Annotated in this window: 37 protein-coding genes (1 of these 37 running past the window's edge); 22 read left to right on the top strand and 15 right to left on the bottom strand. The window is 69.6% G+C overall.

All coding sequences use genetic code 11. The features are described from left to right. Window positions 1–82: 82 nt before the first annotated feature. A complete protein-coding gene (locus V6M45_RS00535) occupies window positions 83–1,396 on the top strand; it encodes a dicarboxylate/amino acid:cation symporter (RefSeq protein ID WP_332653251.1) in 1,314 nt (437 codons plus the stop codon). A gap of 18 nt (window positions 1,397–1,414) precedes the next feature. Here V6M45_RS00535 and sseA read toward each other — a convergent pair whose 3' ends face one another. From sseA to V6M45_RS00520, 3 genes are read right to left on the bottom strand one after another with little or no spacing between them, the layout of a single operon-like run. After that, a complete protein-coding gene (gene sseA, locus V6M45_RS00530) occupies window positions 1,415–2,257 on the bottom strand; it encodes a 3-mercaptopyruvate sulfurtransferase (RefSeq protein ID WP_332653250.1) in 843 nt (280 codons plus the stop codon). 23 nt (window positions 2,258–2,280) lie between these two features. Beyond that, window positions 2,281–3,501: a class I SAM-dependent methyltransferase gene (locus V6M45_RS00525; RefSeq protein WP_442880506.1), complete on the bottom strand. Its 1,221-nt coding sequence runs from the start codon at window positions 3,499–3,501 to the stop codon at window positions 2,281–2,283. A gap of 32 nt (window positions 3,502–3,533) precedes the next feature. Continuing rightward, complete coding sequence (locus V6M45_RS00520) at window positions 3,534–4,982, bottom strand: cryptochrome/photolyase family protein (RefSeq protein WP_332653248.1); 1,449 nt, start codon at window positions 4,980–4,982, stop codon at window positions 3,534–3,536. 111 nt (window positions 4,983–5,093) lie between these two features. Here V6M45_RS00520 and kdsA point away from each other — a divergent pair, with 111 nt between their 5' ends. Genes kdsA through V6M45_RS00500 form a run of 4 tightly spaced genes read left to right on the top strand, consistent with a single transcriptional unit; the run spans window position 5,094 to window position 9,531 of the window. Then, window positions 5,094–5,957, top strand: coding sequence for a 3-deoxy-8-phosphooctulonate synthase (gene kdsA, locus V6M45_RS00515; RefSeq protein WP_332653247.1), 864 nt, complete (start codon window positions 5,094–5,096; stop codon window positions 5,955–5,957). A gap of 18 nt (window positions 5,958–5,975) precedes the next feature. Next, window positions 5,976–7,430: a D-glycero-beta-D-manno-heptose 1-phosphate adenylyltransferase gene (rfaE2, locus tag V6M45_RS00510; RefSeq protein ID WP_332653245.1), complete on the top strand. Its 1,455-nt coding sequence runs from the start codon at window positions 5,976–5,978 to the stop codon at window positions 7,428–7,430. Further along, window positions 7,427–8,428, top strand: a complete 1,002-nt coding sequence (gene rfaD / locus V6M45_RS00505; RefSeq protein WP_332653244.1) for an ADP-glyceromanno-heptose 6-epimerase — start codon at window positions 7,427–7,429, stop codon at window positions 8,426–8,428. Before rfaE2 ends, rfaD begins: the two co-directional genes overlap by 4 nt. Continuing rightward, on the top strand, window positions 8,425–9,531 hold the full coding sequence (locus tag V6M45_RS00500) for a DUF3089 domain-containing protein (RefSeq protein ID WP_332653243.1): 1,107 nt from the start codon (window positions 8,425–8,427) through the stop codon (window positions 9,529–9,531). Before rfaD ends, V6M45_RS00500 begins: the two co-directional genes overlap by 4 nt. Here the strand turns inward: V6M45_RS00500 and recG are convergent. After that, window positions 9,528–11,615 (bottom strand): ATP-dependent DNA helicase RecG, encoded by a 2,088-nt coding sequence (recG, locus tag V6M45_RS00495; protein WP_332653242.1) that lies wholly within the window; start codon window positions 11,613–11,615, stop codon window positions 9,528–9,530. The genes V6M45_RS00500 and recG overlap by 4 nt on opposite strands. A 151-nt stretch (window positions 11,616–11,766) precedes the next feature. On the opposite strand from recG, the gene V6M45_RS00490 reads away from it, so the two are divergent. Together V6M45_RS00490 and mfd are read left to right on the top strand one after the other, a co-directional pair. Continuing rightward, entirely contained in the window at window positions 11,767–12,039 is a 273-nt protein-coding gene (locus V6M45_RS00490; protein WP_332653241.1) for an FAD assembly factor SdhE, read from the top strand. Next, complete coding sequence (mfd, locus tag V6M45_RS00485; protein ID WP_332653240.1) at window positions 12,039–15,494, top strand: transcription-repair coupling factor; 3,456 nt, start codon at window positions 12,039–12,041, stop codon at window positions 15,492–15,494. Before V6M45_RS00490 ends, mfd begins: the two co-directional genes overlap by 1 nt. Here the strand turns inward: mfd and V6M45_RS00480 are convergent. Genes V6M45_RS00480 through V6M45_RS00470 form a run of 3 tightly spaced genes read right to left on the bottom strand, consistent with a single transcriptional unit; the run spans window position 15,491 to window position 18,187 of the window. After that, window positions 15,491–16,231, bottom strand: a complete 741-nt coding sequence (locus V6M45_RS00480) for an SRPBCC family protein (RefSeq protein ID WP_332653238.1) — start codon at window positions 16,229–16,231, stop codon at window positions 15,491–15,493. The genes mfd and V6M45_RS00480 overlap by 4 nt on opposite strands. Window positions 16,232–16,234: 3 nt before the next feature. Then, a complete protein-coding gene (locus V6M45_RS00475) occupies window positions 16,235–16,831 on the bottom strand; it encodes an ArsR/SmtB family transcription factor (protein WP_332653237.1) in 597 nt (198 codons plus the stop codon). A 36-nt stretch (window positions 16,832–16,867) separates the two neighbouring features. Further along, complete coding sequence (locus tag V6M45_RS00470; protein WP_332653236.1) at window positions 16,868–18,187, bottom strand: diguanylate cyclase domain-containing protein; 1,320 nt, start codon at window positions 18,185–18,187, stop codon at window positions 16,868–16,870. A gap of 171 nt (window positions 18,188–18,358) precedes the next feature. Here V6M45_RS00470 and V6M45_RS00465 point away from each other — a divergent pair, with 171 nt between their 5' ends. Next, on the top strand, window positions 18,359–19,300 hold the full coding sequence (locus V6M45_RS00465) for a YihY/virulence factor BrkB family protein (protein ID WP_332653235.1): 942 nt from the start codon (window positions 18,359–18,361) through the stop codon (window positions 19,298–19,300). Here V6M45_RS00465 and V6M45_RS00460 read toward each other — a convergent pair. Further along, on the bottom strand, window positions 19,263–19,493 hold the full coding sequence (locus V6M45_RS00460) for a sulfurtransferase TusA family protein (protein ID WP_332653233.1): 231 nt from the start codon (window positions 19,491–19,493) through the stop codon (window positions 19,263–19,265). The two genes, V6M45_RS00465 and V6M45_RS00460, sit on opposite strands and share 38 nt — an antisense overlap. Further along, complete coding sequence (locus tag V6M45_RS00455) at window positions 19,490–19,981, bottom strand: CinA family protein (RefSeq protein ID WP_332653232.1); 492 nt, start codon at window positions 19,979–19,981, stop codon at window positions 19,490–19,492. The genes V6M45_RS00460 and V6M45_RS00455 overlap by 4 nt, the downstream gene beginning before the upstream one ends. 84 nt (window positions 19,982–20,065) lie before the next feature. On the opposite strand from V6M45_RS00455, the gene V6M45_RS00450 reads away from it, so the two are divergent. Next, window positions 20,066–22,366, top strand: a complete 2,301-nt coding sequence (locus V6M45_RS00450; protein WP_332653230.1) for a fused MFS/spermidine synthase — start codon at window positions 20,066–20,068, stop codon at window positions 22,364–22,366. Here the strand turns inward: V6M45_RS00450 and V6M45_RS00445 are convergent. Next, window positions 22,363–23,514, bottom strand: coding sequence for a bifunctional 2-C-methyl-D-erythritol 4-phosphate cytidylyltransferase/2-C-methyl-D-erythritol 2,4-cyclodiphosphate synthase (locus V6M45_RS00445; protein ID WP_332653229.1), 1,152 nt, complete (start codon window positions 23,512–23,514; stop codon window positions 22,363–22,365). The two genes, V6M45_RS00450 and V6M45_RS00445, sit on opposite strands and share 4 nt — an antisense overlap. Window positions 23,515–23,577: 63 nt before the next feature. On the opposite strand from V6M45_RS00445, the gene dusB reads away from it, so the two are divergent. The 6 genes from dusB (at window position 23,578) to hflX (ending at window position 30,939) form a co-directional block, all read left to right on the top strand. After that, a complete protein-coding gene (dusB, locus tag V6M45_RS00440; protein WP_332653227.1) occupies window positions 23,578–24,630 on the top strand; it encodes a tRNA dihydrouridine synthase DusB in 1,053 nt (350 codons plus the stop codon). Continuing rightward, a complete protein-coding gene (locus V6M45_RS00435; RefSeq protein ID WP_332653226.1) occupies window positions 24,627–26,918 on the top strand; it encodes a sensor histidine kinase NtrY-like in 2,292 nt (763 codons plus the stop codon). The genes dusB and V6M45_RS00435 overlap by 4 nt, the downstream gene beginning before the upstream one ends. A 9-nt stretch (window positions 26,919–26,927) precedes the next feature. Next, entirely contained in the window at window positions 26,928–28,346 is a 1,419-nt protein-coding gene (gene ntrX, locus V6M45_RS00430) for a nitrogen assimilation response regulator NtrX (RefSeq protein ID WP_332653224.1), read from the top strand. Next, window positions 28,343–29,206, top strand: a complete 864-nt coding sequence (locus V6M45_RS00425) for a D-amino-acid transaminase (protein ID WP_332653223.1) — start codon at window positions 28,343–28,345, stop codon at window positions 29,204–29,206. The genes ntrX and V6M45_RS00425 overlap by 4 nt, the downstream gene beginning before the upstream one ends. Window positions 29,207–29,309: 103 nt before the next feature. Continuing rightward, on the top strand, window positions 29,310–29,555 hold the full coding sequence (hfq, locus tag V6M45_RS00420) for an RNA chaperone Hfq (protein ID WP_055830158.1): 246 nt from the start codon (window positions 29,310–29,312) through the stop codon (window positions 29,553–29,555). A 76-nt stretch (window positions 29,556–29,631) separates the two neighbouring features. Beyond that, window positions 29,632–30,939, top strand: coding sequence for a GTPase HflX (gene hflX, locus V6M45_RS00415; protein ID WP_332653221.1), 1,308 nt, complete (start codon window positions 29,632–29,634; stop codon window positions 30,937–30,939). 31 nt (window positions 30,940–30,970) lie between these two features. Here hflX and V6M45_RS00410 read toward each other — a convergent pair whose 3' ends face one another. The 3 genes from V6M45_RS00410 to V6M45_RS00400 are packed head-to-tail and all read right to left on the bottom strand — an operon-like array spanning window position 30,971 to window position 33,473. Then, window positions 30,971–31,270, bottom strand: coding sequence for a DUF3303 domain-containing protein (locus V6M45_RS00410; protein ID WP_332653220.1), 300 nt, complete (start codon window positions 31,268–31,270; stop codon window positions 30,971–30,973). 32 nt (window positions 31,271–31,302) lie between these two features. Next, window positions 31,303–32,100: a nucleoside triphosphate pyrophosphohydrolase gene (gene mazG, locus V6M45_RS00405; protein WP_332653219.1), complete on the bottom strand. Its 798-nt coding sequence runs from the start codon at window positions 32,098–32,100 to the stop codon at window positions 31,303–31,305. Then, window positions 32,097–33,473: an MFS transporter gene (locus V6M45_RS00400; RefSeq protein WP_332653218.1), complete on the bottom strand. Its 1,377-nt coding sequence runs from the start codon at window positions 33,471–33,473 to the stop codon at window positions 32,097–32,099. Before V6M45_RS00400 ends, mazG begins: the two co-directional genes overlap by 4 nt. 108 nt (window positions 33,474–33,581) lie before the next feature. Between V6M45_RS00400 and V6M45_RS00395 the strand changes: the two genes are divergently transcribed. From V6M45_RS00395 to ygiD, 4 genes are all read left to right on the top strand, one after another. Further along, a complete protein-coding gene (locus tag V6M45_RS00395; protein ID WP_332653217.1) occupies window positions 33,582–34,511 on the top strand; it encodes a M15 family metallopeptidase in 930 nt (309 codons plus the stop codon). Continuing rightward, on the top strand, window positions 34,508–34,975 hold the full coding sequence (locus V6M45_RS00390) for a hypothetical protein (protein ID WP_332653216.1): 468 nt from the start codon (window positions 34,508–34,510) through the stop codon (window positions 34,973–34,975). Before V6M45_RS00395 ends, V6M45_RS00390 begins: the two co-directional genes overlap by 4 nt. Window positions 34,976–35,058: 83 nt before the next feature. Beyond that, window positions 35,059–35,661 carry an NAD(P)H:quinone oxidoreductase gene (wrbA, locus tag V6M45_RS00385; RefSeq protein ID WP_332653215.1) on the top strand — a complete coding sequence of 201 codons (603 nt, stop codon included), beginning with the start codon at window positions 35,059–35,061 and terminating at the stop codon, window positions 35,659–35,661. Then, a complete protein-coding gene (ygiD, locus tag V6M45_RS00380; protein WP_332653214.1) occupies window positions 35,661–36,416 on the top strand; it encodes a 4,5-DOPA dioxygenase extradiol in 756 nt (251 codons plus the stop codon). The genes wrbA and ygiD overlap by 1 nt, the downstream gene beginning before the upstream one ends. A gap of 32 nt (window positions 36,417–36,448) precedes the next feature. Here ygiD and V6M45_RS00375 read toward each other — a convergent pair whose 3' ends face one another. Continuing rightward, window positions 36,449–36,841, bottom strand: a complete 393-nt coding sequence (locus V6M45_RS00375) for a DoxX family protein (protein ID WP_332653213.1) — start codon at window positions 36,839–36,841, stop codon at window positions 36,449–36,451. Window positions 36,842–36,915: 74 nt separating this feature from the next. Continuing rightward, window positions 36,916–38,475 (bottom strand): AMP-binding protein, encoded by a 1,560-nt coding sequence (locus V6M45_RS00370; RefSeq protein WP_332653212.1) that lies wholly within the window; start codon window positions 38,473–38,475, stop codon window positions 36,916–36,918. A gap of 159 nt (window positions 38,476–38,634) precedes the next feature. Between V6M45_RS00370 and lipA the strand changes: the two genes are divergently transcribed. The 3 genes in view from lipA to V6M45_RS00355 are tightly spaced (at most 7 nt apart) and all read left to right on the top strand, a layout consistent with a single transcriptional unit that may run on beyond the window. Then, complete coding sequence (gene lipA / locus V6M45_RS00365) at window positions 38,635–39,597, top strand: lipoyl synthase (RefSeq protein WP_332653210.1); 963 nt, start codon at window positions 38,635–38,637, stop codon at window positions 39,595–39,597. A gap of 7 nt (window positions 39,598–39,604) precedes the next feature. Next, window positions 39,605–40,060: a type II toxin-antitoxin system RatA family toxin gene (locus V6M45_RS00360; protein ID WP_332653209.1), complete on the top strand. Its 456-nt coding sequence runs from the start codon at window positions 39,605–39,607 to the stop codon at window positions 40,058–40,060. Continuing rightward, window positions 40,057–40,502, top strand: partial view of an NAD(P)/FAD-dependent oxidoreductase gene (locus V6M45_RS00355; RefSeq protein ID WP_332653207.1) — the start only. 667 nt of this gene lie beyond the right edge of the window; the window shows 446 of its 1,113 coding nt (coding positions 1–446); its start codon is at window positions 40,057–40,059; the stop codon falls past the right edge of the window. The genes V6M45_RS00360 and V6M45_RS00355 overlap by 4 nt, the downstream gene beginning before the upstream one ends.

Raw genomic sequence — 40,502 nt, 5'->3', positions numbered from 1 at the left:
CGCACAATGGCGCGCTCGGCCGGGCGGCCTGATCTACGCCCTGCCGCTCCGATAACGACATCGGCCGAGGCCGGGGGGATTTATGGACACGACCAAACGCGGCGGGATCCCGCTCTATCTGTGGATGTTGCTGGGCTTCGCGGTCGGCCTCGGCGGGGGGCTGTACGTCAACCTGACGGGGCAGGTGGTGATCCCCGAGGTGATGAGCCTGATCCAGGCGGTGGGGCAGATCTTCCTGCGCCTGCTGTTCATGCTGGTGTTGCCGCTGCTGTTCTCGGCGCTGGCGGTCGGCGTGGCCGAGATGGGCGATCTGAAGTCGCTGGGCCGGGTCGGCTACAAGACGCTGCTGTTCACCATTCTGGTCTCGGCCATCGCGGTCGGCATCGGCCTGGGCATGGTCAACTGGTTCCGGCCGGGCGACGGGGTCGATCCGCTCCTCGCCCAGCAACTGCTGGCCCAGGGCGCCGAGGGCGCCTCGGCCATCGTCGGCAATGCGCCCAAGACCATCGAGGCGGGTCAGTTCTTCCTCGACATGATCCCGTCCAACGTCTTCACCGCCGCGGCCGAGAACCAGATTCTGCCGGTCATGGTGTTCGCCCTGATCTTCGGCATCGGCATGGTGATGGCGAAGAGCCGCGCCACCGATCAGCTGCAGGAGACGCTGCAGGGCGTGTTCGAGGTGATGATGAAGCTCATCAACCTCGTCATCAAACTGGCCCCGATCGCCATCGCGGCCCTGATGTTCAACCTCGCCGCCGTGTTCGGCTGGGACCTGCTGGTGCGCCTCGGCGCCTATGCGGCCGTGGCCGTGGGGGCGATGGCGATCCACATGTTCGTCGTCTATCCGCTGCTGGTGTGGATCTTCGGCGGGATGAACCCGCTGAAGTTCGCCAACGGCATCCGCGAGCCGTTCGTGGTGGCCTTCTCGACCGCCTCGTCCAACGCCACCCTGCCGATCGCGATCAAGGCGGCCGAAGAGAAGCTGAAGCTGCCGAAACGCATCTCGCGCTTCGTCCTGACCGTCGGCGCCACCGCCAACCAGAACGGCACCGCCCTGTTCGAGGGGGTGACCGTGCTGTTCCTGGCCCAGTTCTTCGGCGTCGATCTGAACCTGCAGCAACAGCTGGTGGTGATGCTGGTGTGCATCCTCGGCGGCATCGGCACGGCGGGGGTTCCGGCCGGATCGCTGCCGGTCATCGCCCTGATTCTGACCATGGTCGGGGTGCCGGCCGAGGGCATCGGCCTGATCCTCGGCGTCGACCGCTTCCTCGACATGTGCCGCACCACGCTCAACGTCACCGGCGACCTCGTCGCCGCCACCGTGGTGTCGCGCGGCGAGAGCGACGAGGTGGTGCCGGCCGAGCTGCCCCTGCCGGCGGTCGCGCCGCCGAACTAGGCGGGTCAGGGCGCGCGTTCAGCCGGTCGCGACCTCGGTATCCTCGCGTCCGCCCCATTCGGCCCAGCTGCCGTCGTAGAGACGCGAACGTCGGCCGAGGACGGCGAGGCCGAGGCTGAGGATGGCGGCGGTGACGCCGGAGCCGCAGGTCGTCACGACCGGCCGGTCGAGGTCCACGCCGGCGTTCCGAAAGGCGGTCGCGAGCTCCGCCGCCGGCTTCATCGCACCCGTGTCGTCGAGGAGGGTCGGGAAGGGAAGGTTCAGGGCGCCGGGCATGTGACCGGACCGCAGCCCCGGACGAGGCTCGGGCGCGCGGCCCTCGAAGCGGTCCGCGGCGCGGGCGTCGAGGACCTGGGCCTCCCCCGCCAGCGCGGCGCGAACGGCGGCCAGATCGGCCACGGCCGCCCGGTCGAGACGGGCGTTGAACACCGCCGGGGCGACCGGAGCCGTCGGGCCAGACCCGGTCTCGCGCCCTTCGGCGCGCCATTTCGGCAGGCCGCCGTCGAGCACCTGCACCCGCGGCGCGCCCATGACGCGGAACATCCACCAGGCGCGGGCCGAGGAGCGGATGCCGACGGTGTCGTAGACGACAATGTGGTCGGTCTCGCTGAGACCAAGGCGACCCATCCGGGCGCTGAAGACCTCGGGCGACGGCAGCATATGCGGCAGGTCGCTGTCGGGATCGGAACTGGCGTCCAGATCGAAGAACACCGCGCCCGGCAGGCGGGCAGCTTCGAAATCCGGGCGCCCGTCGCGCCCGTCCAGATGCCAACTGGCGTCGACGAGGCGAAGCCCCGGCTCGTGCGCATCGAGGCGCACGGCGAGGTCGGCGGTCGAAATCAGCGGCGGAAGAGGGATCATGCGCCCAACCTAGCAGAGGCGGCTCAGCTCCGCGAAAGGCCCAGCTGGATCACGTCGGTGCGGGCGGAGCGGAAGCCGGCCTCGCAATAGGCGAGGTAGAAGCGCCACAGGCGGCGGAAGCGCTCGTCGAAACCTCCGATGCGGCGGATGTCCTCCCAGGCGGCCTGGAAGCGCTCGTCCCAGAGCCTCAGCGTCTCGGCATAGTCCTGACCGAACCGCTCCACGCCGCGCCAGTCCAGGCCGGCGGCGGCCACCACGGGCTGCAGTGCGGCCTCCGAGGGAAGCATGCCGCCGGGGAAGATGTATTTCTGGATGAAATCCGTGCGCTTGCGGTAGCCGGCGAAAACGGCGTCGTCGATGGTGATGATCTGCAGACCGGCCCGTCCGCCGGGCTTCAGGACTTCGTGGATCTTGCCGAAATAGGCGGGCCAGTATTCCTGACCGACCGCCTCGAACATTTCGATGGAGGCGACGCGATCGAAGCGGCCGGGCACGTCGCGGTAGTCGATCAGCTGGATGTCGGCCCTGTCTGACAGGCCCGCGGCGAACATCCGCCGGCGGGCGAAATCGAACTGTTCGCGCGAGATGGTGATGCCGGTGACGCGGGCGCCGACCTCCCGGGCCGCGAATTCGGCGAAGCCGCCCCAGCCGCAGCCGATCTCGAGCACCGAATGGCCGGCCTGAAGGTTCATCGAGCGGGCGAGAGCGGCGTATTTCTCTCGCTGGGCCGCCTCCAGCGTCATGCCGGCGCGGGTGAAGCGCGCCGAGGAATAGGTCATCGAGGGGTCGAGCCAGGCGGCGTAGAAGGCGTTGCCGATGTCATAGTGGGCGTGAATGTTCTTGCGCGACCCGGAACGGCTGTTGCGGTTCATCCGGTGTGACAGCCAGTGGAAGGCCTTCATTACCGGGTTGCCGCCCACCAGGCGTCGGATGTGCTCGCTGTTGTGAGCGAGGGCTTCGAGCAGGGCGGCCAGATGCGGCGTCTCCCACTCGCCGGCCATATAGCCCTCGGCGAAGCCGATATCCCCGGACGCGAGGACCCGGCCGGCGAAACGGTAGTCGCGAATGTCGAGAGTGGCGGAGGGACCGGGGCGGACGCCTTCCAGCAGATGGCTGGCGCCATTGGGCAGAAGCACGGTCAGGCGGCCGACGGTCCAGTTCGAGGCCAGCAGGCGCAACAGAAGGCCGAACCCGCGCGGCGTGCGGGCGACGGCCTCGGAGCGTTCGGCGGTGACCGACGTCATGCGGTCGAGGTTGGGTCCGACGGGGCGCCCCGTCAATCCCCGGTCGCCGGGAGGGCGCGGAGGGCCTGCAGGGCCCGGTCGCGGGCGGCGGCGTGATCGACGATCGGGGCGGGATAGCCGCCTCGGTCCAGACGCACCCCTGCGGCGCGAAGGACCTCGGCCGGGGCTGTCCACGGCGCGTGCAGCCAGCGGTCGGGCAGCCGGGCCAGCTCGGGGACCCAGCGGCGGACGTAACGGCCGTCGGCGTCGAATTTCTGACCCTGGGTGACCGGATTGAAGATACGGAACCAGGGCGAGGCGTCGGCCCCGGAGCCGGCCACCCACTGCCAGTTCTGCACATTGCTGGCGAGGTCGGCGTCGACCAGGGTGTCCCAGAACCACGCCTCGCCGGCGCGCCAGTCGATCAGCAGATCCTTCACGAGGAAGGACGCGACGATCATGCGCACGCGGTTGTGCATCCAGCCCGTGGTCCACAGCTGGCGCATGCCGGCGTCGATGATCGGATAGCCGGTGCGGCCGCGCTTCCAGGCCTCGAGGCCGTCGGGATCGTCGCGCCACGGCATGAGGTCGTACCCGGGCCGGAAGGCCGTATCGGTCATCTGCGGGAAATGGTGCAGCAGCTGGGCCGAGAAGTCCCGCCAGCCCAGTTCGGCGACGAACTTTTCCGCTTCGGCCGGCGCGACATGGCCGTTGGACGCGGCGCGGCGGGCCGTTTCGACCGCTCGCCATGGATGGATCTCGCCCCAGTGCAGATGGGGTGACAGGCGGCTGACCGACGGCTCGGCCGGGTGGTCGCGCCCCTTCGAGTAGGTCTTCAGCCCGCGCCCGACGAAGGCCGCGAGGGCTGTAGCGGCGCCGGCCTCGCCGGGGGTCCAGTCGAAGCCGCCCGCCCAGTCGGGCGTCGTGGGGCGAAGGGCCCAGTCGTCGAGGGAGCCGCTCGCCAGTCTGGAAACGGCCTCGACAGCGGCGGGCGCAGGCATGGGGGCCGGCGGGGCCGCGGCTTCCAGCAGGGCCTTGAGGAAGGGGGTGAAGACCCGATACGGCCCGCCCGAGCCTGTCCGAACCGCCCCCGGACGGGCCAGCAGCGCGCCGTTGTAGCCGTGGCATTCGACGCCGTCGGCCGTCAGGGCGTGGGCGATGTCTGCGTCGTGGAGGAAGGCGTCCGGTTCGAAGCGACGGTTCATGAACACGGTGTCGGCGCCGGTTTCCGCGATCAGCCGGCGCAGCTCCGCCTCCGAATCACCACGGCGGAGGACCAGTTGGGCGCCGCGCCGGCGCAGGTCGGCGTCGAGGGCGCGGAGCGAGCCGTCCAGCCACCAGCGCGAGGCGGCGCCGATGCGGCGGACGGCGGGGCCGTCGTCGAGGATGTAGACCGGAATCAGCGGGCGACCGGTCCGGACGGCGTGGTCGAGGGCCGGATTGTCCGCCAGCCGGAGGTCCTGACGGAACCAGACAATGACGGGGGCCGGTCTGGTGGTCATGCGGTCGGGCTCCGTGATAGCTTGCGGACCACGCTGTCCCACGCCACCTGATCTCCGCATAGGTGCGGCAAGGGCCGCGCGTCGCCAAGCCGCAATTCCGGGAACCCCGCCGTGTCCAAGCCGAACGCCGTCATCGACATCAAGGAGGGGCTGAAGCGCCCCGTCAGCATCGGCGGAGGCCAGCGTATCGTCTTCATCGCCGGCCCGTGCCAGCTGGAGAGCCGACAGCACGCGCTGGAAATGGCCCATGCGCTGAAGGAGATCGGCGAGCGGCTGAACGTCGGCGTCATCTACAAGACCAGCTTCGACAAGGCGAACCGGACCAGCGCCAACGCCGCGCGCGGCCTGGGCCTGGCCGGCTCGCTGCCGATCTTCGCCGAGATTCGCGAGAGCGTGGGCCTGCCGGTGCTGACGGACGTCCACACCGAGGCGCACTGCGCCGAGGCGGCCCAGGCCGTGGACGTTCTGCAGATCCCCGCCTTCTTGTGCCGTCAGACGGACCTGCTGCTGGCCGCGGCGGCGACCGGCAAGGTCATCAATATCAAGAAGGGCCAGTTCCTCGCCCCCTGGGACATGAAGAACGTCATCGCCAAGGTCGTCGGGGCCGGAAATCCCAACGTCATGGCCTGCGAGCGGGGCGTCAGCTTCGGCTACAACACCCTGGTCTCGGACATGCGGTCGCTGCCCATCCTGCGCGACATCGGCTGTCCCGTAGTGTTCGACGCGACCCATTCGGTGCAGCAGCCGGGCGGGCAGGGGACCTCCTCGGGCGGACAGCGCGAGTTCGTGCCGGTGCTGGCCCGGGCGGCGGTGGCCGTGGGCGTGGACGCTGTCTTCATGGAGACGCACCAGGACCCCGACAACGCGCCGTCGGACGGGCCCAACATGGTGCCGCTGGATCAGTTCGAGGCGCTGGCGGCCGACCTGATCGCCTATGACGACCTGACGAAGGCGCGGATGGCGAAGGCCGGCTGAATCCGTTAGTCGGGTTCCATGGCTGAACGGACTCTCGACCTCGGCGGACTACAGGCGCTGCTGGAGCGCGTGCGCGGGCTCAAGGTGGCCTGCGTCGGCGACCTGATGCTGGACCGCTATGTCTATGGCGAAGTCAGCCGGATTTCGCCCGAGGCGCCCATTCCCGTGCTGCAGATGCGCCGGACGACCTCGATGCCGGGCGGGGTCGGCAATGTGGCGCGCAATGTCGCCGCCCTGGGCGGACTGGCGCGGCTGGGGGCCGTGGCCGGCCGCGATCCGGCCGGGGACGAGCTGGCGGCGATCATCGCCGTCGAGCCGGGCATCGAGGACGCCGTCGAACGACGGCCGGGCGTGGCCACAATCGTCAAGACGCGGTTCGTCGCCGCGGGCCAGCAGCTGCTGCGCCTCGATGAGGAAACGGCGGCGCTTCTGGTCGATGAAACAGCCGCTTTTACCGGTGCTTCGGTCTATCTCCTGTCAGATTACGCAAAGGGCGTGGTCAGCGATCTGGTGATCGCCCAGGCCCTCGCTGCGGCCGAGGCGACGGGCGCGCCCGTGGTGGTCGACCCCAAGGGGCGTGACTTCGCCCGCTACGGAGCGGTCGATCTGATCAAGCCCAACGCCAGCGAGCTGGCGGCGGCCACCGGGCTGCCGGTCGAGACGGACGCCGAGGTCGAGGCCGCGCTGAAGGCCTTGCTGCACGCGACGACGGCCAGGGCCATCGTGGTCACCCGCGCCGGCAAGGGCATGAGCCTGATGCGGCGGGGCGAACCGGTCCGTCACTTCCCGGGCCGGGCGCGCGAGGTGTTCGATGTCTCCGGCGCCGGCGACACCGGGCTGGCGGCGCTGGGGCTGGCGCTCGGCGCGGGCGCATCGCTGGAGACGGCGGTCGAGTTCGCCATCCTCGCCTCGGGCGTGGTGGTCGGCAAGGCGGGGACGGCCGTGGTCACCCCGGCCGAACTGATCGACGCCGAGATGAGCCAGCACGCGGCCGGAGCCCACGCCAAGGTCATGCCGCTGGACGAACTGGCCCATGTGGTCGAGGGCTGGAAGCGGCAGGGCCTGAAGGTCGGGTTCACCAACGGCTGTTTCGACATCCTGCACCGCGGCCATGTCGCCTATCTGGCCCAGGCCCGGAGCTGGTGCGACCGGCTGATCGTGGCGCTGAACACCGACGCCTCGGTGCGGCGGCTGAAGGGCGAGGGGCGGCCGATCAACGATCTGGACAGCCGCGCCGTGGTGATCGGCGGCCTGGCGAGCGTCGACCGGGTCACCTCGTTCGAAGAGCCGACGCCGCTGGCGCTGATCGAACGGCTGCGGCCGGACGTGCTGATCAAGGGCGCGGACTACACCCGCGAGGGGGTGGTGGGCGGCGACCTGGTCGAAAGCTGGGGCGGGGAGGTGAGGCTGGCCACGTTCGAGGACGGCTATTCCACCACCCGGACGATCGAGAAGATGAAGGACGAGCGATGAGCCGGCGCATGATCGTGGTCACCGGCGGGGCCGGCTTCATCGGCTCCAACATCGTCGCCCGGCTGTGCGCCGGGGACCGGCGCGACGTGGTCGTCTGCGACCGGCTGGAAGACGCGGCGCTGGGCAAGTGGAAGAACCTCGCCAAACACCCGATCGCCGACTTCTGGCAGCCGGAGGAACTGTTCGAACAGCTGGAGCGGCACGCCGAACAGATCGAGGCCGTGGTGCACATGGGCGCGATCTCGTCGACCACGGAGGCCGACGCCGATCTGATCATCCGGACCAACTTCACCCTGTCGCGCGACATCTGGGACTGGTGCGCCCTCCGGGACGCGCGAATGATCTACGCCTCGTCGGCGGCCACCTATGGCGACGGAGAGCAGGGTTTTCAGGACGACGACAGTCCTGAGGGATTGGCGGCGCTTCGCCCGCTAAACGCCTACGGCTATTCGAAAATGCTGTTCGATCAGTACGCCGCGCGGCAGTCGGATCGGGGCCAGTCGCCGGGCCAGTGGGCGGGTCTGAAATTCTTCAACGTCTATGGCCCGAACGAGTACCACAAGGGCGGGATGAAGTCGGTCGTGGCGCAGATCTGGCCGAAGGTCCAGGCCGACGAGCCGGTGACCCTGTTCCGCTCGCACAATCCGGCCTACGCCGACGGCGGCCAGATGCGCGATTTCGTCTTCGTCGATGACGTGGTCGACATCGTCGACTGGCTGCTGGACACGCCGGCGGTGTCGGGCGTGTTCAACGCCGGGTCGGGTCAGGCCCGGTCCTTCCTCGACCTCGCCAACGCCGCCTTCGCCGCGGCCGGCAAGTCGCCCCGGGTCGAGTACGTCGACACGCCCGAGAGCATCCGGGACAAGTACCAGTATTTCACCGAGGCCCGGATGGAGCGCATCCGCGCCGCCGGCTTCGGGGGGCAGTCGACCCCGCTGGAGGAAGGCGTCCGGCGCTATGTGCAGGACTTCCTGGCCACGGCGGACCCGTATCGATGACGGGGCCGAAGCTGACCACCCGGCAATGGATCGGCTGGATCGGCTTCGCGCTGGTCTTCCTGTTCACGGCGGCGGTGGCGGTCTGGCGCGGGGACATCCTTAGGGCGGGGCTGGACCCGCAGGTTCCGTTCCAGACCTATCAGCCGCCGCCCGCGCCCGATTACCGGCGGCCCGAGGCCTGGGCCATGAGCGAGGTCCGGGCGCCCGATGCCGGCCCGGCCGCGGTCTTCTTCGTCCATTCGACCACCTATGACGGCGGTCGCGAATGGAACGGCCCGATCGGCGACGCCGAGGCCGACGCCTATCTGAGACGAGTGGTGCTGCCGAACTACGCCGGACCGTTCGCCCGGCTGGGGGCGGTCAGCGCGCCGCGCTACCGTCAGGGCAGTCTCTACACCCGGCTGACGCTGAGGGACGATGCGCGCGAGGCCCGGGCCTTCGCCTACCGGGACATCGCCGCGGCTTTTGACGCATGGATCGCCCGGCATCCGGAGGGGCCGATCGTGCTGGCCGGAGTCGAACAGGGCGGCGAACTGGTCGAGCGGCTGCTGCGCGAGCGGGTGTCCGGCGACGCGGCGCTGCGGGACCGGCTGGTCGCCGCCTATCTGATGGACGTGGTGACCCGCGCCGAGCGCCCGTCTCCGCTGATTCCGGCCTGCGAACGGCGAGACCAGGCAGGCTGCGTCGTAGGCTTCTCGCCCGTCGGCGAGGGCAATGACGGGGCCGCGCGGCGGCGGTTGAGGCGGGCGCTGGTCTGGGACGAGCGCGGCCGGCTGGTGGAACTGGGCGAGGACGAGGCCCTATGCGTCAATCCGGTGACGGGCTCGACCTCGACCGCGCCGACAGACGCACGTCTGAACCAGGGCGCAACCAATGCGACCGGTCTGGAGTGGGGCGCCCATCCGGCCCTGCTGGCGCGGGAGGTCGCCACCCAGTGCCGCGACGGCCTGCTGCGCCACACCGAGCCCGAGCGGGAGTCCTTCCGCCAGACAGGGGGTTGGGCGGACCGACGAAAATCGCGTCCTTACAACTTGTTCTACGGCGATATTGAAGCCGATGCGCAGAAGCGGCTGTCGGTCTGGACCGGGAGGTCCGCGGGCTAGTCCACGCCCGGCCGATCATTACGCCAGTCGAACAGGGCTTCCAGCACCTGCACGGCCTGGCCCCGGGGCGAGATCAGGTCCGGGTCGCGCCCCAGCACCAGCCGGGCGTCGTCCGCCGCGGCGAGCATCAGCTCACGATGGCGGATGGGGTCGGCGAAGCGGTAGGCCGGGAAACCGCTCTGCTTCAGACCAAGCGGGTCGCCGCCGCCGCGCAGGCGGAAGTCCTCCTCGGCGATCTCGAAGCCGTCTTCGGTGCGGCGCAGGGTCTCCAGCCGGACACGCGCCGTCTCGCCGAGACCATCGTCGCCGCCGCCGTAAAGCAGCAGACAGGTGCTGGCGGCGGTTCCGCGCCCGACCCGGCCTCGCAGCTGATGCAACTGGGCGAGGCCGAAGCGATCGGCGTGCTCGATGACCATGATCGAGGCGTTGGGCACATCCACGCCGACCTCCACGACCGTGGTGGCCACCAGCAGCGGCGTCCGGCCATCGGCGAAGTCGGCCATCACCGCCTCGCGCTCGGCGCCCGGCATCTGACCGTGGGCGAGGCCGACCTCGACGCCCATGATCCGGCGCAGATCGGCGGCGCGGGCCTCGGCGGCGGCGAGGTCCGAGGCCTCGCTCTCGGCCACCAGCGGGCAGATCCAGTAGGCCTGGGCCCCGCTGTCGAGCGCGGCCCTCAGGCGTTTCGCGACCTCGCCGATGCGGGCCAGCGGCACCACGGCGGTCGTCACCGGCGTCCGGCCGGGCGGCTTTTCGGTCAGGCGCGACACCTCCAGTTCGCCGTACTGGGTCAGTTCGAGGGTGCGGGGAATCGGCGTGGCCGACATGGTCAGCAGGTGGACCCCGCCGGTGCGCGGATCGCCCTTGGCCTGCAGCCGCTGCCGTTCGTTGACGCCGAAGCGGTGCTGTTCGTCGATCACCGCCAGCGCCAGCCGGTCGAAACGAACGGCGTCCTGGAACAGGGCGTGAGTGCCGATGGCGACGCGGGCTTCGCCGGAAGCGAGGGCGGCCAGCCGGGTGCGGCGCTCGGCCGGGGTGTCGCGGCCGGTGAGCAGGATGGTCGGGACGCCGGCGGACTGCAGCATGGGGGCAAGCCGCTGCCAGTGCTGGCGGGCGAGGATTTCCGTCGGGGCCATCAGGGCGGCCTGGAAGCCGGACGCCGCCGCGTCCGCCAGCGCCAGGGCGGCGACGGCGGTCTTGCCGGAGCCGACGTCGCCCTGCAGCAGCCGGCCCATCTGTTCGCCCGAGGCGAGATCGCGCCGGATCTCGGCAAGGGCCTGCACCTGGGCGCCGGTCAGGTCGAAGGGCAGGGCCTCAAGGATGCGATCGGACGGCTCGCCGGGGGCGATGACCGGCGCCGGGGTGATCTGGCGGGCCCGGCGGCGGCGGGCGAGAGCCAGCTGGTGCGCCAGAAGCTCGTCATAGGCCAGACGCTGGCGGACCGGAGCGTCGGGCAGGAGGTCGGGTTCGGCAGCGGGCGCGTGCAGGGCCGCGAGCGAGGCGCGCCAGCCGGGCCAGCGCCGTTTGGCCAGCCAGGCCGGGTCCTGCCATTCCGGCAGCTCCGGCGCGTGTTCGAGGGCGGACTGGACCAGTTTGCGGATGACGCGCGAGCTCAGGCCCTGGGTGGCCGGGTAGACCGGTTCGACGGCGGCGATGTCGGCGGCCTGGGCCGGGGTGAAGATGTCCGGGTGGACGATCTGCACCTCGTTGTTGAAGCGCTCGACCTTGCCCGAGACCAGCCGCCGCTCGCCCTTGGGCAGCAAGCGGTCGATGTGCTGGGCCGAGCCGCCAAACCAGATCAGATGGACAAAGCCCTCGGCGTCCGAGGCCCGGACCTTGATCGGGGCGCCGGGTTTGCCAGGCACGATGAGGCGGTCGACGATCACCTCGAACAGGCCGATCTGGCCCTCGACCGCGGTCGTCGAGGTCATCGGCCGGCGCACGATCAGGCCCGAGGGCGACAGGAACAGCAGGTCGCGGACCAGCGGGCCGGCCAGTTTCTGGACCAGAGGCAGCACCTTGGGCCCCACGCCCTTCAGGGTGGAGACCTCGGCGAACAGGGGAAAGAGACTCGGCGGCCGCATCGGCGACAGCATAGCTGGCGAAAGCGCGTCTGGAACGCTATCTGACCGCACTTCATTGAAGTGCCCTGCGCTCGGCGCTGCGGGGCGCTTCTCACGATTTCACCGGGCAAGGACGCTTGTGGCCGATACCGACGCACGCCTGAAAGAGAGATTGGGCCGCATCGCCTTCCGGGCGTGGCGGCGGGGCTTCCGGGAGGCCGACCTGGTGCTGGGTCCGTTCGTCGATCAGGTCGGGCCGACGCTGGACGCGACCGAACTGGATGCCCTCGAGGCTTTGCTGGCCCAGGACGACGATCACCAGCTCTACGCCTGGATCATCGGCACGGAGCCGACGCCGGCGGCGCATGAGACGGCCTTGATGGCGAAAATCCGGGCCTTCATGCGCGACCATGTGGCCGCGGCCGTGGCCGAAGGGGCGGGCTGATGGACGCCGTGGTCTCCAAACGCGACGATCGGGAGCTGGGCGGGGCGCCGGAAGGCCTCGACGCCCTGACGGTGGCCGAGCGGCTGAAGGCCGACGGCGGCGTCGGCGTCTTCGTGGCGCGCGACTACGCCCGCATGGGCGAGTTCGTCCAGGCATTCCGGTTTTTCGCCGATGATGTGGAAATCGTGGAGTTTCCAGCGTGGGACTGCCTGCCTTACGACCGGCTGAGTCCGACCTCGTCGGTGTCGGCGGAGCGGATGGCGGCCCTGACACGTCTGGCCCAGCGCGATCGCGACGATGTGCGGCCGCTGCTGGTGGTCACAACCGTCGGAGCGGCGGTTCAGCGGACGCCGCCGCGTGAAGTCACCTGCGGCGCCGGGTTCGCGACCACGGTGGGTCTGGATCTCGATACGGCGGCGCTGGAACGGTATTTCGCGGCGAACGGCTATATGCGCGCCTCGACCGTGTCGGAGAAGGGCGAGTTCGCCGTGCGCGGCGGGGTCATCGACGTCTATCCGCCGGGCTTCGAGGAGCCGGTGCGACTGGACATGTTCGGCTCGGAGCTGGAGTCGATCCGGACCTTCGACCCGGCCACCCAGCGATCGACGGGCCAGTTGCGCGAGGTGTCGCTGGCGCCGGTGTCCGAGGCGCTGCTCGATCCGGACAGCATCTCCCGCTTCCGCACCGGCTATCTGGCGCTGTTCGGGGCGGCCGGCGACGATCCGCTGTACGCCGCCATCAGCGAGGGCGCGCGGCGGCAGGGCATGGAGCACTGGCTGCCGCTGCTCTACGACCGGCTGGAGACGCTGTTCGACTATCTGCCCGACGACGCCCGCCTGTTCCTCGACAACCAGGTCGAGGCGGCGCGGGCCGAGCGCTGGACGCTGACGAAGGACGCCTATGACGCCCGCCGCGACGCGGCCATGGGCAAGGGCGGATCGGCATGGCGCGCCTTGCCGCCGGAGCGGCTGTATCTCACGGACTCCGACTGGAACAGCGCCCTGGCGGGACGCTGGGTGCGGCGGCTGTCGCCCTTCCATGGCCCCGGCGAAGACGCCGGCGGGCGGCTGGGACGCAGTTTCGCGGCCGAGCGGGCCCAGGACAGCGTCAATCTGTTCGAGGCGGTGGCCCGTCATGCCCAGGCGGTGAAGGCCGCCGGCAAGCGCGTGCTGTTCGCGTCCTGGACCGAGGGCTCGTCCGAGCGGCTGGCCTCGATGCTCGCCGACCACGGGCTGGAGCACGTGGTGGCCGTGCGCGATTGGGCCGACGTCCAGAAGGCGCCGAAGGACCTGTATTTGCGCGGCGTGCTGCCGGTCGAGCACGGCTTCGAGACCGACCAGATCGCCGTCATATCCGAGACCGACATGCTGGGCGACCGGCTGGCGCGGCCGAAGAAGAAGCGGCGGGCGTCGAACTTCCTCGCCGAGGCCTCGGCCCTGACGACGGGCGATCTGGTGGTCCACCTCGACCACGGCATCGGGCGGTATGAGGGGCTGAAGACGCTCGAGATCCAGCAGGCGCCGCACGACTGCCTGGAGCTGCTCTACGCGGGGGACAGCAAACTGTATCTGCCGGTCGAGAACATCGACCTGCTGACCCGCTACGGCAGCGAGGCCGAGGGCGTGCAGCTGGACCGGCTGGGCGGGGCGGGCTGGCAGGCGCGCAAGGCCAAGGCGAAGGCCCGCCTGCGCGACATGGCGGAGGGGTTGATCGCCCTGGCGGCGAAACGCAGCCTGCGGACCTCAGACGCGATCACGCCGCCGCATGGACTCTTCGACGAGTTCTGCGCCCGCTTCCCCTATGAGGAGACGGACGACCAGCTGAACGCCATCGGCGACGTGCTGGAGGACCTCGGCAAGGGCACGCCGATGGACCGGCTGATCTGCGGGGACGTCGGCTTCGGCAAGACCGAGGTGGCGCTGCGGGCCGCCTTCGTGGTGGCCATGAGCGGCCAGCAGGTGGCCGTCGTCTGCCCGACGACCCTGCTGGCGCGGCAGCATTTCAAGACCTTCAGCGAGCGGTTCGCCGGCTGGCCGGTCAAGGTCCGTCACCTGTCGCGGATGGTCACCGCGAAGGACGCGGCCGAGACGCGGGCGGGGCTGAAGGACGGATCGTTCGAGATCGTGGTCGGCACCCACGCAGTGCTGAGCGAACAGGTCGGGTTCAAGGACCTCGGGCTCGTGATCGTCGACGAGGAGCAGCATTTCGGGGTCAAGCACAAGGAGAAGCTGAAGTCCCTGCGGGCCGATGTTCATCTGCTGACCCTGACGGCCACGCCCATTCCGCGGACGCTGCAGATGGCGCTGTCGGGCATTCGCGAGATGTCGATCATCGCCACCCCGCCGGTCGATCGTCTGGCGGTGCGCACCTATGTGACGCCTTGGGATCCGGTGCTGGTGCGCGAGGCCCTGCTGCGCGAGAAATACCGCGGCGGTCAGGCCTACTATGTCGTGCCGCGCCTGTCGGACCTGCCGGACATCGAGCAGTTCCTGCGCGAGAAGGTGCCCGAGATCAAATTCGTGGTCGGCCACGGCCAGATGTCGCCGACCCAGCTGGAAGACGTGATGAGCGCCTTCTACGACGGCAGCTACGACCTGCTGTTGTCGACGACCATCGTCGAGAGCGGGCTGGATGTGCCGACAGCCAACACCCTGATCGTGCACAAGGCCGACATGTTCGGCCTGGCCCAGTTGCACCAGATCCGCGGCCGCATCGGCCGGGCGAAGGCGCGGGCCTTCGCCTATCTGACCACCCCGCCGAACAAGCCGATGAGCCTGTCGTCGGAACGGCGGCTGCAGGTGCTCCAGTCGCTGGACAACCTCGGCGCCGGCTTCCAGCTGGCCAGCCACGATCTGGACCAGCGGGGCGGCGGCAACCTGCTGGGCGACGAGCAGTCGGGGCACATCCGCGAGGTCGGGGTCGAGCTGTATCAGCAGATGCTGGAGGACGCCGTCGCCGAGCTGCGCCAGTCGGGCGAGGGTGGCGGGGTGGTCGACCGCGGCTGGTCGCCGGCGATCAACGTCGGCGCGGCAGTGCTGATCCCCGAGGAATACGTGCCGGATCTCAACGTCCGTCTGAGCCTGTACCGCCGCCTGTCGGACGCCGAGAATTCGGAGACGCGCGAGGCGCTGGCGGCCGAGCTGATCGACCGCTTCGGCCCGCTGCCGGACGAGGCGAAACAGCTGCTGCGCATCGTCGGGATCAAGGCCAACTGCAAGACGGCCTGCATCGAACGGATCGACATCGGGCCCAAGGGCGCGGTGCTGACCCTGCGCAACAATGAGTTCCCCAATCCGGCCGGACTGATCGGGCTGATCCAGAAGAACCACGCCTTCTGGAAGATCCGGCCGGACCAGAAGATTGTGGTCAAGGGCGACTGGGACACGCCGGAGGACCGGCTGAAGGTCGCCGAGCGGATCACGACCGATCTGGCCCGGGTGGCGGGGGCCGCCTAGCAGCCCGGCGCGACCGTCTCGAAACGATCGTCCCACCACGCCTGCCAGCGGGCCTGAACGTCAGCGAAGTCGGCGTCGGACAGGCCGTAGGTGGTAAGGGTCAGCATGGCGGAACCGTGCGGCTTCGCCTCGGTCGGCGGCTGGTCCACGACCACCAACAGTCCGTCGCCCCAGGCGTCGACGGTGACGCCGATCTGATGGCGGGCGGTGAACCAGACCTCACCGGCGGCCGTCGTCTCCGGGCCAAGCGGGCCCGACCAAGGCTCGCCGGCGGCGGGAGCGGCGTCGAGGCCCAGCAAGCTCCGGGCCAGACGATTCTGGCGCGGCGGGCCGGAGAAGAACAGTGTGCGCCGGGTCTCGCCCGGATGGCGGGCGAAAGCGAAGGCCAGCTGCCAGGTGAAGGAGATCCACCCCTCGATCATGCCGTCGAATACGTCCGACCAATCGCCGGCGGGCGCCGAGCGCACCACCCGGACCAGGCTGCTCTCGCCGCGCGCCTCGACCTCGTAGCGGTCCGGGACGCCGACGAAGGTGACGGAGCGGGCGGCCTCGTCGGCCTCGGCATGGGTGATGAAGATGAAGTCGATCTCATCCTTCAGGGTGTCGGCGTCCCAGCCGAACCACTGTTTGATCTTTTGCGGGTCGCGCAGGGCGGTCCAGACGATGTCGGCGGGCGCGGGGACGGTGACCTCGACGAGGACATGGTCTTCGGTGAGCGGGTCGGCGGCTTCGGTCATCGTTCAGTTCCTGGCGGGCGCGGGTTTGGAAACCGCCGGATGGGCGGCGGCGGTGAGCCGGTAGCGGCGGCCCGAGGGCGCGGCGTATTTGCGGGCGAGGGCCGCCACGGCGACGCTGACCTCTTCGGTGAAGGCGTCAAAATCGGCGGGCGTGGCGAAGACGACGTCGGCCTCGACCGTCAGGGTCAACAGGCGCGACCCTTCCGCGGCCGCATCCTGACGCATCCGGGCGACGTCCCGGACGATGGTCGAGGCGGTGGAGATGAGGTGATCGGCGGCGTGGCGGTCCTGGGCGTCGACGGCGTCGGGATCAGGCGGGGCCTGCATCAGGGCGGGATCGAAGACGTAGTTTCGCGCGGCGACGAACAGCCGCTCGGTGAAGCCGCGCTTGCGCCGTTCGCCCGCGGGCTGAACCAGGCCGGCGCCTTCGAGGGCCCGCAGGTGATAGCCGATCTTCTGACGCGGCATGCCGAGTTGCTCGGCGAGGCCGGCGGCGGAGGCGGGCTCCGTCAGCGCCGTCAGGATGCGGCGACGGATCGGGGCGAGCGCCAGCAAGGCGGTGTCCAGGTCGTCAAGCAGGGCGGAGGGTCGGGCCGGCATGGCCCGAACCTGCATTAGACAACTACAGTTGTCAAATTAGCCTGACGTGGCCGCGCGGACGTCCCGTGAGGCGCGCTCGAGCACCGCGGCGGGAGATTCGCCGGGCCCGACCTCAGCCACCCCGACTTCAAACTCGACCACGAAAGGCGACCGATCGGGGCCGGCGTCAAAGGCGGTGCAGCCGATCACGGCGGCGATACGGTCGGCGGCGATACGCCCGGCCGGGCCCCGCGTGGCGGGCAGGGCGAGGGCGAAGACATCCGCCGACAGCCGCGCCGCCGTGTCCTCGGTCCGGATCAGTCGCGAGACCATGGCGCCGATCTGGGGCAGGGCGCGATCCAGCCATCCATCCTTGCGGGCCTCGACCACGGCCGGGGTCTCGGACACCCGCAGGACCACGACGGACAGGGGCCGGCGCCGCTGGCGGGCGCCCTCCGCGACCCGGGCCAGATGGCTGGCGAACAGTTCCGGCGTGAACAGACCCGTGGCCGGATCGGTCAGGCCCGAGCCGCGCGCGCTCTCCAACGCCCGCCGGATCGCGATATGGCGGCGATGGTGGCGGGCCAGGGCCACGATGCGGTCGGCCGTCTCTTCCTCCGGCGTGTCGGCCGCGGCGACGTCGGCGAAGCCGCGGTTGTAGAGCTCGGACAGGTTGATCTCGCCGGAGCCGCGCAGATAGAGCACCGCCGGGATGTGGTAGAGGCGGGTGTTCCGCTTCATGCCAGAGGCGATCGACAGGGCCGGGGCGTGATCCTCGGCGCCCCACAGCACGGCGGCGTCGAACGGCCGTTCGTGCAGGTAATCGAAGGCTGTGTAGGGCGTCGGCGCGGCCACCACTTCGCAGCCATGGGCCACGAGGGCGTTGGACAGGGCAAGGAAATGTCGATCGGGCTTTCCGGCGGCCAGGACCCGCAGGGGGCTGGGGTCGGGCTCGATGACCGGCAGGGGTTCGCCCCGGGCGGCGAAGGTCGCCTCGCGCAGGCTGACCTCCTCCTCGGCGATGGCGGCGCGACCGAGGTTCTCGAGCCGCAGGGCCGCCTGGGCCGCGTGCGGCGGGTTCGACATCACGATATCGGCCACCCCGGACGGCCAGTCGGCCGCTTCGGGGCCGATGGCCATGACCGGCAGGCGGCGCGGCGCGACCGTCTGGCGCAGGGCGGCCACGCCCTCGGCCGCCTCGGGGATCCGCGCGTCGAGGATCACCGTCTCCAGCGGCCAGTCGATGAGCACCTGCAACGCCCCGGCCAGGGACCGCGCCGTGACCGTGCGCCAGCCCAGCGTGTCCAGCCCCTGGCACAGGGACCCGATCAGGTCGTCATCAGGGGCGACGACCAGAATGCGCGGATCGGAAGTCAAGGCGAGGTCTCCAGCGGCCCCCCACCCGGGCCGCGATGTCAGGCGGCGGACCATAGCGAGGGTCGTCGCCGCGAGGCAACCGGCGCGGCCATCCTTTCACCGGCGGCGAAATGCGCTAAAGGGGGCTCCATCGGGGCGGTACGGGATATCGATTTGCAGGCCGGGGTGGAAATGAAGGACGCTGCGCGCTGGGCGGCGCCGGCGCTGTGGGGGCGGCTGGCGGTCAAGGCCTTCGCGCGCAGCTGGGGCCGGGACGTCATGCTCTATACGGGCGGCGTGTCCTTCTTCGCCCTGCTGGCGGTGTTTCCGGCCATCGCCATCCTGATCGGCTTCTACAAGGCGGTGCTTTCGATCGGTCAGGTCAGCGAGCAGGCGGCGGCGTTGGCCGACGTCATGCCTCATGCGGCGCGGGCCATCTTCATGACCGAGATCGACCGGCTGGCCAACGCCTCGGCCAGCACGGTCTCGACGCAGAGCCTGTTCGCCCTGATCATCGGTGGCTACGCCGCCCATCGTGGTTTCAAGGCCTTGCTGGCCGGACTTAACCTGATCCATGACGAGACCGAGCCGCACGGCTTCCTCAAGTTCAACCTGCTGGCTTTCTTTGTCGCCCTGTTCGCCTTCGCCCTGTTCACGGTGGTCTCGGGCGCCGTGGTGACCTCACGCCTGCTCGAGCACACAGGGCCCGGCGCCGTCGCGAACGGCGGAGGCGGTGGCCTCGCCTTCGTTGGGCTGTGGCCCGCCCTCGGCCTCGGAGTCGGGCTGACGATGCTCTATCGCTACGCCATGTCGCACCGGACCCCGGTGGCCTGGTTCCCCGCCATCGTCGGGGGAATCGTGGCGACGGTGATGTCGACGATTTCGTCCTGGCTGTGCGCCATCTACGTCGAGCAGATCGCTCCCCTGGGCGCGACCTACGGCTCGGTCGGCGCCATCGTCGTCCTGCTGATCTGGCTGTCGTGGAACGTCAACGCCATCTTCTACGGCGGCGCGTTCGCGACCGAGATGGAGATCGTCCAGCGTTCGGCGGGGGCGCCGGAGCTGGAGCCGGCCGATCCGCTGCCGGAGTCCGTCGTCAACCTGTCGGAGCGCCGGGCGTCTCGACCTCGATAGTCAGGACGCCGTCGGCCTCCCCGATCGAGACCACCCGTCCGCCGAGCCCCGCCAACAGATGCGGCACGTCGATTCGGGCCATAGGGTCGGTGGCCAGCAGGGTCAGGCGCGTCGACGGACCGGCCTCGCGCATGGCCTTCTGCAGCCGGAGGCTGGGGGTCGGGCAACGGTGGCCGCGAGCGTCGACGATCATGCGCCGATCCGGTCCAGCAGCAGGTCCAGCGCGACGCGGACGCTATCCAGCCTGACCGCCTCACGGCCGATGTCGCCGAAGCGGCGCACCACATGGATCAGGCCTCCGGGCCCGGCCGCCGCGAAATGCACCAGTCCGACCGGCTTGTCGGCCGATCCTCCGCCCGGGCCGGCGATGCCGGTGACGGCGACCGAGATCTGGGCCGACGAACGCGCCAGGGCTCCTGCGGCCATGGCGCGGGCGACCGGCTCCGATACCGCACCCTGTCTCTCGATCAGCGCGACAGGGACGCCCAGAAGCTCGCTCTTGGCGGCGTTGCTGTAGGTCACGAAGCCGCGCTCGACGACGGCCGACGAACCCGCCACGGCGGTCAGGGCGGCGGAGACGAGGCCGCCGGTGCAGCTCTCGGCCGTGGCGATCATCAGGCTGCGGGCGGCGGCGGCTTCGACGACCTTGCGGGCAAGGGCTTCGATATCGTCTGGAAACATGCGGCGAGGGCCTTCCGAAGGGGCGGCGAGTCGGTCCAGGGTGGCGCGATGCGCCCCGGGGCGGCGCCAGCATACGGGGCGGGCATGAGCGACACCACTGGCGACTCTGCGGTCCGCGACCTGCCGGTCGACCGTCTGACGCCGCTGCTGTTCGCGGTCGCCATCTTCACCTCGGCCTCGCTGGTCTTCGTGGTCCAGCCGATGGTGACCAAGCTGGTCCTGCCCATGCTGGGCGGATCTCCGGCGGTGTGGAACACCGCGATGGTCTTCTTCCAGGCGGCGCTGCTGGCCGGCTATCTCTATGCGCACCTGCTGCAGCGGGTGGCGTCGATCAAGGTGCAGGTGGCGATCCATCTGGCGCTGCTGCTGCTCGCCGCCCTGTTCCTGCCGCTGCGCATCAACGGCTGGCTCGGCGACCCCGACCCGTCGGCGCCGATCGGCTGGCTGCTGGCGACGCTGGCGCTTTCGGTCGGCGCGCCGTTCGCCGTGCTCTCGGCCACCGCGCCGCTGCTGCAGGCGTGGTTCGCGCGGGTCCGCGTCGGCCATGCGGACGGCGAGAACCCCTACGTGCTCTATGCGGCGTCGAACCTGGGCAGCTTCCTTGCGCTGTTGTCCTATCCGTTCCTGATCGAGCCGCTGACCAATCTGTTCGGACAGAGGATGGGCTGGACGGGGGGCTACTGGGCCTTTCTGCTGATGGTCGCGGCCTTGGCCGTGGCGGTCTGGCGCCGGCGTCTGGATCGCACCGCCGAACCCGCCCGGCTCGCGGCGACGCCGCCGATTCCGTGGCGCGAGAAGGGGATCCTGGTCCTGCTCGCGGCCGCGCCTTCCAGTCTGATGCTCGGCGTGACCGCCCACCTGTCGACCGACGTGGCCTCGGCGCCCTTTCTCTGGGTCATTCCGCTGGCCCTGTACCTGCTGACCTTCGTCATCGCCTTCCAGGCCCGCCCCTGGATTCCGCTGCCGATCACCTTGGCGGCGCAAGGCGCCATCGGGGCGGTGTGCGTGCTGCTGGTGGCCTTCCGCACGCTGGAGTGGCCGATCGCCTTCGCCGTGCACATCCTCGCCTTCTTCCTCGCCGCGCTGATGTGCCATCAGACGCTGGCGGCGAGGCGGCCGCCGCCGGACCGGCTGACGGAATTCTACCTGCTGCTGTCGGTGGGCGGGGTCCTCGGCGGGGCCTTCACCGCCCTGCTGGCGCCGGTCATTTTCAACATGGTCTGGGAATATCCGCTGGTGCTGGTGCTGGTCGGACTGGCGCGACCGTGGGGCAGGGGGAAGCTGCGGGGCGAGGAAATCGGGGCGCTCGTGGCCGCGGCCGTGTTCGCCCTCGTGCCGGTGCTGCTGTCGGCCTGGCTGACCTATGACGACAACGCGCGGGGGCGGTTCTACGAGATCTCGCCGTTCGGGCTCGACCAGCTGGCGCTGTGGATTCTAGGGCCGGTGGCGATCTGCGCCTTCCTGCTGAGGGACCGGGCGCTGGTCTTCGTCGCCGTGCTGGCGATGATCGCGTTGTCATCGCAGTACGTCGTGCGGATCTACGACTGGAGCTATTCGGGCCGCAGCTTCTTCGGCGTGATGCGGGTGGCCGAGATCGAGGATTCGCGCATGGGCGGTCCGGTGCATGTGCTGATGCACGGCACCACCCTGCACGGGGCGCAGGCGCGCGACAGCGCCTTCGACTGCCGGCCGACCCTTTACTACAACCCGCTGACGCCGATCGGTCAGGCGGCGGACATCGTCGAGGCGCGCGGGCCGGCGACGATCGGCGTGGTGGGTCAGGGCTCGGGCGCCATGGCGGCCTACAAGCGGGCCGAGGACACCATGACCTTCTTCGAGATCGACCCGATGGTCGACCGGCTGTCGCGCGATCCCCGCTGGTTCACCTACATCTCCGACTGCGCCGACGGGCCGATCCGCACCGTGCTGGGCGACGCCCGGCTGACCCTGAACCGCGAGCCGGCGGGATCGTATGATCTGCTGATCATCGACGCCTTCTCGTCGGACGCCGTGCCGACGCACCTGCTGACTGTGGAGGCGATCGAGGGCTATCTGAAGCTGCTGAAGCCGGACGGCGTGGTGCTGTTGCACCTGTCGAACCGCAACCTCGACATCACCCTGCCGGCCATCGCGGCGGCGCACGCTCTGGGCAAACCCAGCCTGCACAACCTGTATCTGGAGGACCAGAGCCAGCCCGACATGGCCATCGCCTCGACGGAGGCGCTGATCATCTCGCCGACCGCGTCGGGTCTGGCCGATTTCCGGGCGCGGCCGGAGTGGAGCGCCTCGCCGGAGACCTCGGTGCGGCCGTGGACGGACGACTACGTCAACCTGTTCGGCTCGCTGTGGCGCGCCTTCCGGCCACCGCCCGAGCGACCGACCTAGGCCGGCAGGTCGATCGTCGCCACGGCCTGGGCGGCGAGGCCCTCGCCCCGTCCGGTGAAGCCCATGGCCTCAGTCGTGGTGGCCTTGACGCTGACGGCGTCCAGCGGAAGCGACAGCAGGCCGGCGAGACGTTCGCGCATGGCCTGGCGGTGCGGCTTCACCTTCGGCCGCTCGCAGATCAGGGTGACGTCGACATTGACCAGCCGGCCGCCGCGGGCGTGCAGCCGCTCGACCGCGTGGACGAGGAAGCGGTCGGACGACGCGCCCTTCCACTGCGGATCGGTGGGCGGGAAATGATCTCCGATGTCGCCGTCCCCCATGGCCCCGAGAATGGCGTCGGTGAGGGCGTGCAGACCGGCGTCGGCGTCCGAATGGCCGATCAGGGTCTGGTCGTGGGCGATCTCGACCCCGCACAGCCAGACCGACGATCCGGGGCCCCAGCGGTGGGCGTCGAAGCCCTGGCCGACGCGGGTCTGACGGGGGATCAGAGCCTCGGCCATGGCGAAATCCTCGGGGAAGGTGAGTTTCATCAGGCGGGGGTCGCCATCGACGAGGCGGACCCGTCCGCCCGCGCGCTGGACCACGGTCGCTTCATCGGTGGCGGCCTCGCCGGCGGGCCAGGCGGCGTAGGCGGCGGTGATCGTCGCATGGCGGAAGGCCTGCGGTGTCTGTGCGCGCCACAGGCCTTCTCGCTCGACAGGGTCCGCCATCAGGCCGTCGTCCCCCCGGCGCAGGCTATCCGCGACGGGCAGGGCGGGCAGGGCTCCCTCGGCGTCCGACAGGGCTTCCAGCACCCGGCGGATCACTGGAGGCGTCAGCAGGGGTCTGGCGGCGTCATGAATCAGCACCGGACGAGCGGGCGGCCCTCCAAGGGCCTCAAGCCCGCTTCGCACCGAGTCCGCGCGGGTCGCACCGCCCGCGGCGATGCGCCATCCGGTCAGGCCGGCCAGCGCCTCGCCCGCCCCGGCTTCCGCCCCGGCCGGGATGACCACGACGAGGTCCTCGGCCCCCGCCTCCAGCAGGGCTTGCACCGACCAACGGAGCACCGGCCTGCCGCCGAGCAGCCGCCACTGCTTGCCCCCGCCGGCCCGCGAGCCGGAACCGGCCGCGACCACGACGGCGGCGAAGGCGGGGAGGGGGGATGTCATCCCGGCCTTCTATTCGCCGTCGTCCTGCTTGACGAGGGGGCTTGGAGCAGCGGTAAGGAGCCGATGGCGACTGGCGTGCAAATCGGAGACGTGTGGGTGCCCGGCCGGGTGCTGACCGCGCCCATGACGGGGATCACCGACCTGCCGTTCCGCCGGCTGGCCAGCCGGCTGGGCGCGGCCTATGTCGCCACCGAGATGGTCGCCGCCGCCGAACTGGCCAAGGCGCGGCCGGACGTGGTGCGCCGCGCCGCGGTGGGCGAGGGTCTGCCGCTGACCGTGATCCAGCTGGTCGGACGCGATCCCGCCGCCATGGCGGAAGGGGCGCGCATGGCCGAGCGGGCCGGGGCCGACATCATCGATCTGAATTTCGGCTGCCCCGCCAAGGAAGTCGCCGCGGCGGCCTGCGGTTCGGCCCTGATGCGGACGCCGGACCTGGCCTGTCGCCTCATGGAGGCGGCGGTCAACGCCACCTCGCGCCCGGTGACGGTCAAGATGCGCCTGGGCTGGGACGACGCCAGCCGCAATGCGCCGGAGCTGGCGCGGCGGGCGGAGGCGCTGGGCGTCAAGGCGGTGACCGTCCACGGCCGCACCCGGCAGCAGTTCTATACCGGCGTCGCCGACTGGCGCGCGGTGGGCGAGGTCAAGGCGGCGGTGGGCGTGCCGGTGATCGTCAATGGCGACATCGTCACCGCCGAAGACGCCCGGACGGCGCTGGCGCAATCGGGCGCCGACGCCTTGATGCTGGGCCGCGGCGTCTATGGTCGGCCCTGGCTGGCGGCGCATCTGGAGCGGGCGCTGTCTGACGGAACGGTGCTGGAGGAGCCCGGCCCGGAGGAACGACTGGCCATCGTGGTTGAGCACCTGCGCGCCTCGGTCGCCTTCTACGGGCTGCCGCTGGGGCTGAAGATGTTCCGCAAACACCTCGGCTGGTACATCGAACAGGCGCCCTGGCCGACCGATCCGATGGAGCGACGCGCGGCCAAGGCGAGGCTGTGCCGGCTGGACGCCCCCGGACAGGTGGAATTGGCGCTGGCGGAGCTCTGGCGGCCGGTGACGCTTTCCGGCAACTCGGCTGTTGATATTGAGCCACAGTTCGCCGAAGCTGGAGCGGCATGACGGACTCGCCCTCCAAGGCCCCCGAACCTGACGCCGCTCCGCTGAATGGGCCGGCGCGCTGGTTCGCCGGCTGGTCTGAGGAGCGCCGCCGCAACACCTTCCTGATCGCCTATACGATCGCCTTCCTGATCACGATCGCGGCGATCTGGCTGGTCGCCGTCGCGCCGGGCGCCAGCGGCGAAGGCGCCACGGCCATGGCCAGTCAGGCCGTACTTGTCATCCTGGCGATCAACCTTCTGCTGATCGGAGGGTTGGCGGTCGTCGTGGGACGGCGGGTGCTCCGCCTGTTCCAGCGCCGGACCCATGCCGGAGCGCGGCTCCACCTGCGATTTGTGACGCTGTTTTCGCTGGTGGCGTTGGTCCCCGCTGTGCTGATCGCCCTGGTGTTCGGGGTTCTGGTCAACCGGGGCGTGGACCAATGGTTCAGCGAGAATGTCCAGGCGGCGGTCAAGAACGGGGCCACCATCGGGCGCGCCTATGTCGAAGACGTCTCGAATGAGCTGGATTCCGATCTCGTCGTCATTTCCGAACAGCTTACCGGAGCCCGGGTGCTGTTCGAGAACCGGATTCAATTCTCCGAGGCTCTGGTGCAGATCGCGGATCTGTTCGGCTACCCCGCCATCTACATCCTCGGCGCCGACGGTGAGGTTCTGGCAAGCGGCGAAGGGGTCGGCGCGCCTCCGTATCTCTCGCCGCCGCGTGAGATGCTGGAAGCCGCGGCGGAGGACGGCTCTCCGCCCCAACAGATCACGGAGAACCCGGACGCGGTGCGCTCACTGATGAGCCTGCCGGCCTATGGCGACGCCTACCTTTATCTGGTGCGGCCGCTGCAACCCGGTTTGATCGCCCAGATGCGCAACGGCGAGGCGGCGATCGTCGCCTATCGTGAGGCGCAGGAGAGCCGACAGCGCATCCAGGCCGCCTTCGCCCTGAGCTATATCGAGACGGCGCTCCTGGTGCTGGTCGGCGCGGTGTGGCTGGGCATGTCCGCGGCAAGCGCGATCTCGGCCCCGATCGGGCGGCTGGTCGAGGCGGCCGACCGGGTCGCCGGGGGCGACCTGACCGCGCGGGTCGAGGGTGAGGAAGGGCCGGGCGAGATCAAAACTCTCACCGCCGCCTTCAACCGGATGACCGGTGATCTCGAGACGCAGCAGCAGGCGCTGCGGGCCGCCAGCGAGGAGGCCACGGGCCGCACCCGCTTCATCGAGACCGTCCTGTCCGGCGTGTCGGCGGGCGTCATCGGCGTCGACAGGCAGCGACGCGTCTCGGCCATCAACGACAGCGCAGTGGAACTGCTGGCCCTGTCCGACGCCAGGATCATCGGCCGGCCGCTGGGCGAGGCGGCGCCGGAGCTGAGCGAGCTGGCCGGCCGCGCCGAGGCCCACATCGAGGAAGAAATCGACGTCAGCCGGGGCGGCGAGACGCGGCGCCTGCGCGTGCGCATCGAGGGCGGTGTCGGCGGCGAGATGGTGCTGACGTTCGACGACATCACCCGGCTGGTCACCGCCCAGCGCAACGCGGCCTGGCGCGACGTGGCCCGGCGGATCGCGCACGAGATCAAGAACCCGCTGACGCCGATCCAGCTTTCGGCCGAGCGGCTGCGGCGGCGCTATCGCAAACAGGTCGGCGACGACGTCGAGGTGTTCGACCGCTGCACCGAGACCATCATCCGCCAGGTCGGCGACATCGGCCGGATGGTCGACGAGTTTTCGTCCTTCGCGCGGATGCCGGCGCCGCGCTTCACCGCCGAGAACCCGGCCGAACTGCTGCGCGAGGCCGTCTTCGCCCAGCGGGTGGCGGCGCCCGATATCGGCGTGGAGCTGGTCGAGCCGTTGCCGAAGGCCGTCCTGCACGCCGACGGCCGGATGGTCGGACAGGCGCTGACCAACATCCTCAAGAACGCGGGCGAAGCCGTGGCGGCGCGGCGGGCGATCGCGCCCAGGGACGGCGACGGCAAACGCCCGGGCATCAGCGCGCGACTGGAGATATCGGAGGACACCCTCACCTTCATCGTCGAGGACGACGGCGTCGGCCTGCCCGCCAAGGACCGGGACCGGCTGACCGAACCCTATGTGACCACGCGCGAGAAGGGCACTGGCCTCGGCCTGGCCATCGTCAAGCGCATCTGCGAGGAACACGGCGGCGAACTGAAGCTGGCCGACGCCGAACAGCTGTCGGGCGCCCGCGTGTGCCTGGTCTTCCCCCTGAAATCTCCACTGCAAGCGGCCGCGGCCGGGGGCAGGGATGCGAAAGCGCCCCGTCCCCCGGTCGCCGCGGCCGGCGAATAGCGAGGCGACATGCGATCCACGGGAGCCGATATTCTGGTCGTCGACGACGAGGCGGACATCCGCGAGCTGGTCTCCGGCCTGCTCGAGGATGAAGGCCACGCCGTCCGCACGGCCTCCAACTCCGATGAGGCGCTGGCCGCCATCCGGGCGCGCAAGCCGTCGCTGGCCCTGCTCGACATCTGGATGCAGGGCGGCGGTCTCGACGGCCTGGAGCTGCTGGACGTCATCAAGGAGCTGGACCCCGATCTGCCCGTGGTGATGATCTCCGGCCACGGCAACATCGAGACGGCGGTGACGGCGCTTCAGCGCGGGGCGTACGATTTCATCGAGAAGCCGTTCAAGTCCGATCGGCTGGTGGTCGTGGTCCAGCGCGCGCTGGAGGCCACCTCGCTGAAGCGCGAGAACCGGCGGCTACGAGCCCAGGTCGCGGCGCCGACCGGCTTCATCGGCCGCTCCGCGGCGGCGCAGACCCTGCGTAGCACCATCGCCAAGGTCGCCCCGGCCAACAGCCGGGTGCTGATCTCGGGCCCGCCGGGCAGCGGCAAGGAGCTGGTGGCGCGCCAGATCCACGAAGCCAGCGCCCGCGCCCGCGGCGAGTTCGTGGCCATCGCGGCGGCCGGGATGACGCCGGAGCGGCTGGACCTCGAACTGTTCGGCGAAGAGGGCCAGGACGGCCGCCCGAGCAAGATCGGCGTGTTCGAACGGGCCCATAACGGCACCCTCTATCTCGACGACGTCGGCGACATGCCGCGCGAGAGCCAGAGCCGCATCCTGCGCGTGCTGGTCGAACAACGCTTCCGTCGGGTCGGCGGCGAACAGGACGTTCAGGTCGACGTCCGGGTGATCACCTCGACCTCGCGCGACCTGAAGCAGGAGATCGCCGAGGGTCGCTTCCGCGAGGATCTGTTCCACCGGCTGAACGTGGTGCCGATCCGGGTGCCGGCCCTGGCGGAGCGCCGCGAGGACATCCAGGAGCTGGTCGACTATTTCATCGAGACCCTGGCGACCTCGCAGGGCCTGCCGCGGCGACGGATGGGGGACGACGCCATCGCCGTGCTGCAGGTGCATCCGTGGCCGGGCAATGTCCGCCAGCTGAGAAACAACGTCGAACGCCTGCTGATTCTGGCGACCGGCGACCCGAGCGAGCCGATCGGGGCCGACGCCCTGCCGCAGGAGGCGACCAACGCGGGCTCCTCGGGTTCGCTGGGCGCCGAGCGAATCATCGCCCTGCCGTTGCGCGAGGCCCGCGAGGTGTTCGAGCGCGAATATCTGGCGGCCCAGATCATGCGCTTCGGCGGCAATATCTCGCGCACCGCCGCCTTCATCGGCATGGAGCGGTCGGCCCTGCACCGGAAGCTGAAGTCGCTGGGCGTGTCGCCGGCTCGCGGCGCGATCGATGACGAGGAAGAGGGAGCCGTCGAGGCATGAGCCGTGTCGCCTACGTCAACGGAACCTACCGACCCCACGCCGACGCGACCGTCCACATCGAGGACCGCGGCTTCCAGTTCGCCGACGGGGTCTATGAGGTCTGGTCGGTGTTCGACGGCCGGATGGCCGACTTCGACGGCCACATGACACGGCTGCACCGCAGCCTGGACGAACTGCGCATCCCCATCCCTATGAGCCGCGAGGCTCTTGAGCGGGTGCTGAAGGAAACGGTGCGCCGCAACCGGGTGCGCGAGGGTCTGGTCTACATCCAGGTGACGCGCGGCACGGCGCGGCGCGATCACCCGTTCCCGCCTGAAGGGACGCCGCCGAGCGTGATCGTCACCGCCCGCACCCTGCCGCTGTCGAAGGGCAATGCGGCGGCCGAAAAGGGCGTGGCGGTCATCACCCATCCCGACATCCGCTGGGGCCGCTGTGACATCAAGACCGTCGGCCTGCTGCCCAATGTGCTGGCCAAACAGGCCGCCCGCGAGCGCGGCGCCGCCGAAGCCTGGATGGTCGACGAGATGGGGCTGGTCACCGAGGGGTCGTCGACCAATGCCTGGATCGTCGACGAGAACGGCAAGCTGCGGACGCGAGACACCCAGTCGAACATTCTGCACGGCATCACCCGCGCCGCCGTGATGCGAATGGCGGCGGACGAGGGCCTGGAGGTCGAGGAGCGGGCCTTCTCGGTCGAGGAGGCCAAGCGGGCGAAGGAGGCCTTCTACACCTCGGCCAGCGGCTTCGTGATGCCGGCGGTGTCCATCGACGGGGCGACGATCGGCGACGGCAAGCCGGGCCCCGTGGCCACGAAGCTGCGGGCGCTCTACCTCGATCAGGCGCGGCGCGACGCCATCTAGGCGTTGCGACCCGCGCCGGGCCGGTTAAGGTGACCCGCCGGCGTCGATCGGTCCCGGCCGTTCCTCCGGCCGGCGAAACAATCAAGAACAGGCTGAACCTGCCATGTCGCAAGACAAGTCCAAGAACCTTCAGGACACCTTCCTCAACAGCGTTCGCAAGACCAAGACGCCGCTGACCATCTTCCTGGTCAACGGGGTCAAGCTGCAGGGCATCGTGACCTGGTTCGACAATTTCTGTGTGCTGCTGCGCCGCGACGGCCAGTCGCAGCTGGTCTACAAACACGCCATCTCGACCATCATGCCGTCGGCCCCGGTACAGCTGTACGAGCCGGAAGCCGACGAGGACTGAGCGCCTCGGGCATAGCCGGACGGCGATCGGATACCTATCTGTCGGCTTCATCCGACCACGAGAGACTGCACGCCCCTTGGCCACCGCGCTTATCGACCACGCCGTCCCGCTGATCCGGGCCATCGTCATCCATCCCGACGGCCGCAGTGAAAGCTCACGGCTGGCGACGGAGCGGCTTGAGGAAGCCTCAGGCCTCGCCAGGGCGCTGGACCTTGATGTGCGCGCGGAAGAGATCGTCCGCATCCGCAAGGTTGCACCGGCCACCCTGTTCGGTTCGGGCAAGGTGGAGGAGCTCGCCGCCCTTGTGCGCGCCGCCGAGGCCGAGGCCGTGGTCATCGACGACGACCTGTCGCCGGTGCAACAGCGCAATCTGGAGAAGGCCTGGGACTGCAAGGTCATCGACCGCACCGGCCTGATCCTCGAGATCTTCGGCCGCCGGGCGCGGACCAAGGAAGGCCGGCTGCAGGTCGAACTGGCGCGGCTGGACTACGAGCGTTCGCGGCTGGTGCGGACCTGGACCCACCTGGAGCGCCAGCGTGGGGGCACCGGCTCGACCGGCGGCCCCGGCGAGACCCAGATCGAACTCGACCGCCGCCTGATCGCCGACCGCATCGTCAAGCTGAAAGCCGAACTTGAGGAGGTGCGCCGCACCCGCGGCCTGCACCGCAAGCAGCGCCAGAAGGTCCCGTTCCCGACGGTGGCCCTGGTCGGTTACACCAACGCCGGCAAGTCGACCCTGTTCAACCGGCTGACCGGCTCCGAGGTGTTCGCCAAGGACCTGCTGTTCGCCACCCTCGACACCACCCAGCGCACCATCCGCCTGCCGCAGGGGCGACCGGCGATCGTCGCCGACACCGTCGGCTTCATCTCCGACCTGCCGCACGAACTGGTCGAGAGCTTCCGCGCCACGCTGGAGGAGGTCGGCGAGGCCGACCTGATCCTGCACGTTCGCGACATCGCCTCGCCGGATAGCGAGGCCCAGCGCAAGGACGTCGAGGCGGTTCTGGCCCAGATCGAGACGCCGGAAGGCAAGGCCCGCCGGGTGCTGGAAGTCTGGAACAAGACCGACCTGCTGGACGACGAGACCCGCGAGGCCGTGCTCGGCCAGGCCGACCGGCTGCGGACCCAGGGCAAGGCCGTGGCGGTCTCGGCCTGGACCGGGGAGGGGATCGAGGCCCTGCGCGAGACCATCGCCGGCCTGATCGATGACGATCCGGAAACGGCGCTGGTGCTCGCCCCCTCACAGGGCGAGGCCCTGGCCTGGCTGTACGAGAATGGCCGGGTCACCGGACGCGAGACGGACGCCGAGGGCCGGACCCATGTGACGGTCCGGCTGCACCCCGCCGCGCTCGGCCGGTTCGAGCGCCAGTTTTCCACGTCCTAAGCAGTCGCAACGCCGGCCCCGTCTTCGTAGGTCAGGCGGAGGGGTCGCTCGTCCCGGGCAGTATCGCCTCGAACAAGGGGCGCGTCTCGGCGCCGGTCAGAACGGGGATGACCTCGAAGGTGACTCCTGCCCCGCGCCAGCCCAGGATCCAGGCCTGCAGCCGGGCGAGGTCGTCGCACCGCATCAGCTGGAAGCAGCGGGCGAAGCCGGCTTCGACCCAGCTGTCCACGAATTCGACGCCCTCGGGCAGCATCCGGCCCCGCTCGCGCAGCCGCTCATAGACGGGCGCCATGTCGTTGTCCCGGAAGGTCTCAATGATCATGAACAGCATCACCGATCTCCATCTGGCCGGTCATCCCGACCCTATCGCCGCTCCGCCGCCTTTGCCGCGTCCCACAGCCTGTCCATCTCGGCGAGGTTGGATTGCTCCGGCGTCCGCCCGTCCTTCGCCAGCTCGGCTTCGATGAAGCCGAACCGGCGGACGAATTTGGCGTTCGCCCCGCGCAGCGCATCCTCCGGCTCCACGCCCAGCTTGCGGGCGAGGTTGGCGAGGACGAAGAGCAGGTCGCCCATTTCGTCGCGCGCCTTGTCGAGGTCGCCGGCGGCGATTTCGGCGCGCAGTTCGGCGACCTCCTCGTCCAGCTTGTCGAACACCTCGTCGGTCGAGGGCCAGTCGAAGCCCACCCGGGCGGCGCGCCTGGTGAGCTTGGCGGCGCGGGCCAGGGCGGGCAGGCCGACCGGGACGTCGTCGAGCACGCCGTGCTGCGCCCTGGCCACGCGCTCGGCCGCCTTGATGTCCTCCCAACGGGCCTTCTGGGCGGCGCCGTCCGCCTTGGCCGCCTCGTCGCCGAAAACGTGCGGATGGCGGCGCTCCAGCTTGTCGGCGATAGCGTTCGCCACATCATCGAAGGCGAACAGCCCCTGTTCCTCGGCCATGCGCGCATGGAAGACGACCTGGAACAGCAGGTCGCCGAGTTCGGACTTCAGCTCGTCCCAGTCGCCGCGTTCGATGGCGTCGGCGACCTCATAGGCCTCCTCCAGCGTATAGGGGGCGATGGTCTGGAAAGTCTGTTCCACGTCCCAGGGGCAGCCTCCGACGGGGTTGCGCAGCCGGGCCATGATGGCGTTGAGGCGGTCGACGGGGGTCGCCGCCCGGGTCATCGGGCTTCTCCGTCCCGCGCAGCCAGTTGGGCCCGGATGTCGGCGTGCTTCTCGGGCGTCAGCGGGTAGATTCGCAGCACCAGGGCCGAGATCAGCAGCAGCACGACCGGGGCGGCGATGAACAGCCACTGCAGGCCAAGGATCACGTCCGGATCGTTGACTGCGCCCGGGGCGGCGTCGAACCCGATCCATTCCAGCACCGCGAAGGCGCCGACCGAGATGGCGTAGCCCATCTTCGAAGTGGCGTTGAGGATCGAGAACAACAGGCCGGTCCGGTCCGCGCCGACGTCCAGCCGGATAGCGTCGGAGGCGTCGGCCATCATGGCGCGCAGCAGCAGGTCCGCGGCCCCGAAGGCCAGCCCTGTGCCGAACATGGCGCCGAGGGCGGCGGGGAAGTTGCCGGCCGGAACCAGCAGGGTGGCGGCGGCGAAGCTGACGGCGAAATAGATGCTGCCGATCGCCAACGCCCTGTGTTTGCCGATGCGGGTCGCCAGCACGGCCCAGATCGGCGCGCCGACGAGGCCGGCGACGAAGTAGACCAACAGCAGGATCGAGGTCTGCTCACGCTCGAAGCCCCGGGCCTGTTCAAAGAAGTAGAAGAACAGCACCCCGATCAGTCCGCGCGCGGCGCCCAGCATCAGGTCTGACAGGAGCAGGCGGCGCAGCACCGGCTTGGCGATCAACGCCAGGGTCGCGCCAAGGCCGCCGTGCGGGGGCGGGGTGACGTTCTTCGGCTCCGGCGTGAAGAGGAAGGTGATCAGCAGGGCGACCGGCAGAAGCGCGACGATGAAGCCGCCCTGCATCCGCACCGCCTCGACATAGGTGTGGCCCATGGCCTGGGCGCCGACCGGGATCAGCAGGACCGCCAGCACGCCGATGATGTTGGCCACCTGCCAGAAGCCGTAGATGCGCGAGCGCTGGTCGTAGTCGGGCGACAGCACCGAGGCCCAGCTCATCTGGCTGAGCAGGCTGATCGAATAGCCGAGGTACATGATGACCAGCCAGACCGCGAGGTGGGTCGCGCCGGCGCCCTGGCCAACGAAGAACAGCATCGCGACCGAGCCCATCAGGATCGGCGCGCCGATGGCCATCCACACCCGGTAGCGGCCCCATTTCGTCGAGGTCCGGTCGATGACCATGCCGAGGAAGGGATCGACGACGATGTCGGCCAGCCGCACGATCAGGAAGATCAGGCTGACGGCGGCCAGCGGTACGCCGACATGGCTGGCGTAGAACTCCGGCAGGGTCACATAGACAGGCAGGCCCAGCGCCGCATACGGCAGGCAGCTGGCCGCGAAGGCCGCGAGGGTCGCATTCGAGCGCCGGACCGGGGCGAGTGGGGCGCGGGCGGGCGAGGCAGGGGCGTCGGTCATGGACGGGTCCGGAGCGCGGCGGATGAGTCGCCCGCAGCTTCACCATGCCGACTTTGAGCGTTTCGCGCGAGCGGTCGCCGCCCGTTGTCCGACGGGAGGCGAAGGGTCTTGCCGCCGACACACGGCTGGGGTCACCATCAGGCGATGTCGAAGCGCGTCCTCCTGCCGATGCTCGCCGCCCTGCCGCTCCTGCTCGGGGCGATCGCGGGTGAGGCGCGCGCGCAGACCCCGGGTCTGGAGGCCTGCGACACGGATCAGATCGAATGGGGCGCTCCGGCGCTGGCCAACGCCATCTCCCACTATTCGCTGCAATGGGCGCCGTTCGGCGCGACGGAGTGGGGCTGGGAAGCCTATCTGCCGCTGATCCAGAAGGAGCTGAACACCGGCTGCGCGCCCGGCTCGCCCCGTTTCGCGCGGGCGCTCGCGGAGTTTCAATACGCCCACAGCCTTCCGGCGACCGGCTGGTTCGATCCGGCGACCTTCCAGGTCTTTCGCGGCCTGTGGCAGGAGCGGCGGCCGTTCATCATGGAGCGGGTCCGCGAACAGCCGTGCCCGGACCCGCCGCCGCTGTATCAGCTCGGCTATCTGGTCGAATCCGAGGAACACGCCGACCGCCTGACCCGCCTGCTCCGGCGTGACGTACTGGCCGCCTACCGGTTGATGGTGGCCGCCGCGCGGGAAGAGGTTCCCGAGGTCGCGGCCGATCCGGAATTGCTGCAGATCTTCTCCGGCTTCCGCGATCCGGAGGCCGACGCCGCGCGCTGCGCCACCCAGGGCAATTGCGACGGCCTGCGCCGCGCCGTCTGCTCACCGCACCGGACGGGCACGGCGGTGGATCTCTACGTCGGCCAGCTGGGGGACACAGGCGTCGACAACACCTCGCCTGCCAGTCGGCTGCACATGACCCGGGGAGCGACCTATCGTTGGTTGGTGCAGAACGCCCACCGCTTCGGCTTTGTACCCTATGTCTATGAGCCATGGCACTGGGAATGGGTCAGCCCCACGGGCGACTATGCGCTGAGCGCGGCGGCCCCGTGATCCGGCCGCTGACGCCTGGCGAGACAGATCTGGCGGGCGAGGCCTTCGGCGACGCCCTGCGCTGCGACAGCATCCGGTTCCTGGCTGCACCTTGGCCGTTTGACCGGGCCTTCGTCCCCGGCCGATGGTTTGGCCGGGACTGGATCGTCTGGCCCGGGCGGACCCTGCCGCCCGACATCGCGATCGCGCCGCTGCGGCTCCAGGCAGTTCTGGTCCACGAGCTGACCCACGTCTGGCAGGCCCAGCAGGGGGTGAACCTGCTGACGGGAAAACTCAGGGCCGGGGACCGTCCCGCCGCCTATGAATATCCGACGGGGATGGACTGCAGCTGGGGCAGGCTGAACATCGAGCAGCAGGCGATGGTGGTGGAGCACCGATTCCGGCTGGTCCGCGGGGGCGCGGTCCCGGCGCCCGCCGAGTTCTATGACCGCATCTGCCCGTTGGGGCCGCGGATCAAAACCTGACGGAGGAGGCTTGTCCCACGGCGAGCGGAACCTATGTCCGCTACAGTCGCTGTTACGAATACAGCCAGCCAGCGGAGCGCCTCATGCCCAGGATCCTTGTCCTCTACCATTCAACCTATGGCCACATCGAAGCAATGGCCGAAGCGGTCGCGGACGGCGCGCGCTCGGTGGAGGGCGCTGCAGTCGACATCCGGCGCGTGCCGGAACTCGTTCCGGAGGAGCTGGCCCGTAAGAGCGGCTACAAGCTGGACCAGGTCGCGCCGCTCGCTGTCATCGACGAACTGGCGGGCTATGACGCCGTCATCGTCGGCGCCGGAACGCGATACGGAACGGCGGCGTCCCAGATGCGCAACTTCCTCGACCAGACCGGCGGCCTCTGGGCAAAGGGCGCGCTGGTCGGCAAGGTCGGCTCGGCCTTCACCTCGACCGCCACCCAGCACGGAGGCCAGGAAACGACCCTGATCGGCCTGATCCAGACCCTGCTGCACCACGGCATGATCATCGCCGGCCTGCCATACGCCTGGGCCGGCCAGTCCCGCATCGACGAGGTGACGGGCGGGTCCCCCTACGGCGCAACCACCATCACCGGCGGCGACGGCTCGCGGATGCCCAGCGACAATGAACTGGAAGGCGCCCGCTGGCAGGGCCGCTATGTCGCGGAGACGGCGAGGAAACTGGTCGGGTGATGCGCCAACCCGCAATCTTCTTCGGGCACGGCTCGCCGATGAATGCGCTCGGCGGGCCCCATGCCGACGTCTGGCGCGAGGTCGGCCGGGCCGTGGGCAAGCCAAAGGGTGTGCTGATGGTGTCCGCCCACTGGGAGACGCCGGGCGCCGCCGTGACGGCTCAGCGGCAGCCGGAAACGATCCACGATTTCGGAGGCTTCCCTGACGAACTGCATGCGATGCAGTATCCGGCGCCCGGATCGCCTGAACTGGCCCGGCGGGTGGCCGCACTGACCGGTGCGGCGCCGACCGAACAGTGGGGACTGGATCACGGGACCTGGTCCGTGCTGACCCATGTCTGGCCCGAGGCGGATGTTCCGGTCGTGCAGCTGTCGCTGGATCGCGAGCTGGACGCGCGGGGCCATTTCGAGCTGGCGCGCAAGCTGGCGCCGCTGCGCGACGAGGGCGTGGTCATCGCCGGCTCCGGCGACTTCGTCCACAACCTGCGGACCTGGAAGCGGGCAGGCGGGGAGCCCTATGGCTGGGCGACGCAGTTCAACGAGGCGGTCAAGGCGGCGCTGGTCCGCGGCGACGACGACGCTCTGGTCGACTGGGTCGGACTGGCCGAGGACGCGCAGATGAGCGTCCCCACCGACGAGCATTTCCTGCCGCTGCTTTACGTCGCCGCCCAGCGCCAGCCGGGTGACGACGTCAGCTTCTTCAATGATGTCATCGAGGGCGGATCAATCTCGATGACGGGCGTGCGGATCGGCTAGAGCGAAATCGGCCTGGATTGGACGAAAACGGCCTAGCGGCGCTTCATCAGCGCATCGACCGACCACGGGCCGGCGCCTGCCGCGACGAAATACAGGAAGACGAAGCAGTAGAGGGCGATGGTCTCGCCGCCATTGACGATCGGCAAGGCGCCCTGACCCGCGTGGACCATCCAGTAGCCCACGGCGCAGAAGCCGGAGGCCAGGAAGGCGACAGGGCGGGTGAACAGCCCGATCAGGAACAGCAGGCCGAGAATCAGTTCGAGCGGGCCGGACAGACCGGCGAGACTGAGCCCGGGCGGCGGCAGGCCCTCGATGGCGGGAAAGCCGAGCACCTTGGCCGTGCCGTGGCTGACGAACAGAAGACCGGTGACGATGCGCAGGACGCTGAGCAGCTGCGGCTGGTAAGCGGAGAACCTGTTGAACATGGAACCCTCCCTTGGTGAAGGGCCGATTCTGAAACCGAGTCGGTGCCAGTTACAACACCTGCCCGCAGGCGGAACTAGGCGGCCTTGTCGAGCTCGACCATCTGCTGGATCGCCACATAATCAGTCTTGCCGGTCCCGAGCACAGGCACCTCGCCCACCCGCATGATCTTTTTCGGCACCGCCAGTTCCGGCGCCCCATGGCTGCGGGCCCATTCGGCAAGGCGGGCGACATCAGCGTCCTTGCGGTCGGTGACCAGCACCAGCTTCTCGCCCTTGCGGCTGTCGGGCACGGAGACCACGGCGTGCCGCGCCTCAGGCCAGACGGCGCTGGCGAGCCCCTCTACCGCCGTCAGCGACACCATCTCGCCGCCGATCTTGGCGAACCGCTTCACCCGGCCGAGGATGCAGACATAGCCCTCATCGTCGATCGAGACGATGTCGCCTGTGTCATGCCAGCCGCCTTCGAGCGGCTCGATCACGTCGGGATCGTCGGGCGACAGATACCCCTTCATCACATTGGGGCCGCGCAGATAGAGGCGGCCGCCCTCGTCGATGCCGTCGACCGGATCGAGCCGCCACTCCATGCCGGGCAACATCTGGCCGACGGTGCCGGGGCGGTTCCGGTCCGGGTGGTTGACCGCCACCACGGGCGCGGCCTCGGTGGCTCCGTAACCCTCCAGCAGCTTGAGGCCGTGGAAGCGGGTGTTGAACAGGTGGTGGGTCTCGTCCCGGACCCGTTCGGCCCCGGCCACGACGAACTTCAGCGTCGAGAAATCGTCCGGTCCGGCCACGCGGGCGTACTGATTGAGGAAGGTGTCGGTGGCGAACAGGATCGAGGCCTTCACCTGCGGCAGCAGTTCGACGATCTGCTTGGCGTGCAGGGGGGAGGGGTACTGGAACGCCTTCAGGCCTTGCAGCAGCGGCAGCAGCACCCCGCCGGTCAGGCCGAAGCAGTGGAAGGTCGGCAGCGGGTTGAACATCACCCAGTCCGGGTCCAGCGCGATGTGCTGGGCCACCTGGCGGCAGTTGGCCACGAGATTGGCCTGGCTGAGCACCACGCCCTTGGGGGCGCCAAAACTGCCTGAGGTGAACAGCACAACGCCCGGGGAGGACGGCTCCGTCTGCACCCGGAACCGCTTCGGCATCATTCCGGCCATCAACCCGTACAGCTTGTCTGGCAAGCCGATCGATTTGCGCACATCGTCCAGCCAGACGACCTCGGCCACGCTTTCGATATGGCCGATCAGGTCCTCCAGCTTGGCCTGCTGGATGAAGCGTTGCGCGGTCAGGACCTTGCGCACCCCGGCGGCCTTGATGGCGGCCTTGATGTTGCGCTCGCCGGAGGTGAAATTCAGCATCACAGGCACGCGGCCGTGGGCGTGCAGCCCGTAATAGGTGACCACCACGCCCATGCTGGACGGCAGCAGGATGCCGACCCGTTCCCCGGGTTCGGCCATCGCGGCGATCTTGCGGCCCAGGACGAAGGCGGCGCGGATCAGCCCGGTGTAGGTGAGGGGCTTGCGGTCCTGGTCCTCCAGGATCTCCTTGTCGCCGTAGGTGTCGCGGGCCGCGATCAGGGCGTCAAAGACCGTCTCTTCGACGACCGTGGGGTCCAGGGGTACGCGCAAAGACATCCTCCGTGACGCGTTGGCCGCGTCTTGTCGGGCCGCAAACTAGAGCGCGACGGGGGCGTTGAAAAGATATGTTACCTTGCGTGAGCCTTGTCCCCGCCTTGCCTTCGCCCTGCGGAAAGACGACATAGCGGTTTCGTCCCGCCCGGAGCCCGCGACGCCTTGGTCACGCTGATCGACACCCTGACGAAGACGCCCGCCGAGCTGCGTCACCCGGAAAAGCAGAACCGGCCCGAGACCGCCGTGCTGAAGAAGCCCGACTGGTTGCGGGTCAAGGCGCCCGGCTCCGGTCAATACAACGCCACCCGCGCCATCGTGAAGAAGAAGGGGCTCCACACGGTCTGTGAGGAGGCCGCCTGCCCCAACATCGGCGAATGCTGGAGCCAGAAGCACGCCACCCTGATGATCATGGGCGACACCTGCACCCGGGCCTGCGCCTTCTGCAACGTGAAGACGGGCCTGCCGCAGCCGCTGGACCCCGAGGAGCCGGCCAAGGTCGGCCTGGCCGTCCGCGAGATGGGCCTGAACCACGTCGTCATCACCAGCGTCGACCGGGACGACGTCGCCGACGGCGGCGCCGCCCATTTCGCCGAGGTCGTGCGTCAGATCCGCCTCCAGGCCCCGAACACCACCATCGAGATCCTGACCCCCGACTTCCTGCGCAAGGACGGGGCGGCCGAGGTGATGATCGACGCCACGCCCGACGTCTTCAATCACAACCTCGAGACCGTGCCGCGGCTGTATCTGAAGATCCGGCCCGGGGCGCGCTACTTCCACAGCCTGCGCCTGCTGCAGATGGTCAAGGAGCGCGACCCCAACCAGTTCACCAAGTCCGGCATCATGGTCGGCCTCGGCGAGACCCGCGAAGAGGTCATGCAGGTGATGGACGACATGCGCTCGGCCGGCGTCGACTTCATCACCATCGGCCAGTACCTGCAGCCGACCCGCAAACACGCCGCCATCGACCGGTTCGTGACGCCCGACGAGTTCAAGGCCTATGAGGCCATCGCCCGGGCCAAGGGCTTCCTGATGGTGTCCTCGTCGCCGCTGACCCGCTCCTCGCACCACGCCGGCGAGGATTTCGCGCGACTGAAGGCGGCGCGCCTCGCCCAGACCGGACGCTGAACCGCCCTTGGCCGTCCATCGCGTCACGAAAATCCTGCCCTATCAGCCCGGCCAGCTCGCCGCCCTGGTCGCGGACGTACGCGCCTATCCCGACTTCGTGCCGTGGGTGTCGTCGATGCGGGCGTGGGGCGAACGTGAAGAGGCGCCGGGCGTGACCCTCGTCGACGCCGAGGCCGGAGTAGGATTCTCCTTTCTCAAGGAGCGGTTCTCGACCTGGGTCCGGCACGATCGCAACGCGCCCAAGGTCGAGGTCGGCCTGCTGCGCGGGCCGTTCCACCACCTGAAGAACCGCTGGGAGTTCTTCCCGCACCCTGAAGGGACCCGGGTCGAGTTCTTCATCGACTTCGCCTTCAAGTCGCGAGTGCTCGACATGGTGCTGCAGGCCAATTTCGACCGCGCTGTCGGCAAGCTGATGAGCTGTTTCGAGGCCCGGGCGGCGCATCTTTACGGCCCGAAGGCGTGAGTTTCGATTTCGACGCCGTCGTGGTCGGCGCCGGGGCGGTCGGCCTGGCGTGCGGCCATGCCCTGGCCGGGCGTGGCCTGTCAGTGCTGGTGCTTGAGAAGGAGCCCCACATCGGCCAGGGCGTGTCTTCCCGGAACAGCGAGGTCATCCACGGCGGCCTCTACTATCCGACCGGCTCGCTGAAGGCCCGGTTCTGTGTCGAGGGACGGCGGCGGCTGTACGCCTTCCTCGACAGCCACAAGGTCGACTACCGCAAATGCGGCAAGCTGGTCGTCGCTGCTGACGAAGCCGAGGCCTCCCGTCTCGACGCCATCCTCCAGCAGGCGAACGCCAACGAGGTCGAGGGGATGGAGCATCTGACCGGTGCCCAGGCGCGGGCCCTGGAGCCGGCGCTGGCCGCCCACGCCGCCCTTCTGTCGCCGGAAAGCGGCGTGTTCGACAG

Source organism: Brevundimonas sp. (assembly GCF_036676055.1).
In the GTDB taxonomy this organism is placed as follows: Bacteria; Pseudomonadota; Alphaproteobacteria; order Caulobacterales; family Caulobacteraceae; genus Brevundimonas.
This window is presented reverse-complemented; position numbering and strand designations above follow the sequence as displayed.

What these genes read in the sequence shown, in the direction of transcription:
- V6M45_RS00535 (WP_332653251.1), top strand. Translation starts at nt 83, where the DNA reads ATGGACACGACCAAACGCGGCGGGATCCCGCTCTATCTGTGGATGTTG.
- V6M45_RS00480 (WP_332653238.1), bottom strand. Translation starts at nt 16,231, where the DNA reads ATGACCGAAGCCGCCGACCCGCTCACCGAAGACCATGTCCTCGTCGAG.
- V6M45_RS00400 (WP_332653218.1), bottom strand. Translation starts at nt 33,473, where the DNA reads ATGACCGACGCCCCTGCCTCGCCCGCCCGCGCCCCACTCGCCCCGGTC.
- rfaE2 (WP_332653245.1), top strand. Translation starts at nt 5,976, where the DNA reads ATGGCTGAACGGACTCTCGACCTCGGCGGACTACAGGCGCTGCTGGAG.
- rfaD (WP_332653244.1), top strand. Translation starts at nt 7,427, where the DNA reads ATGAGCCGGCGCATGATCGTGGTCACCGGCGGGGCCGGCTTCATCGGC.
- dusB (WP_332653227.1), top strand. Translation starts at nt 23,578, where the DNA reads ATGGCGACTGGCGTGCAAATCGGAGACGTGTGGGTGCCCGGCCGGGTG.
- V6M45_RS00425 (WP_332653223.1), top strand. Translation starts at nt 28,343, where the DNA reads ATGAGCCGTGTCGCCTACGTCAACGGAACCTACCGACCCCACGCCGAC.
- V6M45_RS00450 (WP_332653230.1), top strand. Translation starts at nt 20,066, where the DNA reads ATGAGCGACACCACTGGCGACTCTGCGGTCCGCGACCTGCCGGTCGAC.
- wrbA (WP_332653215.1), top strand. Translation starts at nt 35,059, where the DNA reads ATGCCCAGGATCCTTGTCCTCTACCATTCAACCTATGGCCACATCGAA.
- V6M45_RS00520 (WP_332653248.1), bottom strand. Translation starts at nt 4,982, where the DNA reads ATGACCACCAGACCGGCCCCCGTCATTGTCTGGTTCCGTCAGGACCTC.
- V6M45_RS00525 (WP_442880506.1), bottom strand. Translation starts at nt 3,501, where the DNA reads ATGACGTCGGTCACCGCCGAACGCTCCGAGGCCGTCGCCCGCACGCCG.
- V6M45_RS00375 (WP_332653213.1), bottom strand. Translation starts at nt 36,841, where the DNA reads ATGTTCAACAGGTTCTCCGCTTACCAGCCGCAGCTGCTCAGCGTCCTG.
- V6M45_RS00435 (WP_332653226.1), top strand. Translation starts at nt 24,627, where the DNA reads ATGACGGACTCGCCCTCCAAGGCCCCCGAACCTGACGCCGCTCCGCTG.
- mazG (WP_332653219.1), bottom strand. Translation starts at nt 32,100, where the DNA reads ATGACCCGGGCGGCGACCCCCGTCGACCGCCTCAACGCCATCATGGCC.
- V6M45_RS00370 (WP_332653212.1), bottom strand. Translation starts at nt 38,475, where the DNA reads ATGTCTTTGCGCGTACCCCTGGACCCCACGGTCGTCGAAGAGACGGTC.
- hfq (WP_055830158.1), top strand. Translation starts at nt 29,310, where the DNA reads ATGTCGCAAGACAAGTCCAAGAACCTTCAGGACACCTTCCTCAACAGC.
- V6M45_RS00460 (WP_332653233.1), bottom strand. Translation starts at nt 19,493, where the DNA reads ATGATCGTCGACGCTCGCGGCCACCGTTGCCCGACCCCCAGCCTCCGG.
- ygiD (WP_332653214.1), top strand. Translation starts at nt 35,661, where the DNA reads ATGCGCCAACCCGCAATCTTCTTCGGGCACGGCTCGCCGATGAATGCG.
- sseA (WP_332653250.1), bottom strand. Translation starts at nt 2,257, where the DNA reads ATGATCCCTCTTCCGCCGCTGATTTCGACCGCCGACCTCGCCGTGCGC.
- V6M45_RS00500 (WP_332653243.1), top strand. Translation starts at nt 8,425, where the DNA reads ATGACGGGGCCGAAGCTGACCACCCGGCAATGGATCGGCTGGATCGGC.
- V6M45_RS00465 (WP_332653235.1), top strand. Translation starts at nt 18,359, where the DNA reads ATGAAGGACGCTGCGCGCTGGGCGGCGCCGGCGCTGTGGGGGCGGCTG.
- V6M45_RS00445 (WP_332653229.1), bottom strand. Translation starts at nt 23,514, where the DNA reads ATGACATCCCCCCTCCCCGCCTTCGCCGCCGTCGTGGTCGCGGCCGGT.
- V6M45_RS00455 (WP_332653232.1), bottom strand. Translation starts at nt 19,981, where the DNA reads ATGTTTCCAGACGATATCGAAGCCCTTGCCCGCAAGGTCGTCGAAGCC.
- V6M45_RS00475 (WP_332653237.1), bottom strand. Translation starts at nt 16,831, where the DNA reads ATGCCGGCCCGACCCTCCGCCCTGCTTGACGACCTGGACACCGCCTTG.
- ntrX (WP_332653224.1), top strand. Translation starts at nt 26,928, where the DNA reads ATGCGATCCACGGGAGCCGATATTCTGGTCGTCGACGACGAGGCGGAC.
- mfd (WP_332653240.1), top strand. Translation starts at nt 12,039, where the DNA reads ATGGACGCCGTGGTCTCCAAACGCGACGATCGGGAGCTGGGCGGGGCG.
- V6M45_RS00410 (WP_332653220.1), bottom strand. Translation starts at nt 31,270, where the DNA reads ATGCTGTTCATGATCATTGAGACCTTCCGGGACAACGACATGGCGCCC.
- recG (WP_332653242.1), bottom strand. Translation starts at nt 11,615, where the DNA reads ATGCGGCCGCCGAGTCTCTTTCCCCTGTTCGCCGAGGTCTCCACCCTG.